58 protein-coding genes and 2 pseudogenes (1 of these 60 cut by a window edge) are annotated in these 55,411 nt (G+C 59.8%); 38 read left to right on the forward strand and 22 right to left on the reverse strand.

Annotated elements, in window-relative coordinates:
* Together P0O24_RS12605 and P0O24_RS04700 are read right to left on the reverse strand one after the other, a co-directional pair.
* A pseudogene (locus P0O24_RS12605) lies at window positions 1-94 on the reverse strand (IS200/IS605 family transposase); the annotation flags it as partial.
* 136 nt (window positions 95-230) lie between these two features.
* Window positions 231-1,148 carry a hypothetical protein gene (locus tag P0O24_RS04700; protein WP_316968581.1) on the reverse strand — a complete coding sequence of 306 codons (918 nt, stop codon included), beginning with the start codon at window positions 1,146-1,148 and terminating at the stop codon, window positions 231-233.
* 428 nt (window positions 1,149-1,576) lie between these two features.
* On the opposite strand from P0O24_RS04700, the gene P0O24_RS04705 reads away from it, so the two are divergent.
* The 3 genes from P0O24_RS04705 (at window position 1,577) to P0O24_RS04715 (ending at window position 4,313) form a co-directional block, all read left to right on the forward strand.
* Window positions 1,577-2,404: a phosphate ABC transporter substrate-binding protein gene (locus P0O24_RS04705; RefSeq protein ID WP_316968582.1), complete on the forward strand. Its 828-nt coding sequence runs from the start codon at window positions 1,577-1,579 to the stop codon at window positions 2,402-2,404.
* Window positions 2,405-2,488: 84 nt separating this feature from the next.
* A complete protein-coding gene (locus P0O24_RS04710; protein WP_316968583.1) occupies window positions 2,489-3,343 on the forward strand; it encodes a phosphate ABC transporter substrate-binding protein in 855 nt (284 codons plus the stop codon).
* Window positions 3,344-3,452: 109 nt separating this feature from the next.
* Window positions 3,453-4,313: a phosphate ABC transporter substrate-binding protein gene (locus tag P0O24_RS04715; RefSeq protein WP_316968584.1), complete on the forward strand. Its 861-nt coding sequence runs from the start codon at window positions 3,453-3,455 to the stop codon at window positions 4,311-4,313.
* A 62-nt stretch (window positions 4,314-4,375) separates the two neighbouring features.
* Here the strand turns inward: P0O24_RS04715 and P0O24_RS04720 are convergent, their stop codons facing one another.
* The 3 genes from P0O24_RS04720 to P0O24_RS04730 form a co-directional block, all read right to left on the reverse strand.
* Window positions 4,376-4,639 carry an Lrp/AsnC ligand binding domain-containing protein gene (locus P0O24_RS04720; protein ID WP_316968585.1) on the reverse strand — a complete coding sequence of 88 codons (264 nt, stop codon included), beginning with the start codon at window positions 4,637-4,639 and terminating at the stop codon, window positions 4,376-4,378.
* Between the two features lie 183 nt (window positions 4,640-4,822).
* On the reverse strand, window positions 4,823-5,926 hold the full coding sequence (locus tag P0O24_RS04725) for an alkaline phosphatase (RefSeq protein ID WP_316968586.1): 1,104 nt from the start codon (window positions 5,924-5,926) through the stop codon (window positions 4,823-4,825).
* Window positions 5,927-5,932: 6 nt separating this feature from the next.
* On the reverse strand, window positions 5,933-6,151 hold the full coding sequence (locus P0O24_RS04730; protein WP_316968587.1) for a hypothetical protein: 219 nt from the start codon (window positions 6,149-6,151) through the stop codon (window positions 5,933-5,935).
* Between the two features lie 292 nt (window positions 6,152-6,443).
* Here P0O24_RS04730 and pstC (P0O24_RS04735) point away from each other — a divergent pair, with 292 nt between their 5' ends.
* The 7 genes from pstC (P0O24_RS04735) (at window position 6,444) to P0O24_RS04765 (ending at window position 12,468) form a co-directional block, all read left to right on the forward strand.
* Window positions 6,444-7,358 (forward strand): phosphate ABC transporter permease subunit PstC, encoded by a 915-nt coding sequence (gene pstC, locus P0O24_RS04735; RefSeq protein WP_316968588.1) that lies wholly within the window; start codon window positions 6,444-6,446, stop codon window positions 7,356-7,358.
* A gap of 135 nt (window positions 7,359-7,493) precedes the next feature.
* Window positions 7,494-8,411, forward strand: coding sequence for a phosphate ABC transporter permease subunit PstC (gene pstC, locus P0O24_RS04740; protein ID WP_316968589.1), 918 nt, complete (start codon window positions 7,494-7,496; stop codon window positions 8,409-8,411).
* Window position 8,412: 1 nt separating this feature from the next.
* Window positions 8,413-9,687, forward strand: coding sequence for a phosphate ABC transporter permease PstA (gene pstA / locus P0O24_RS04745; RefSeq protein WP_316968590.1), 1,275 nt, complete (start codon window positions 8,413-8,415; stop codon window positions 9,685-9,687).
* A 47-nt stretch (window positions 9,688-9,734) separates the two neighbouring features.
* The gene (locus P0O24_RS04750) at window positions 9,735-11,129 is read left to right on the forward strand and encodes an NAD(P)H-hydrate dehydratase (protein ID WP_316968591.1); all 1,395 of its coding nucleotides are present in this window, start codon (window positions 9,735-9,737) and stop codon (window positions 11,127-11,129) included.
* Between the two features lie 19 nt (window positions 11,130-11,148).
* Window positions 11,149-11,619 carry a cyclic pyranopterin monophosphate synthase MoaC gene (gene moaC / locus P0O24_RS04755; RefSeq protein WP_316968592.1) on the forward strand — a complete coding sequence of 157 codons (471 nt, stop codon included), beginning with the start codon at window positions 11,149-11,151 and terminating at the stop codon, window positions 11,617-11,619.
* 275 nt (window positions 11,620-11,894) lie between these two features.
* Window positions 11,895-12,029: a hypothetical protein gene (locus P0O24_RS04760; protein WP_316968593.1), complete on the forward strand. Its 135-nt coding sequence runs from the start codon at window positions 11,895-11,897 to the stop codon at window positions 12,027-12,029.
* Between the two features lie 25 nt (window positions 12,030-12,054).
* Window positions 12,055-12,468: a DUF4332 domain-containing protein gene (locus tag P0O24_RS04765; protein WP_394356696.1), complete on the forward strand. Its 414-nt coding sequence runs from the start codon at window positions 12,055-12,057 to the stop codon at window positions 12,466-12,468.
* A 56-nt stretch (window positions 12,469-12,524) separates the two neighbouring features.
* Here the strand turns inward: P0O24_RS04765 and P0O24_RS04770 are convergent, their stop codons facing one another.
* Window positions 12,525-13,820 carry a tryptophan--tRNA ligase gene (locus tag P0O24_RS04770; protein WP_316968595.1) on the reverse strand — a complete coding sequence of 432 codons (1,296 nt, stop codon included), beginning with the start codon at window positions 13,818-13,820 and terminating at the stop codon, window positions 12,525-12,527.
* Window positions 13,821-13,947: 127 nt separating this feature from the next.
* Between P0O24_RS04770 and P0O24_RS04775 the strand changes: the two genes are divergently transcribed.
* On the forward strand, window positions 13,948-14,634 hold the full coding sequence (locus P0O24_RS04775; protein WP_316968596.1) for a phosphoribosyltransferase: 687 nt from the start codon (window positions 13,948-13,950) through the stop codon (window positions 14,632-14,634).
* A 60-nt stretch (window positions 14,635-14,694) separates the two neighbouring features.
* The gene (locus P0O24_RS04780; RefSeq protein ID WP_316968597.1) at window positions 14,695-15,084 is read left to right on the forward strand and encodes an ArsR family transcriptional regulator; all 390 of its coding nucleotides are present in this window, start codon (window positions 14,695-14,697) and stop codon (window positions 15,082-15,084) included.
* Window positions 15,085-15,093: 9 nt separating this feature from the next.
* On the opposite strand, the gene P0O24_RS04785 is transcribed toward P0O24_RS04780, so the two are convergent.
* Genes P0O24_RS04785 through P0O24_RS04795 form a run of 3 tightly spaced genes read right to left on the reverse strand, consistent with a single transcriptional unit; the run spans window position 15,094 to window position 16,391 of the window.
* A complete protein-coding gene (locus P0O24_RS04785) occupies window positions 15,094-15,306 on the reverse strand; it encodes a thiamine biosynthesis protein ThiS (protein ID WP_316968598.1) in 213 nt (70 codons plus the stop codon).
* Entirely contained in the window at window positions 15,303-15,449 is a 147-nt protein-coding gene (locus P0O24_RS04790) for a hypothetical protein (protein ID WP_316968599.1), read from the reverse strand. The genes P0O24_RS04785 and P0O24_RS04790 overlap by 4 nt, the downstream gene beginning before the upstream one ends.
* A gap of 30 nt (window positions 15,450-15,479) precedes the next feature.
* Window positions 15,480-16,391, reverse strand: a complete 912-nt coding sequence (locus P0O24_RS04795; protein ID WP_316968600.1) for a class I SAM-dependent methyltransferase — start codon at window positions 16,389-16,391, stop codon at window positions 15,480-15,482.
* A gap of 82 nt (window positions 16,392-16,473) precedes the next feature.
* Between P0O24_RS04795 and P0O24_RS04800 the strand changes: the two genes are divergently transcribed.
* The 3 genes from P0O24_RS04800 (at window position 16,474) to P0O24_RS04810 (ending at window position 19,171) form a co-directional block, all read left to right on the forward strand.
* A complete protein-coding gene (locus P0O24_RS04800) occupies window positions 16,474-18,492 on the forward strand; it encodes a MutS-related protein (protein WP_316968601.1) in 2,019 nt (672 codons plus the stop codon).
* A 31-nt stretch (window positions 18,493-18,523) separates the two neighbouring features.
* Window positions 18,524-18,739 carry a hypothetical protein gene (locus P0O24_RS04805; protein WP_316968602.1) on the forward strand — a complete coding sequence of 72 codons (216 nt, stop codon included), beginning with the start codon at window positions 18,524-18,526 and terminating at the stop codon, window positions 18,737-18,739.
* Between the two features lie 180 nt (window positions 18,740-18,919).
* On the forward strand, window positions 18,920-19,171 hold the full coding sequence (locus P0O24_RS04810) for a hypothetical protein (protein WP_316968603.1): 252 nt from the start codon (window positions 18,920-18,922) through the stop codon (window positions 19,169-19,171).
* Between the two features lie 320 nt (window positions 19,172-19,491).
* Here P0O24_RS04810 and P0O24_RS04815 read toward each other — a convergent pair whose 3' ends face one another.
* Window positions 19,492-20,064 carry a hypothetical protein gene (locus tag P0O24_RS04815; protein ID WP_316968604.1) on the reverse strand — a complete coding sequence of 191 codons (573 nt, stop codon included), beginning with the start codon at window positions 20,062-20,064 and terminating at the stop codon, window positions 19,492-19,494.
* Window positions 20,065-20,194: 130 nt separating this feature from the next.
* The gene (locus tag P0O24_RS04820) at window positions 20,195-21,577 is read right to left on the reverse strand and encodes an MFS transporter (protein ID WP_316968605.1); all 1,383 of its coding nucleotides are present in this window, start codon (window positions 21,575-21,577) and stop codon (window positions 20,195-20,197) included.
* A gap of 218 nt (window positions 21,578-21,795) precedes the next feature.
* On the opposite strand from P0O24_RS04820, the gene P0O24_RS04825 reads away from it, so the two are divergent.
* Window positions 21,796-22,395, forward strand: a complete 600-nt coding sequence (locus tag P0O24_RS04825) for a flavodoxin family protein (protein WP_316968606.1) — start codon at window positions 21,796-21,798, stop codon at window positions 22,393-22,395.
* Window positions 22,396-22,425: 30 nt separating this feature from the next.
* Window positions 22,426-22,995, forward strand: a complete 570-nt coding sequence (gene afpA, locus P0O24_RS04830; RefSeq protein WP_316968607.1) for an archaeoflavoprotein AfpA — start codon at window positions 22,426-22,428, stop codon at window positions 22,993-22,995.
* Window positions 22,996-23,144: 149 nt separating this feature from the next.
* Here afpA and P0O24_RS04835 read toward each other — a convergent pair whose 3' ends face one another.
* Window positions 23,145-23,534, reverse strand: coding sequence for a helix-turn-helix domain-containing protein (locus tag P0O24_RS04835; protein ID WP_316968608.1), 390 nt, complete (start codon window positions 23,532-23,534; stop codon window positions 23,145-23,147).
* Between the two features lie 411 nt (window positions 23,535-23,945).
* Between P0O24_RS04835 and P0O24_RS04840 the strand changes: the two genes are divergently transcribed.
* Entirely contained in the window at window positions 23,946-24,215 is a 270-nt protein-coding gene (locus P0O24_RS04840) for a hypothetical protein (RefSeq protein ID WP_316968609.1), read from the forward strand.
* A gap of 2 nt (window positions 24,216-24,217) precedes the next feature.
* A complete protein-coding gene (locus tag P0O24_RS04845) occupies window positions 24,218-25,060 on the forward strand; it encodes a methanogenesis marker 8 protein (RefSeq protein WP_394356698.1) in 843 nt (280 codons plus the stop codon).
* 22 nt (window positions 25,061-25,082) lie between these two features.
* Here P0O24_RS04845 and P0O24_RS04850 read toward each other — a convergent pair whose 3' ends face one another.
* The 3 genes from P0O24_RS04850 to P0O24_RS04860 all read right to left on the reverse strand — a co-directional run bounded on the left by P0O24_RS04850 (window position 25,083) and on the right by P0O24_RS04860 (window position 27,300).
* Window positions 25,083-25,679 carry a hypothetical protein gene (locus P0O24_RS04850; protein WP_316968610.1) on the reverse strand — a complete coding sequence of 199 codons (597 nt, stop codon included), beginning with the start codon at window positions 25,677-25,679 and terminating at the stop codon, window positions 25,083-25,085.
* 111 nt (window positions 25,680-25,790) lie between these two features.
* A complete protein-coding gene (locus P0O24_RS04855; RefSeq protein ID WP_316968611.1) occupies window positions 25,791-26,234 on the reverse strand; it encodes a hypothetical protein in 444 nt (147 codons plus the stop codon).
* Between the two features lie 112 nt (window positions 26,235-26,346).
* A complete protein-coding gene (locus P0O24_RS04860) occupies window positions 26,347-27,300 on the reverse strand; it encodes an NOP5/NOP56 family protein (protein ID WP_316968612.1) in 954 nt (317 codons plus the stop codon).
* Between the two features lie 121 nt (window positions 27,301-27,421).
* On the opposite strand from P0O24_RS04860, the gene P0O24_RS04865 reads away from it, so the two are divergent.
* The 12 genes and pseudogenes from P0O24_RS04865 to P0O24_RS12515 all read left to right on the forward strand — a co-directional run bounded on the left by P0O24_RS04865 (window position 27,422) and on the right by P0O24_RS12515 (window position 40,035).
* The gene (locus P0O24_RS04865) at window positions 27,422-28,672 is read left to right on the forward strand and encodes a replication protein A (RefSeq protein ID WP_316968613.1); all 1,251 of its coding nucleotides are present in this window, start codon (window positions 27,422-27,424) and stop codon (window positions 28,670-28,672) included.
* A gap of 1 nt (window position 28,673) precedes the next feature.
* Window positions 28,674-29,300 (forward strand): annotated as a pseudogene (locus P0O24_RS04870) (RPA family protein); the annotation flags it as partial.
* 355 nt (window positions 29,301-29,655) lie between these two features.
* Complete coding sequence (locus tag P0O24_RS04875; protein ID WP_316968615.1) at window positions 29,656-29,886, forward strand: Lrp/AsnC ligand binding domain-containing protein; 231 nt, start codon at window positions 29,656-29,658, stop codon at window positions 29,884-29,886.
* A 22-nt stretch (window positions 29,887-29,908) separates the two neighbouring features.
* A complete protein-coding gene (locus P0O24_RS04880) occupies window positions 29,909-31,744 on the forward strand; it encodes a DNA topoisomerase VI subunit B (RefSeq protein WP_316968616.1) in 1,836 nt (611 codons plus the stop codon).
* Window positions 31,745-32,827, forward strand: a complete 1,083-nt coding sequence (locus P0O24_RS04885; RefSeq protein WP_316968617.1) for a DNA topoisomerase IV subunit A — start codon at window positions 31,745-31,747, stop codon at window positions 32,825-32,827.
* 39 nt (window positions 32,828-32,866) lie between these two features.
* Entirely contained in the window at window positions 32,867-33,685 is an 819-nt protein-coding gene (locus P0O24_RS04890; RefSeq protein WP_316968618.1) for an amidohydrolase family protein, read from the forward strand.
* Window positions 33,686-33,722: 37 nt separating this feature from the next.
* Window positions 33,723-33,917: a methytransferase partner Trm112 gene (locus tag P0O24_RS04895; RefSeq protein ID WP_316968619.1), complete on the forward strand. Its 195-nt coding sequence runs from the start codon at window positions 33,723-33,725 to the stop codon at window positions 33,915-33,917.
* Window positions 33,918-34,122: 205 nt separating this feature from the next.
* On the forward strand, window positions 34,123-35,703 hold the full coding sequence (gene pyrG / locus P0O24_RS04900; RefSeq protein WP_394356699.1) for a glutamine hydrolyzing CTP synthase: 1,581 nt from the start codon (window positions 34,123-34,125) through the stop codon (window positions 35,701-35,703).
* Window positions 35,704-35,852: 149 nt separating this feature from the next.
* Window positions 35,853-37,685 carry an SIR2 family protein gene (locus P0O24_RS04905; protein ID WP_316968621.1) on the forward strand — a complete coding sequence of 611 codons (1,833 nt, stop codon included), beginning with the start codon at window positions 35,853-35,855 and terminating at the stop codon, window positions 37,683-37,685.
* A gap of 163 nt (window positions 37,686-37,848) precedes the next feature.
* Window positions 37,849-39,120 (forward strand): AAA family ATPase, encoded by a 1,272-nt coding sequence (locus P0O24_RS04910; RefSeq protein ID WP_316968622.1) that lies wholly within the window; start codon window positions 37,849-37,851, stop codon window positions 39,118-39,120.
* Between the two features lie 6 nt (window positions 39,121-39,126).
* Window positions 39,127-39,534, forward strand: a complete 408-nt coding sequence (locus P0O24_RS04915) for a DUF4276 family protein (protein ID WP_316968623.1) — start codon at window positions 39,127-39,129, stop codon at window positions 39,532-39,534.
* A 243-nt stretch (window positions 39,535-39,777) separates the two neighbouring features.
* Window positions 39,778-40,035, forward strand: a complete 258-nt coding sequence (locus P0O24_RS12515; RefSeq protein ID WP_394356700.1) for a DUF4276 family protein — start codon at window positions 39,778-39,780, stop codon at window positions 40,033-40,035.
* Between the two features lie 109 nt (window positions 40,036-40,144).
* Here P0O24_RS12515 and P0O24_RS04920 read toward each other — a convergent pair whose 3' ends face one another.
* Window positions 40,145-40,336: a hypothetical protein gene (locus P0O24_RS04920; RefSeq protein WP_316968624.1), complete on the reverse strand. Its 192-nt coding sequence runs from the start codon at window positions 40,334-40,336 to the stop codon at window positions 40,145-40,147.
* Between the two features lie 108 nt (window positions 40,337-40,444).
* On the opposite strand from P0O24_RS04920, the gene P0O24_RS04925 reads away from it, so the two are divergent.
* Window positions 40,445-41,353, forward strand: coding sequence for a PhzF family phenazine biosynthesis protein (locus P0O24_RS04925; protein WP_316968625.1), 909 nt, complete (start codon window positions 40,445-40,447; stop codon window positions 41,351-41,353).
* Between the two features lie 30 nt (window positions 41,354-41,383).
* Here P0O24_RS04925 and P0O24_RS04930 read toward each other — a convergent pair whose 3' ends face one another.
* Window positions 41,384-41,908, reverse strand: coding sequence for a GNAT family N-acetyltransferase (locus P0O24_RS04930; RefSeq protein WP_316968626.1), 525 nt, complete (start codon window positions 41,906-41,908; stop codon window positions 41,384-41,386).
* A gap of 116 nt (window positions 41,909-42,024) precedes the next feature.
* Between P0O24_RS04930 and P0O24_RS04935 the strand changes: the two genes are divergently transcribed.
* Window positions 42,025-42,756: an aspartate/glutamate racemase family protein gene (locus P0O24_RS04935; protein ID WP_316968627.1), complete on the forward strand. Its 732-nt coding sequence runs from the start codon at window positions 42,025-42,027 to the stop codon at window positions 42,754-42,756.
* A 47-nt stretch (window positions 42,757-42,803) separates the two neighbouring features.
* Here P0O24_RS04935 and P0O24_RS04940 read toward each other — a convergent pair whose 3' ends face one another.
* Both P0O24_RS04940 and katG read right to left on the reverse strand, forming a co-directional pair.
* Window positions 42,804-44,897: a copper-translocating P-type ATPase gene (locus P0O24_RS04940; protein ID WP_316968628.1), complete on the reverse strand. Its 2,094-nt coding sequence runs from the start codon at window positions 44,895-44,897 to the stop codon at window positions 42,804-42,806.
* Between the two features lie 199 nt (window positions 44,898-45,096).
* Window positions 45,097-47,319 (reverse strand): catalase/peroxidase HPI, encoded by a 2,223-nt coding sequence (katG, locus tag P0O24_RS04945; RefSeq protein WP_316968629.1) that lies wholly within the window; start codon window positions 47,317-47,319, stop codon window positions 45,097-45,099.
* Between the two features lie 465 nt (window positions 47,320-47,784).
* Between katG and P0O24_RS04950 the strand changes: the two genes are divergently transcribed.
* On the forward strand, window positions 47,785-48,513 hold the full coding sequence (locus tag P0O24_RS04950) for an ABC transporter ATP-binding protein (protein ID WP_316968630.1): 729 nt from the start codon (window positions 47,785-47,787) through the stop codon (window positions 48,511-48,513).
* Entirely contained in the window at window positions 48,501-49,712 is a 1,212-nt protein-coding gene (locus P0O24_RS04955) for a SufB/SufD family protein (RefSeq protein WP_316968631.1), read from the forward strand. The genes P0O24_RS04950 and P0O24_RS04955 overlap by 13 nt, the downstream gene beginning before the upstream one ends.
* A gap of 144 nt (window positions 49,713-49,856) precedes the next feature.
* On the opposite strand, the gene P0O24_RS04960 is transcribed toward P0O24_RS04955, so the two are convergent.
* Window positions 49,857-50,321 carry a toprim domain-containing protein gene (locus P0O24_RS04960; protein WP_316968632.1) on the reverse strand — a complete coding sequence of 155 codons (465 nt, stop codon included), beginning with the start codon at window positions 50,319-50,321 and terminating at the stop codon, window positions 49,857-49,859.
* On the reverse strand, window positions 50,321-50,656 hold the full coding sequence (locus P0O24_RS04965) for a DUF167 domain-containing protein (protein WP_316968633.1): 336 nt from the start codon (window positions 50,654-50,656) through the stop codon (window positions 50,321-50,323). Before P0O24_RS04965 ends, P0O24_RS04960 begins: the two co-directional genes overlap by 1 nt.
* Before the next feature lie 247 nt (window positions 50,657-50,903).
* Between P0O24_RS04965 and P0O24_RS04970 the strand changes: the two genes are divergently transcribed.
* Both P0O24_RS04970 and P0O24_RS04975 read left to right on the forward strand, forming a co-directional pair.
* Window positions 50,904-52,280: a phosphoribosylaminoimidazolecarboxamide formyltransferase gene (locus P0O24_RS04970; protein ID WP_316968634.1), complete on the forward strand. Its 1,377-nt coding sequence runs from the start codon at window positions 50,904-50,906 to the stop codon at window positions 52,278-52,280.
* Between the two features lie 34 nt (window positions 52,281-52,314).
* A complete protein-coding gene (locus P0O24_RS04975; protein ID WP_316968635.1) occupies window positions 52,315-53,700 on the forward strand; it encodes a right-handed parallel beta-helix repeat-containing protein in 1,386 nt (461 codons plus the stop codon).
* A gap of 120 nt (window positions 53,701-53,820) precedes the next feature.
* Here P0O24_RS04975 and P0O24_RS04980 read toward each other — a convergent pair whose 3' ends face one another.
* A complete protein-coding gene (locus P0O24_RS04980; RefSeq protein WP_316968636.1) occupies window positions 53,821-54,633 on the reverse strand; it encodes an aspartate dehydrogenase in 813 nt (270 codons plus the stop codon).
* A gap of 40 nt (window positions 54,634-54,673) precedes the next feature.
* Here P0O24_RS04980 and nadC point away from each other — a divergent pair, with 40 nt between their 5' ends.
* On the forward strand, window positions 54,674-55,411 hold the 5' portion of the coding sequence (nadC, locus tag P0O24_RS04985) for a carboxylating nicotinate-nucleotide diphosphorylase (RefSeq protein WP_316968637.1). Its footprint extends 78 nt past the window's final position; 738 of the gene's 816 nt are visible here — the first part of the coding sequence; the start codon lies at window positions 54,674-54,676; its stop codon lies off the right edge, out of view.

Consider the following 55,411-nt stretch of genomic DNA (forward strand, 5'->3'; position numbering starts at 1 on the left):
CATAGAGTGCTTTCCTTCGGTACTTGATGACTACCACCAAGTGATAGTGAAGTGAGTACACAGAATGTGCAGATCGGTTGAGCTTGTATTTCATTGGATTTAACAGAATGTGTGTATCCCATTATTCTCTTAAATAGTTATCGGTTAGCAGAAGCAAAGGGAAGGACTCCGCTTTCATCCCCACCCTGAAGGATGGGGACTTCCCGCTTCGTCCTTTCCGATCCTACAAGTTAAAGTGGCTGCTCTTTGGATTTGTCCGACCAGGAGTCTCCCCAGGCGACGTCTCGGCAGGTGCAGTCGAAGATCTCCTTCTCTCCCCAGATCTTGTCGTCATCTTCCATCTCGCCGTAGCCGCCTACGCAGCATGAGAGCCAGTCCTTGGCGTTCTTCTTCGCGCTCTTCTCGGCGCAGACCTTCATGTTCTTCTTTATCGCGAAGGATCCAATGTAGTTTTCGTCGATCTCGACCAGCGGTTTCTTCCAGCCGTAATCTTCGCCGCCAGCTATCAGCTGGCCCACGTGGACTGTGCCCTCGATCACAGTCTCCTCTATCCTCATCTCCGCCATGCCGTGGCCTTTGACACCAGCTTCCTGGGACTCGACGCACTCCAGGTTCACCCTGATGTCCTTATTGAATCCCGAGGCGTACTCGATCTGGTGGTGCATAGAGGTTGCTACCTCGCTCTGGTAGTTCTTGCCTTCTGTCTTCTCCTTCAGCTTGGAGTTAAAGACCACCGGGTTTTCAGCATAGTAGCCTGTACCGTAGGCGAAGCTCCGGGGAGCATAGTTCATCTCGTTCTGCTCCACAAAGTGTATTTCGCCTTTTTTTTGGGGGTCCAATTTGATCCAGGTGTTGGTTTTTTCATCGTAATAGTAGTATTTCCCCTTCGACTGACTGGAGTTGATCAGAGTTGCCGCGTCGATGCTCCCGCTTCCGTGCATATAGTTTTTGAGCTGGAGGGTCTCCGTGTTCACCTTCTGGTAAGCCATGACGAATCCATCGCCCGAGACGTCCTGTTCGAAGTAGTGCTCGTTCTCGACGAAGTATCCGTCCGGGTTATCGGCGGCCAAAGATGGCGCCGAGACCATCAGCATCACCATAAGCCCCGCCCATATCGCCATGAGCGAGCCCCAAATTTTCATCATCATCCCTATATCCCTCATTATCCTTCCCTTCCAAAAATTTCTGCCGTTGATAGCGATGGTTTGTTTCAACGGATCTGATCATTGAGGAGGTAGGGTATAAAATTAATGAAAATAATATAGATAGGTCTATAAACTGACGTTACAGAACTTTCGCGTATTTACATTATATACTTGCATCTCATTCCTTATGGTCAATGCCCTCCTTTTCACTGATATAGCTCTCCATAGACCCAATCATCGATTTGGCAATCTTTCGTGCCAGCGATCTATCTCAAGATGGGGTAGCAGAGGGGGCGCCTCTGCCATTACAAAATCGTGTATATAGAATACATCTTCAAATATAGACTATATATGCAAAAGTCGGAGCAATACGTCTATTTATTTTATTTCGGATAGTTTTATACATAATCCCCGCAGGGTGGGGGGGCTGTATGAGCAAAACTTCAAAGACCGTATTGGCGGGCGTTCTGATGGTGGCATTTTTGGCTGCCGCCCAGAGCGCCACCGCTCTATCGGTATCGGGGTCGACTACCGTCCTGCCCTTCGGCGCGGTCTGCGCTGAGGAGTTCAACGCCGTCCAGAGCGCGATCCACGTATCCGTCACCGGCGGCGGCTCCGGCGTCGGGATCAAGAACGTCGCCGAGGGGAACAGCGACGTCGCCATGGCCTCAAGGCATGTAAAGGACTCTGAGAAGGAGGCCTACCCCGACGAGGAGTTCGTCGAGATCCTGGTGGCCTATGACGCCGTATGTATCGCCGTCAGCCAGGCGGTCTATGACGCCGGTGTCACCGATCTATCCCAGGAGGATGTCCAGGCCATCTACAACGGCGATATCACCAACTGGGCAGACCTCGGCGGCGATGATGCGAGGATCTACGTCCTCGGAAGAGAGGTGGGCTCCGGCACCAGAGACACCTTCAATGAGATGGTGATGGGAAGTGCTGAGGCCGAGACCCCCGGCGTTACAACCAACCACGGCAGCAACGCTGAGATTAAGACGGCGATAACCAGAAGCGACAAGGCCATAGGCTACCTCGGCCTCAACTACGTCCTGGACGGAGACCTGGTGGCGATCGCCTTCGAGGGGGTCAGCCCCTCCGTTGAGACGATAAAGGATGGTTCCTACTCTCTCGCGCGGGACCTGATCATGGTCACCTACGGCGAGGCGACCCCTGAGGCGCGTGCCTTCCTGGAGTTCGTCACCGGTGACGACGGCCAGGTCATCGCAGAGGAGCTTGGGTTCGTATCGATAAACTGAGCCGGAACTGCAGATGATAGCCTGCCCGGGGCCTCACCCTTCTGGCCCCGGGCCCTCCCTCTGTATCAGGGTCGCTCAGTCGCCATGAAATACGCCATCGTCGTCGCCCTCTCCGTCGTTCTCGTGGGCTCGATCTTATTTTTGGACAGCCACCTCTATGGATCATCTGGACCGACCCAGAGGAGCGGCAAGCTCTACATCGTGGGGTCTACTTCGGTTCTGCCCTTGGTCCAAGTCTCTGGTGAGGTGTGGAACTCCCACCAGGACGATATCACCGTTTCCGTGATAGGTAGCGGCACAGGTGTCGGCATCAAGAGCATATCCAGCGGCATCGCCGATATCGCCATGGCTTCGAGGGAGGTGAAGTCCGAGGAGGTGGAGATATACGGCGATAATTTCAAGAAGTTTCCCATCGCCATCGACGCCATCTGCGTCTCCGTCAGCCCGGACGTCTATGAAGGCGGCGTCAGGGAGATCTCAGGTCATCAGCTTTTTGCGATCTACAACGGAGAGATCGATAGCTGGGGTGAGCTGGGGGGTCCTGACGAAACGATCACCGTCGTAGCTAGAGAGGTGGGCTCAGGAACCAGAGATCTCTTCAACGAGGTCGTTATGGGGAGGGTCGATCACGATACCCCCGGAGCCGATTCATATCGTTACAGCGAAGCTGAGGTCTGGGCGACGATCGCCTCGGGCAGAGGCGTCGTAGGGTATCTCAGCCTCAACCGCGCAAGGGATGGAGAGATAAGGGCACTGGCCTATGAGGGAGTCCTTCCGTCTGCGGAGACGGTGAGGGACGGGTCTTATCCCCTGGCGAGGACCCTCTACATGTACACCTGGGGCGAGCTTGACGATGACGAGAGGGCTTTCTTGGAGTTCGTCACCGGAGAGAAGGGCCAGGCCATCGCCGGGGAGATGGGATTTGTGCCGGTAAGGTGAGAGAAGGATTCTGCCCATGAATATGGGGGGGCCCAAAACGGCTTACAGTTGAATTAGAAGACTGAGCTCGGGGAAAGATTGATATTATTTTGAAAGAGGTGTTGAAGGGATGGCGCGGCCTGAATCGGTCATGACCTGGATCGTGGTGGCCATATTTGTCGCTGCCGGAGCAGTCCTCTACATCATCGGCGGCGAGGAGCTGGAGCTCCGCGATTCTTCCAGGGGTGCTGCATCGAACCTCTCGGTGGCCGGGTCCACCACAGTTCAGCCCTTTGCCGAGGCCTGCGCCCAAGAGTTCAACCTCGGGCAGAAGGATGTGGTCGTCAACGTCGCCGGCATCGGGACGGATTCTGGGCTCCGGCGGCTGGCCGCGGGCACCGCCGATATATCCATGACTTCTAGAAAGGTCGGCGACTCTGAGATAGGGTCCCTGGGAGGCCGATTGGCAGAGCATCAGATAGCTCGCGACGCGGTATCTATCGTGGTGAGCTCTTCCATCCGGGAGGCCGGGATCGAGGACTTGAGTCAGGACCAGCTCAGGGCGATCTACACCGGCGAGATCAAAAGCTGGAGGGAACTTGGCGGCCCGGATCGAGAGATCACAGCTGTATCGAGATCACCGGGGTCGGGGACCGGCGAGATCTTCAGCGAGAGGGTGGCCACTCCCGGGGTTTCGGTCTACCGCGACAGCAGCTTCGAGGTCGAGGAGTTTGTGGCCGGAAGTGACAGGGCGATAGGCTATCTGGGCTTGAACCTCGCCCGGGAGGAAGGGCTCGCCACGATCGCCTACGAGGGGGTGTTGCCTTCGGCAAAGACCATCGGGGATGGGTCTTACCCCCTGGCGAGGACCCTCTACATGTACACCTGGGGCGAGCCTGACGATGACGAGAGGGCTTTTTTGGAGTTCGTCACCGGAGAAAGGGGCCAGGCCATCGCCGGGGAGATGGGATTTGTGCCCCTCTCGACATAGCCGAGCCAAATTTTAACCGTTTACTTTTCAAGGCGGCGTTTCTGTGGGTTGGGTGCCCCACCTCAGCAGGCCTCGGTCCCCATGGGCCCAAGCTCCTCGAAGGTCTGGGCGAGGATCGTCCTGGTGGTGACTACCCCGTCCGTCGCCCGAATCGTCTCGACGAGATCGTTGAGCATCAAAAGGCCGCCCACCTGAACCTCCAGTAAGAGGTCGAAATCTCCGAATAGGACGTACATCGTTCTAATTCCACCAAGCCCTTTGAGGATTCGGTGAATTCTCCTCTCATGGCCGGGAACTGTCTTCACCATGATTATCCCGTTGATCATTTTTTTCAACTCCTCTGAAGAGCATTTCGAAGGTCTGACGATGGGTTATCAAATCCCATCGCTGTCCGGATCTTCTGTACAGCCCTAGTCCACAGGGCCCGGCGAAATCTGGATTCTGCATCTTTTCTGGTCAACGCTTTCGATCCCCCAATTTTCGAAAAATAGGCGATCGGCGCGGGGCCGTCAGAGCCCCATCGCCTTCTTCACCAGACCGAAGACCTCGGTGTTGTCGATGAGACCCCGGGAAAACTCGATTGACGTGGGGCCGCTGGCTAAGAGGGGCACGTCCACGGAGGTGTGGCTGGCCTCCTCCAGGATGTTGAGGTCGGCATAGTCATCACTGACCGGGTAGGCTCCAGAGGCGAAGTTAGGGGCCCAGCTCTCGGTGTAGTCGCCGGACACGGCGCTCATGACCAGGCCACCGCACTCGTGGTCAGCGGTGACGACCACCAGGGTCTCAGGGTTCCCGGCGGCGTAGTCGAGGGCCGCCTTGACGGCGTCGTCGAAGGCCAGCGTATCAACCACGGCCCTCTTGTAGTCCCGGGCGTGGCCGGCGTGGTCGATTCTGGCGCCCTCCACCATCAGGAAGAAGCCGTCCTCGTCTTTGGAGAGAACGTCGATGGCCATCTCGGTCATCTCCGCCAGACTCGGCTCAACGGCTGGGTCGCGGTCCAGCTCGTAGGCCATGTGGGAGCTGGTGAAGAGTCCCAGAAGCCTCTCAGTGGCGGCGGGGTCTATGGCCATAAGCTCGCTCTGGTTTCTTACCACGGTCCATCCCAGGGGAACTGCCTCCTCCAGAAGGCTTCTGTTGTCGAAGGAAAATTTGCTGGAACCGCCTCCCATGACGACCTCCATGTCGCTATTTATGCACTGCTCGGCGATATCGTTCTCCCAGTCCCGGTGGGCGATATGGGCGTAGTATGCGGCAGGGGTGGCGTGGGTGACCCTGGAGGTACTGACGACGCCGGTGGCCTTTCCAGCCTCATAAGCCATCTCCAGGATGGTCTTGAGGGGAACGGCGTACAATGTGGCGTTCTCGTATCCGATGATCTCCCCGTGAGCGGTGATGTTGGCGACGCTTATAACGCCGTTGTAGGTCTTATGGCCGGTGGCCAGAGCCGTCCCAGCCGCCGCAGAGTCGGTGATCCAGCTGTTCAGAGAGTGGGTCGACATGTGTCCTGCGTACTCCATATCGTCCATGTACAGACTGGTGTTCTGGTAGTTGTCCAGGGTGGGCTGGTAGTTGGGCTGGTCGCCGCCCGCCTTCTCCCATCTGGCGGCGGTCACCTGATCTTATCCCATACCGTCACCGATCAGGAATATGACGCTCTTTGCTCCGTCTTCGGTTCCTTCTTCCATCCCGGCTCCAAAAACCGAAGTGGGAAACGAAGCTGTCAGGAAGAGTGCGACAAAGACCCAGAGGGCCAATTGCTTTCGAGCCATTGAGTTTCGATCCATTAAGATGCCTCTTTTCTCAGCTCTGGCGGCGTTTTTTCCTGATTTCTTCTTCATCAGGAAATCCGAATCAATGCCACCGAGAAAGGCCAAGAGAGAGAATCTTATGTAAAGATTGCACAAATAAAATAAATAGGAGCGATTATTTCGCTTACAGTCCATTCTCTATATAGATTGGGGCCGACTCCGGGGCCGACTCCGTCAGAAGGCCCTCTTTAGTCTCCTCGATCCTAATCCAGCTTTGCGCCCTCAGCTCTGAGATGAATCTATATAGAATATTTTCTGAAATTATAGCTATATATTAAATATGGACAACTGGTTTATATCATGTGACTACCCAAAAACCCACATGGGATCTCCGAAGAATAGAAAGGGTCTTAACCGTCGGATCCGTGAGCGGGTCATCGAGTCCTCCTTCTTCTTCGCCGCCATCACCTCGATTTTGGTGATGGTATTGATCTTCTACTTCCTGATCCGCGAGAGCCTCGTAGCCTTCGGAGAGGTGGGGGTCATCAACCTCCTCTTCGGGATGAAGTGGCACTCCGCCGGGAACGTCTTCGGCATGACCCCAATAATCGTCGGATCGATCATGGTGACCCTTCTGGCCCTCATCATAAACATATCCGTGGGGCTTCCCCTGGCCATATACCTCTCGGAGCTTGCAGGTCCTCGGTCCCGTTCTATCCTGAAGCCCGCCATCGAGCTCTTGGCCGGAGTCCCCTCGATAGTATACGGCTTTCTGGGGGTTTTGATCCTGGTCGCCTTCCTCGAGCGGAGCTTCGACATGCTGACGGGCAGATCGATCCTGGCCGCATCGATCCTCCTGGGGATCATGTTCATCCCTGCCCTGACGACGATATGCGAGGACGCCCTCAGGGCGGTCCCCAAGGAGTTCAAGGAGGGTTCCCTCGCCCTAGGCGCCACCAAGTGGCAGACGGTCCGGAGGGTGAGCCTTCCCGCCGCCTCCTCCGGGATCATCGCCGCCGTCGTCCTCAACGTCGGGAACATCATCGGCGAGACGATGGCCGCCCTCCTGGTGGTGGGGAACGTCACCAGGCTTCCCTCGCCGATATTCGACATCTTCGACCCCAGCGCCATCTTCACCTCCGTCATCGCCGGGGAGATGGGGGAGGTTCCCCACGGATCCATCCACTACCACTCCCTCTTCGCCGTCGGCTTCGTCCTCCTTTTGATCGTCACCGTCCTGAACATATCGGCGGACTTCGTCAGGGCCGCCATCAAGAGGAAGTTCGGGGAGTACTGACCCCCCACCGCCCTGCCACCGTCTTCATACTCTGACCTTCCTCGCGGGCTATATGCTAGATATATAGGGGTACCCTCCCTATATAGAGAATATAGATAAGTGCTTTAAGCGATGAACGTCCGCAAAGATGATGATATGGATCCACCAGATAAACGCGCCGTCCGCCGGTCTCGGAGATACGGTGACGACTTTGTAGAGGCGTTTCTCTTCTTCGCCGCCATCACATCCATCCTGGTGATCGTCCTTATCTTCTACTTCCTCACCTACGAGAGCTTCCTAGCCTTCAGAGAGGTGGGGTTCTTCGAGGTCCTCCTGGGGCAGAAGTGGCACCCTCCAGGAGATGTCTTCGGGATGATGCCGATAATAGTCGGCTCGGTTCTCATCACCTTCATCGCCCTATTCATAAATATCCTCGTGGGGATACCCCTGGCGATATACCTATCGGAGCTGGCGGGACCCTGGTCCCGGGAGTTTCTGAAGCCCGCCATCGAGCTGTTGGCGGGGGTCCCTTCCATCGTCTACGGTTTTCTCGGGGTTCTGGTTCTCGTCGTATACCTCGAGAAGAGCTTCAACATGTTGACGGGAAGATCGATTCTGGCGGGGGCGATCCTCCTGGGGATCATGTTCATACCCGCCCTGACGACGATATGCGAGGACGCCCTCCGAGCGGTCCCCAAGGAGTTCAAGGAGGGGTCTCTCGCCCTCGGTGCCACCCACTGGCAGACCGTCCGATGGGTGACCCTTCCGGCCGCATCCTCGGGGATCATCGCCGCCGTTATCCTCAACGTCGGCCGGATCATCGGCGAGACGATGGCCGCCCTCCTGGTGGTGGGGAACGTTGCCCGGATGCCGTCCCCCCTCTTCGACGCCTTCGACCGGGGCGCCATATTCACATCGGTCATCGCCGGGGAGATGGGGGAGGTGGCCCATGGATCGATTCATTACCACTCTCTCTTCGCCGTGGGTTTCGTCCTCCTGGTGATCGTCACCGTCCTCAACATATCGGCGGACTTCGTCAGGGCTGCGATCCAGAAGAAGTTCGGAGGATACTGAGATGAAGAAGATAAAGCCGGCACCTCTGGCATCCATCGCCATCGCCCTCTTTATCCTCGTCTCCTCGATATACCACCTTCTTTTCCAGCCGGAGGAGATCGCCCTCGTCCCCTTCTGGGTTGCAGGACTCCTGGTCTGCGTCCTTCTCATATCCGCCTCCGCCCTCTCCCTCAACCGGGGGGGAGAAGATCGGAGCCGGGTCATATGGACGAGGGGGAGGTTTTCGGCTCTGTCCGCAGATCTCGCCTACCTTTCCGCCGTAGCTCTCCTCGTCGTTTATGGCCGGATCGGCCCCGACCTCAAGTTCGAATTTTTGGGGCTCAGTGCTGTCTTCACCTTCGGTCTCGTCCTCCCCCTACTGTTGGTCGTTGGAAGCTTCCTCGCGATAAAGGACTCCATCAACCTCCTCTACGGTTACACTGCCAGGGGCAGGGAGGTTCTCGTATTCTCGATGGTCCGGCTATCCGCGGTCTTCACCATCATCCTCCTCGGCGGGATCATCTCCGTGATCCTCTACCGGGGGATCGGGGCCATAAGCTGGGAGTTTCTCACCTCGCCCCACTTACGCCTCGGCCAGCAGGGTGGGATCGCCACTTGTATCGAGGGGACGTTCTGGTTGGTGATGGGGGCGATGCTCATCTCGGCCCCCCTGGGGATCGGCGCCGCCATCTACCTCAACGAGTACTCCAAAAATTCGGGGCTTAAGCGGATCGTCACCATAGCCGTCGGGTGTCTCAACGGCGTCCCTTCGGTAGTCTACGGCCTCTTCGGCCTTGCCTTCCTGGTATCGACCGTCGGGATATCCCTCCTCGCGGGGTCGATAATCCTGGGACTGATGAACCTGCCCACCATAATCCTTACCAGCCAGGAGGCGCTCAAGAGCGTACCAAACTCCCTCAGGGAGGGGAGCGTCGCCCTCGGGGCCAGCAGGTGGCAGACGGTGAAGAAGGTGGTGATCCCCTCGGCCCTCCCCGGGGTCTTGACGGGGCTGATCATCGGGGTTGCCAGGGCCGCAGGAGAGACCGCCCCCATCATGTGGACTGCCGTCACCTTCTCTGCCACCCCCGTCCATATGTTCTACGGGTTCGTCCCCGACGTCACCCAGCCCGTCAACAACCTCTGCTACCATCTATTGAACCTGATATACTTCCTGGGGGCCTGGGACGTCGAGCAGAACGCCTGGGGAACTGCCTTAGTCCTCCTCGCCCTGGTCCTCTCCATCAACATGGTGGCGATCCTGGTGAGAAACCACTATCGAAAGAAGATCGCGTGGTGAGGGTGCGCCCCACAACTTTTATCATTTCAGCGATATTAGGGACCTTCATGAGACCGATCTCTCCCGACGAGATGAGAGCCGTCGATGCAAACTGCGCCTATTTCGGCTTGGCACCGCTCCAGTTGATGGAGAACGCAGGAGCCGCCCTCGCTAAAGAGGTCAGAAAGAGGGCCCAGGGGAGGAAGATCGCCGTCGTCGCCGGACGGGGGAACAACGGCGGAGACGGCCTGGTTGCGGCCCGTCACCTGGCGGAGTTTGATGTGGCGGTCTTCCTCATCGGAAGGTCGAGAGAGATCGCCACCGAAGAGGCGAGGTGGAACTGGGAGATCCTGGCGCGCCTCGGCTTCGACCTCCGGGAGGTCCGGGATTCGACCGATCTGGAGGCGCTGTCCAACTACGATCTGATCTTGGACGCCGTCTTCGGTACCGGCGTCAAAGGAGCGGTCCGGGGGCTCGAGGCGGATGCGATCGACGCCATAAACGCCTCCAATAAACCCGTAGTCTCGGTGGACGTCCCCAGCGGCATCGGCACAGATAGATCCGTCGATCCGGCGGTGACAGTAACCTTCCACAGGCTGAAGGAGGGGATCCCCGGTGAGGTGGTGGTGGCGGGGATCGGGATACCGCACCAGGCGGAGTTTTTTGCCGGCCCCGGAGACTTGGGTCTGGTGGTCGGCCGGGCCGCCGAGAGCCACAAGGGGCAGAACGGCAGGGTTCTGGTGATAGGGGGCGGCCCTTACACCGGGGCTCCCGCCCTATCGGCGATGGCTGCCTTTCGGGCCGGTGCGGACCTGGTCACCGTCGCCGCCCCCGAGAACGTATCCGGCGCCATCGCAGGATACTCGCCGAACCTGATCGTCCGGCCCCTCTCCGACGACCACCTCTCCCCCGATGACCTGGATCTCATCCGAGGGCTTCTCCCCCACCACGACGTCGTCGTCGTCGGCATGGGCCTCGGCCGCCACCCGGCGACGAGGGAGGCCCTCGCGAAGATCATCCCGGAGTGCGAGAGGGTCGTCTTGGACGCCGACGCCCTCCTCCCGGGAATCCCCCTCAAGGGGATCATCACCCCCCATGAGAGCGAATTTCGGCGTGTCAGCTCCATCAAGCTCCCTCCGGGTCGGGTCCAGAGGGAGACCCTGATGACCTTCGCCAGGGACATGAAGATCACCGTCCTCCTGAAGGGCGAGGTGGACCTGATCACCGACGGCGACGTCATCAGGGGGAACGCCACCGGAAACCCCGGTATGACCGTCGGAGGGACCGGGGACGTCCTGGCCGGGATCACGGGGGCCTTCTACTCTCGGGCCTCGCCCTTGCGGGCCGCCGTCGCCGCCGCCTTCGTCAACGGGACCGCCGGGGACCTGGCCTGTCAGGAGAAGGGATACTCTCTCCTGGCCACCGACGTCATCGAGAATATACCCGCTGCCATGAACTTTTGATCCGTAAGGACGGGATCGTATGACATCGGCAGGGGACCTTAAAGGATATCGTGGCGGTATGGTGGAGATCACCAAGAAGCCGGCGGTGGGCCGAAGGGCTGTGGCCACCGGCACCATCCGCCTGAGGGAGGAGACGGTGGAGGCGATCAGGAGGGGCGAGGTGAAGAAGGGTGACGTCCTCACCGTGGCGAGGGTGGCGGCGATCCAGGCTGTGAAGGAGACGCCGCGGACGATCCCCATGTGTCACCCCATCCCCATCACCGGCGTCGAGGTCGACTTCCAGATGGAGCCGGATCGGATCAGTGCGACGGTCTCCGTCGCCTCCGTCGGCAGGACCGGGGTCGAGATGGAGGCGCTGGTAGGGGTCTCGGCGGCGCTCCTTAACGTCTGGGACATGGTCAAATACCGTGAGAAGGACGGGACCGGAAACTACCCCACGACCTGTATCGAAGAGATCCGGGTGGTGGAGAAGAGGAAGGGGGAGGGTTGAGACCGAAGGCTGGGGGGCCATTTTGTCTTGGATCGTCCTCCTCTTCGAACCGTCATCCTGATGGTGAGGGTCGGCGTAGCAATGATGGGTGTTCCGGCCGTCGATCTTCTTAATATAGATTAGGCGAAATAGATAATTATTTATAGATCTCCCGACAAAACTTGACTCTGAAAAACCCTTGAAGTTCACTTTCCCTTCAGAACGATCAATCTATCGTTTGATGGGCGGAATGACAGGACGAGATCGAGATGGAGAACTAGAAAAGGAGGATCTTTATGGTGAGAGTCGAACTGCTTAAGGATGTAGAAGGACTTGGGAAGAAGGGTGATCGTATATCAGATGTACCACCCGCACAGGCAGAAGAGCTGATAAAAGCAGGCAAAGCCAAAGATCTCGGATTTAAGAAGTAGAGCTCAAAGCCACAAGGAATATCTGGTGGTTTTATTGACCAACATATTGAATATCCGCGGTATTGATCCGAAGTATGCCGAGTCCCTCGCCAATGCAGGGATCAACACCGTCGAGAAGCTCCTCGAATCTGGCTCAAGCAAGAACGGTCGGACTGGGATCTCTCAAAACACTGGGATCGCGGAGAATCTCATATTGGGGTGGGTGAACCGGGCGGACCTCTTCAGGGTCAAGGGTGTAGGGGAGAAGTACTCGGATCTCTTGGAGGTGGCTGGAGTTGACACCGTGGTGGAGCTCTCCAAGAGGGTCCCTGAGAACCTCCATGCAAAGATGGTGGAGGTGAACGAGGCCAACAAGCTCGTAACGAGGAATCCAACCCTCGCCGAGGTGAAGTCTTGGATAGAGCATGCTAAGGAGCTCCCCAGGATGGTCCAGTATTAAGAAGATCTTTTCATTCGTTTTCAATATAGAATTTTATTTTTCAATTCACAATTTCCTCACAGCCCGTACTCAGAGAGCCTCTCCCGGGCCGCTTCCCTCTCCCGCTGGTGCTCGACGAGGAAGTCCCGGATCCTCTCCGCAGCCTCCTTCTTGCAGGTCCCGCAGGTCCTCGCGCCGCTCTTGCATTCGTCATAGACCTCTCCAAGCTCGCCATCGTCCTCGGAGAGGTGGAAGATGAGAAGCTCGTAGACGGTGCACTTCTCCGGCTCGCCCCCCAGCTTCTTCTGCTCGGCGAGGGACTGCCTCCCGCCGGTGACCGCCCTCATCACCTTCTTTGCCGCCTCCTCGGGGTCCTCGGTGAGGGCGATGTGGCTCTCGGGGCGCGAGGAGGACATCTTGCCGCCGGTGAGGCCGGTCATGAACCGATGGTAGAGGGACGCAGGCGGGACGAAGCCGTAGCCTCCCGCCTCCACCTCCAGCTCCCTTGCGATCTCCTCCACCTCCCCTGCGTCCTTTGCGTCGAAGACGTCGACGTGCTCCTCGTATTTCTTCACCTTCCGGTACCCCATCTCCTTCAGGCGGGCTTCTGCCGCTGCGATCAGTTCTGGGCCCGCTGCCTTCCCCCGGAGGCTGACGTACCCCTCCCTCTCCTCCACCAGGAACTTTCTCATCCTCCCGGCGAGGTCCCGGGTGAGCCTTATGTGGGCGTCCTGGTCGGAGCCGACGGGGATCACCACCGGCTTCGGCCCCCCGTTCTCGGCGAGCTGGGGGTGGAGGATGTCGGCGCTCTGGACCATAACGGAGACCATGTGGGCGACGTTCGTCTCCCCGGAGAAGCCGTAGATGGCGGCGAGCTCCGAGAACCGGGCGGCAGAGGCGAGTTCGAAGGCGAGGTCCCGGACGGCTCCCCTCTTCGACTGGAAGTATATGGTGGCCGACGGCTCAAGGCCCAGGGCTATGATGCTCAGGACGTACTCTTCGATCCCCATCTCGCGGCATCTCTCCCAGCTGATTCCCCGGACGGAGTGGGCCTCCATGTCGGCGATGGCGACGAAGGCGTCCCCCCCTTGCTTCTGGTGCCAGATGATCTCCTCCATCACCATCTTGCCGCCGAGGTGGACCCTCCCGCTGGGCATGAAGCCGCTCATCACCGCGAAGGGGCGCTTCTCATTCATTGCTTCGACGACCCTCTGGTAGTCGCGGTGGCCAAATATTATATGTCTTTTCATATATAGATGGGGATCGTCGATCTGGGGCAGAACCTCCTCGAAGCTCGATATCCCGAACTCCTCGAAGAGCTTCGAGTAGTCGTCTATCGAGACCGCGCCCCAGGGGTCCAGCTTCGTTGCCATAAGTCCAGGCGATGCAGAATATGGTATATTTACCTTCTCGTCATCCCCTTCGATCCCAACGGGTCGGAGGATGAGAACCGGCGAGGCTGCTTAAATTATTTAAATTCGAACGTCGATACATATCTCGATGAACCCCGAATCATTCCCCTGCGACCTTGTGGCCTGGGACGAGTTTTACGATCTTGCCAAGTCCCTATCCCGGAGGATCAAGGCCTCGGGATGGAGGCCGGACCTGGTGGTGGCCATCGGCCGGGGCGGCTACGTCCCCGGCCGGGTCGTCTGCGACTTCCTCGTCCACAATCAGCTCACCAGCATGAAGGTCGAGCACTGGGGGATGGCAGCCCGAAAAAAGGATCATGCTGTGGTACGTTTCCCCCTGGCTGCGGACGCATCCGGCAAGAGGGTTCTGATCGTCGACGACGTCACCGACACCGGAGAAACTCTCGCCACAGCCGTCGGCTACCTCGAGGGGCTGGGGCCGATGGAAGTGAGGACCGCAGTTCTGCAGCACAAGACCAGCTCGGCATTTGAGCCCGACTACTACGCCGAGGAGATCTCCGAGTGGAGGTGGATCATTTACCCCTGGGCGGTCCACGAAGACCTGGTGGGCTTCACCGAAAGGGTCCTCAACAGCTCGATCCTCCCTCTATCGGCAGATCAGATTAGATCAGATTTAAAGAGGAGGTTCTCCATCGACCTCGCCGGAGAGGAGATGGCCGATATCCTGGAGGAGGGGATGGCCCTGGGGATAGTCGTCGGTTCCCATGGGGTATATCGAGCCGCAAGATCTCGAATCGATAATCTTTCTGGATAAACAAAAATAAGCTATTTATATGAGAATGATTTTGTAACCAGAAAAATAGATGTGGTTATTATGAGACAATTTTCGGTCAAAGTTTTGGACGACGCCGACCGGGAGTTCGTAGAGGTTCTGCGGGATCTCGGAATCCCCCGAAACGTCGCCAGCATGATCACTTACCTCGCCAACGTCCAGGAGGCAACCTCCCGAGAGATTGAGATCGGATCGAACCTCCGGCAGCCGGAGGTGAGCATCGCCATGAGAACCCTCCGGAACAACGGCTGGGTCGAGGAGCGGGAGATAAAGAAGGACGGCAAAGGAAGGCCGATGAAGGTATATCGTCTGACCATAACCCTGGAGGAGATAATAACCCATTTTGAAGAAGAGAAGAGGAGAGAGTCTGCGAGGGTGATGGAAAATATCGGCCGACTGAAGGATCTGAGCGGAAAGCTGAGCAACAGCTGACGAGGTCCTTCAACCTGAGGAGACTATCCGGACGATCTCCAGGTCGCCAGCCTCAACCACCTCGTCGTTGGAAACGGGGTGGCCTTCGAAGAGCGCCACCACCGTCTCGGGGTTTACCTTCAACAGCTCGAAGAGGCCGTCGTAGGTCAGCCCCTTCTCCAGTTCGAACCGTCTTTCGGAGACGCGCCCCTCGGCCAGGATTCTCACCGAGTGGGAGGTCACTTTTCCTCTTCACCGCCTGTGCCCACGAGATCATCGAGGTTCTCTTCTATCAGCTTCTTCTCCAGGTTCTCTGTCTTCTTGTCGCCCTTCCTCTCAACGTCTCTTTTCTTGAATTTAGGCACAAGCATCACCTCTATCGCCATCTCTTGATCTGGGACGGTATTAACCTTTCGTCAACGGCGCCTCCGCCCGACCCAGGCCCACTGATCGTATATCCCGAGGTCGTCGGGGTTTGCCACCACCTCGCCGCACCATCCGGCGCAGTTCATGGCTTCTGCCACCATCTTTGCCTCCCTCTCGGTGTAGGTGGTGTAGATGACGAGATCCTTCGCCAGCTCCGCCGAGGAGGTGAGGATATCCTTCCAGAGGGGCCAGTTGACGGCGTCTATGAGCCCCACCATGAACCCCACCACAGCGTCGAATTTCCGGGGGGAGATGAACCGGCTCAAGAGGCGGGCGTCCAGGACCATCGCCCTTGTCGGGTCCAGGTGCCCAGACTTCAAACCCAAGCAGATCTCGCAGCTGTCCAGGTCCACGGTCCAGGGGCGAAACCCCAGGGACTTCAGGGTCTGGGTGGCCATCCCGCTCCCGCAGCAAATCTCCAGGACCTCGCCTCCTCTGGGAAGATGCGGTCTCAGGAACCTTTCCAGGCTCGCCTCCCTCTCGGGGACGAAGAGGGGGGGGCTTCTGACGGGGCAGCTCTCGCAGAATAGCTCCTCTTTGAGGGCGAAAGACAGCCACTCCACCAGCGCTTCCAAGAACTTCTCCTCCTGGGCCCTGACGACCTTGGAGGCTGAGCCTTTGGGAAGGGCGCCGAAGAGCTCGATCTCACCATAGCGGTCCGTTAAGAGGAGCCAGAGATCTGTCGGCTCTCTGATCTTCAGGGCGACTCCCAGGAGGGCACCGTCGTCCCCCCCCTCATCGCGTCCATCCCCCACCTCCCTTATCTCTATCGACTCCCTCAGACCCTCCCCCGACTCCAGGACCTCCATCGTCACCGGGAGGGCGATCAGGTCGGCGAGGCACTCTTCGGCCAAGAAGACCTCTTCTCGGGGGTCGATATTCAATATCTGATGGATCAGCACGATAGATAGGTTCCGAGGGGGGAGATAATAAGGTTTCTTTCGGGGAAACGGCTATATCGTCTCCCATCGACTCTGGTAAGGTTTGAGGCTGATAGACGTTCCAGGGGTGGGCGCCAAGCTGAATGAGAGGCTCGCGGCCCACTACGGAGATGAGGATTCTGCTCTTGAGGCTCTGCTGAGAGGGGATGTGGCGGGGCTTCAGGGGATGAGGGGGATGAGCCAACGCCAGGCGGTCGCCCTAGTCCAGAGGGCGAGAGGGGCGGTCTACTCAGTCAAACCCACAGACTTTCTCGTCACCGAGGAGGCGGTCCGGATCTATGACTCCCTGATGGAGCTTTTGACGAGCCAGGCCCATACCGACCGGGCTCGAGAGAAGCTGGCAACTTATTTCCCCTCGTCATCCCGAAATATGGTGGATGAGAACAGAAGGTTTGCAGAATCTGCCATCACCTCGGCTTCGCTCCTGGCGGGCTGCGACCTATCCGTCCACCTCTCCAGGATCAAGCCCCTTCGAAAAGAGGCGGCTGCGAGGGTGAGGAACCGGGCGGTCGCCGTCGACTCTCCCTCCGCCATCAGGGCTTTGAAGGAGCGTGGGGTCGATAGAGCCATCGACGTCCACCTCGTCGAGAGCCTGAGGGAGCTGAGGGACCTGGCCCAGGGGTACGATCGCGTCACCCTCCTGGGCGGTTCCATCGACAGTTTCGCCCTCCCCGAGATCGAGGAGGCGGAGAGCGACGAGGACTGGTACCTCGTCCCTGAACGGGTCCTCCGCCGATACCAGGAGAACGGCCCCATCCTGGAGGCGATGGTGGAGGCGGCCGAGGTGCTGGCGGAATCCAAAGTCGCCTCCTTCGAAGGCCTCGACGACCTCTCAGAGCGGCTCGCGAGGCTGAAGGTCGACGAAGACCCCGAGCTCCTCCGCCTCGACAGGATCATCGCCGAGGCGGAGGGGAGGGTGGCGGAGGCGGTGGGGTGGGGGAACGCCGAATTGAAGAAGAGGATGGAGCGCTTCTCCCTCACCCTCGCCGGGGACGACCTCCTCTCCGCCCTGGGGCGGGGAGGAGACCTGCGGGACGTCTTCAAGTCGAGGATGGGGGAGACCTTCAACGAGGTCCTGAAGGAGGCGAGGGATATGGCCTCCACCGATCTGGAGATGAAGGGGGCTGAGAGGGCGAGCCTCGAGGAGATCATCCCGCAGGAGGTGAGGTATCCCCTGGAAGAGGATCGGGAGGCTCTCATCCGTTTCGTCCAGGAGGTGCGCAAGAGGGCGGAGGCGAAGAGGCTGAACTCCCTCAGGGATCTGGCGAGGGAGCTCGCCGGAAGGTGGAGCTTCGTCGAGGCTCTCCACGAGGAGCTGCTGGAGTTCGACGTCGGATACTCCCTAGGCACCTTCGCCCTGGAGAGGGGGCTTCTCATGCCGACGTTCGCGGAGGAGGGGTGCGTCGGATTTATTGAAGGGAGGAACCTCTTCCTCCAGGATCCCGAGCCGGTCAGCTACTCCGTCGGTCCGACGGGGCTCGTCGAGGCGGAGGAGAGGACGGCGATCCTCAGCGGCGTCAACTCCGGCGGCAAGACGACGCTCCTGGAGCTGGTGGCCCAGGTGGTGATCCTGGCACATATGGGCTTTCCGGTGCCTGCGGCCGCATGTCGCATCACCATCTTCGATAGCCTCTACTACTTCGGAAAGAGCCGGGGAACCCTGGGGGCGGGGGCCTTCGAGGCGACGATGAGGAAGTTCTCAGTCCTCGCCGGCGGGGGGAGGAAGATAGTCCTGGCGGACGAGCTGGAGGCGATAACCGAGCCCGGAGCCTCCGCCAAGATCATAGCCTCCCTCTTAGACGAGCTGTCGAGGGGCGGGTCGGTGGCCATCTTCGTCAGCCACCTCGCCGAAGACGTGGCGAGGTTCTCCGAAGAGGATCTGAGGATCGACGGGATCGATGCCCTGGGGCTCGACGAAGACGGCGAGCTGATCGTCGACAGAACCCCCGTTTATTATCGGCTGGCCAAGAGCACCCCGGAGCTGATAATCGAGAGGCTCGCCCGGACCTCTGAAGGAGAGGAGAGGGAGTTTTACTCGAGGCTCCTCTCCAAGTTCCGGTGAATTTTTATACCGGCAGGATAATTTATATCCCATGGTCGCCACTTACCATCTGGAGATCTGGCAGATCGTAGTAATCTGCATCCTCTTGCTTCCGCTCTTCTTCATCGCCAACTACGTCGTAGTGACGAAGATGGTCCGGGAGAGGAAGATCCGGGAGGAGAGGGTGGACCGGTTCGTCGCCGCCAGCGTCGCGAGGGATATGAGCCCCGAGAACAGGTCGAAACCGCGTCCCAGGAGAAGGTTCTGAGACGGTCGCCCCATGGATCCTCTCAGCCCACCTGGGGTCGCTTTCTGCGATCTGGCTCTCTCATCGGTTTCTTGAACGGTCCTGGCAGAGGTGGAGGCGAGGGGCACGGCGCGGCGCATCGGCTCGATCCCGCCGCCGCGTCTCTTGACGGCCTCGATGGAATTTGAAGGGGTGTGGTTCATGTCTGAAGATATAGAGAAGATGGAAGGGAAGGATAGGAAGGAGAAGAAGGAGAAGAAGATGGTGGAGGTCTGCCCCGTCTGCGGCAGCTCCGAGCTCTACTATGAGACCGGGGGCGCCATCGGGAAGGTCTACCACTGCAAGGACTGCAACTACATCGGAGCGCTGGTGGTGGAGGCGGACGAGGAGATGGTCGAGGCGATAAAGGAGGAGTACGGGCGGGGGAAGAAGGGGAGAGAGGTGGAAGATTAAAGTGGCTCTTCGCTATTTTCATGGGGGCGACTTCAAGATAGCGATAAGCGGACTCAATCATGAAAATACCTCCCTGGGTCCTGCCTCTAAGGCGATTGGTAGCGATATCGTTCATGACGCACCTGATTTTCGGCAATCATGAAGTTGTTACGGCCGGTCCACAGGATTTGCGATCCCTTAAATTTACCGACACAAAACAGCGAAGGGCCACACACAGGACGATGAATACGGAGAGGATCGTAAGATCTCCTCCAGGCTTCTCAGGATCGGATCGGAGTGGGGGAGTGGCCATCCCATCTCCTCCCCCGGCGCCTCCGCCATCAACTCTGCCCCGCCGCCTGGAGAGACCCGATTATGATGGTGTTGTGGTGACCTCCCAGGATCAGGCCGCTCGCCTCTGCCAGCTGGACGAGGTCGCTGGTGGCGGAGCCGTCCGTCCAGCCGATCTGGGAGGCTTCGAAGATTATCGTATTGTGGTGGCCAGCGTCGATCTGGCCCGTCATCGACGAAGCCTGGATGAGGCTTCCGGAGGCGGCTCCGCCAGAGGCAGCGATCTGGCTGCTTTCTAGGACGATCGAGTTGTGATGGCCTCCGGGGATCCGGCCGTCGAGGCCTGCTGCCTCTCCCTCCTGGACCTGCTGCACCCCCTGGCCAGCGCCGACGGCCGCCGCCCATCCGGGGGCCCCGCCCGTCGTCGGCCCGCTTTCACCCCCGGCCTTCTTGATCTGGCCGTAGGGTACGTCGTTCTTCCACTTGGCCATCACAAAATCTCCGACTGCGGAGTTCTCTTGGCCGGCTGGCGCAGCACCTGTCGCTGGCGGCTTCCCGGAGACGGCCGTCGCCGATCCGAAGATCAGGACCGCCGCCACTAAAAGTACCAGATATATCCTCATATCTAACCCCCAATACTCTCAGGGTTTCCCCAAACCCCTCAAGCGCGAGAGGTACTCTCGCCTTCTGCGGGTATATAGCTGCCGATCTCTCATGAGGGGGCCCGCCCTGCCTCTGTAACTGAAGGAAGGGTCACTCCTCCTTCCTCACCCGCCCCCTCGCGAGGGACGCGAAGATCCCGACGACGCAGAGGACTACGAAGACGGAGAGGACGGCCGTCACCGCCTCCATAAACTGCGGATAGACCTCCGGGGTCACCTGGACCCTGCCCATGAAGACCGATAGGGCCGTCATGGCGATGGCCATGGAGGTCATCATCCCCAGGGACCTCATCGTCCCCACCATCCCCGAGGCGACGCCGTAGTCCCTCTTCTCTACAGAGCTCATGATGGCGTTGGTATTCGGCGACGAGAAGAAGGCGAAGCCCGTCCCCAGGAGGGCGAGGACGGCTATGATGAAGCCGACTCCGGTCTCGGCGTCGAGGCCCAGGGCGAGGAGGAGGAGCCCCACCGCCGTCAGGGCCATCCCGCCGGAGGCGACGACCTGGGCCTCCATCCGGTCGGAGAGCCTCCCCGCCCAGGGGGAGAGGACGGTCTGGACTGCAGGCTGGGCCACCAGGACGAGCCCGGCGTAGAGGGGGGAGAGCCCCTTGACCGTCTGCAGGTAAAGGGTGAGGACGAAGGCGACGGCGAAGGTCGCCCCGTAGCTGATCAGGGCCGCCAGGTTTGAGAGGGCGAAGACCCGGTTCTCCCGGAATATCCGGACGTTGAGGACGGGGCTATCGCTCTTCAGCTCCACCAGGGCGAAGGCGGCGATCCCCGCGAGGCCGAGGGCGAGGAAGGCCGCCCCGCTGGCCGACGGCAGGGAGGTGAGGCCGTAGATCGTAGAGACGAGGGCGAGGGCGTAGATGACCGAGCCGAGGCCGTCGAACCTCTCCCCGGCGGCCTCGATCCACTCCCCCTTCAGCCTTCGGACCGTCAGGAGGACGACCAATATGCCCAGGGGGACGTTCAGGAGGAATATGGACCTCCATCCCAGGTACTCGGTGAGGATCCCCCCGAGGAAGGGGCCCAGGGATAGGCCGAGGTAGACGGCGGTGACGTTGATCCCCAGGGCTCTGCCCCTCTCTCCTGGGGGGAAGACGGAGGTGAGGAGGGCTACGGACGTCCCGAAGATCATGGAGCTTCCCATCCCCTGGAAGAACCGGAAGAGTATCAGGGCGGAGCCGGAACTGGGGAAGGCGCAGAAGAGGGACGATAAGGCGAAGACCGCCATCCCCAGGGTGAAGAACCTCTTCCTCCCCCAAATGTCGGCGGCCCTCCCCAGGGGTACCATGAATACCGCCATCGCCAGGAGGTGGGCGGTCACCACCCACCCCAGGAGGACGGCGTCCATCCCAAACTCCGTCCCGATGGGAGGGAGGGCGACGTTGATCGCCGAGTTCGCGAAGGCCGGGAGGAAGGCCGCCACCGTGGCGATGAAGAGGACGCTTTTTTTGCTCTCGGCTTCGCTCATCAATCCCAAAAATGGCGAGGGGATATTTACCATCTCCCCTCGACGGAGGATGCGCCGCCGCCTACGGCGGTGGCGGCCCAGATGATGCCAAAGGTGATGAGGGTGGCTTTTGGAGTGGGGGCGCGATGGTGAGGTGATGAGCTGCTGGGGTGGTGCCAGTTGGATGCGAAGGGTGGAATGGATAAATATAAATCACATACGAAATTAATATAATCGTCATGAAGATCGTGGGAATATGTGGCAGCCCTCGGGAGAAGGCGACGGACCACGTCCTGAGGGAGGCGCTGAAGATGCTGGAGGAGAGGGGATTTTCCGCCTCTTTCTTCGGGGTCAGGGGCAAGAGAATCAGCCCCTGCCTCCACTGCGATTATTGTCTCTCAAACAAGGAGTGCAGGATAAAAGACGACATGTACGACCTCTACCCCCTCCTCCGGGACGCCGACGGTATCGTCTTTGCGACCCCCATCTACAACGGAGGCGTCTCCGCCCAGACTAAGGCGGTGATGGACCGGTGCCGGGCGCTGGTGGCCGCCGACTTCGACTTCTTCCGGGGGAAGGTCGGCATGGCGATCGCCGTCGGGGGGGACAGGATGGGGGGGCAGGAGCCGGCGATCCAGCAGATCATAAACTTCTACGTCCTCAACGGAGCAGTCCCCGTCGGCGGCGGCTCCTTCGGCGCGAACCTCGGCGCCACCTTCTGGTCGAGGGACACTCTGGAGGGGGTCGTTGATGACGAGGAGGGGTGGAGGTCCCTCAGGAAGACCGTCCGGAGGTTCTCAGATCATCTGGGGGGCGCCGTCTCCGAAAAGGAAAGATAAATCAATATGTGGATGGATAAAGGGGATATCATGACCGATAAGAGGCCGAAGAAGAAGGTGGTCTGGGGGGTCACCGGCTCCGGCGACCGGATCCGGGAGACTGCCGAGGTGATGAAGGAGATGAGGCGCCAGTATGACGACGATGTGGAGATCAGGGTCTACATATCCAAGGCCGGAGACCAGGTCGTCAAGTACTACAAGCTCTTTCCCGAGCTGGAGGCGGAGTTCGACAAGATCTGGGTGGAGGCGAACGCCAACGCTCCCTTCCTCGCGGGGCAGGTCCAGATGGGGAGATTCGAGTTCATGCTCATCGCGCCTGCCACCTCCAACACCGTCGCGAAGATATCCTTGCGGATCGCAGACACCATGCTCACCAATGCCGCCATCATGAGCCAGAAGGTCCTCCTCCCCCTCTACATAATGCCATCAGACTTTCGGGAGGGGGAGGTGACGACGAAGCTCCCCGACGGCAGAGACCTCTTGCTCGTCATAAGAAAGGAGGACGTCGAGCACGTCGAGAGGCTGGCGGCGATGGAGGGGGTCGGGATGCTGGAGCGACCCCAGGATATCCCGAAGTTATTCGAGGAGCATTTCGGCTGAAGGACGAAGGTCAGAACGCTGCCGCCACCCGCGCCGTCGGGCGAGATGTCTGGAATTTCGTCTGGCGGCGAATGGACCCCCCATCGTCCTCGCCAGCCGAATAATGAGCTTTTAGAAGAGAAGAGTTACAGATCCTATGGTTTTCCGCGTCATGAGGACTTCAGCTCTTTGAGCCTTCCGATCTTCGTCATCACCTGTTCGGTCTCTGCCCTCTTGTTCGTCTCCAGGTAGTCGATGATGTCGTATAGCCCCTTCTTGAGCTTATAGATCCGATAGGGCCTCCCCTTCCCCGGGTTCTTCTCGTCCCTCTCGGCTATCCAGTCGAGCTTCCTTAGCTCCCTCATGGCTATGCTCACCTCGGGCTGCCGGAGATCCGACCCCATCTCGATCTCGCGAGAGGTGGCCTCGTCGACGCAGGCGAGATACGTCAAGACCTTCGCCACGTTCCTCTTGAGGCCGATCTTCATCAGTATCGAAGCGAACTCATCGCGTTCAACGTTCTGAGCGGGTAGCGAAACATTCCTCAATGCGGTCACCATTGGTCTGGTAGTTATAGATCCATATATAAGTTACGTTCAAAATAATTATATCCTAATCCGGACCGGGCGAAGGTTATGCCCGGTTCGATTCCGAAGGATCGAAACTGATTTTACTGACCCTTACCCAGGAGAGCTCGATATAATATCAGGCTCATGAGGCGATCTCTTGAAAGGGCTCTACATCATTGACAGCTATCTGAAGAGCTTTGAGGCCAGGGTGGAGGAGGTCGCTAGAAGGCGACCGTCTCGTCCTGGATACGACCGCCTTCTACCTCCACTCCGGAGGGCAGCCCCACGATACAGGCTTATTGGCGAGAGGTTGCGAGGAGTTTTTCAGTTTTATACGTCGGCCTCACCGACGGCAAGATCTGCTGCCAGCTGGGGAGAGAGGGGCTCGTCGAAGGCGACGGGGTGGCAGGGTCCATCGACCGGGAGAGGAGTTACTTATTCATGAGGAGCCACGCCGCCTGCCACCTCCTCTCCTCCGTCATCTATCGGGAGACGGGGGCGATGATCACAGGCAACCAGATCGGTGAGGATAGGTCTCGGGTCGACCTTCAGGCCTGTGGAGGGACCCACGTCGGGAGGACCGGAAAGATCGGGTCCATAAAGATGCTCAAGGCCGAGAACAAGGGTAGGGCCAACAGGCGGGTCTACTTCGAAGTCTTGGACGGTGATTGATCTTGGACGAGATGGAGCTTTTGGGAAAGACTAGGGTTAAAGTCAAGGACGAGCGGGTCGTCGAGACGGGGGTGCCTCTGATCAGGTGGTGTCCCCTCTTCGATAAGGTCCGGGGGATAAAGGAGATAACCCCAGAGGCCGCGGCCGCCAACATGGTGTTTCGGATGAAAGAGCACGGGATGTTCACCCCAAGAAGGAAGCTGGAGATGGACGTCTTCGTCGGATTCGGCGCCTCGGAGGTGATGATGACGGCGACCTCCCGGAGGCTCATAGATGGCGCCGTCACCGTCTGCGACGGTGCCGGGACGGTGATCACCTCCAACCCCAGCCTCATCCAGGGGATGGGGGGCTGGATATCGGGACTCGTCAGCACCGATCCGATACCGGAAGTTCTGGCCGGCATCGAAGAGAGGGGGGGAGTCGTCCTCGACCCGGAGACTGCCAAGATCGATCAGGTGGCGGGAGCAAAGCTGGCCTCCGAGATGTGGTCTAGGTTCGCGGTCACCGTCGCCGACATGGAGGCCGCAGAGAGGCTTAGGGACCTGGAAGAAGAGCTGAAGGTCAGAATCCTCATCGTCGGGGTCCACCTGACGGGAATCGGTGAAGAGGAGGCGGAGCGGCTCCTGGCCTGCGCCGACATCGTGACTGGCTGCGCCTCCAGGTACATCCGGGAGAAGGTCCGGCCCCTCGTCCAGGTGGGGACCGCCGTCCCTCTATTCGGCCTGACGGGTTGGGGCAAGGAGGTGCTGGTGGAGAGGGCGAAGGAGGTGGACCGGCCGATCCTCATAAACACCATGCCGTTGCCGGTCCTGCCGGAGAATAAGCAGCCGCGTCCTCTCGTCTAGCTCCCCTCTTGGGGTCTATCGTTTAAGGGCAGGTCAGATACAGCTGGTTTCCGGAGCCGATCTCTTGGCGGATGTTGAAGTCGCCGATGTAGGTCCCGCCGTAGGTCATGATGGTGACGCCTTTGGAGCCGTCTTTCACCCGGGCCCCGAGCTTCGCCGTCCCCCTCCCCTGGGATGCGATCTGGTAGACTGATGCGTTATCGTTCTGGAATATGGTGGTGTCCTTGATCAGGTAATCGAGGTTGGTGTAGCTCTCGGAGATGACGGTCCCCATTTTGTAGTTCTTGGCGCAGAGGGCGTTACGAAGGTCGCTTTCGGCGTTCTGGCTGGCGAAGGGACGATGATCGAAGAACCCCCATTCGTTGAAGTACATCTCGTCCTCGCCGACGTAGGCGGTCTGTCTCCGATCGACGATCCCGCTCCCCTGGGTCCCGACTACGAGCTTCTGGCCGGAAAACCCCTTATCCGTCTGGTAGATCTTCATCTCGTCGATGTACCCGGAGAGGTATATGTAAGAGTGTTCCGTGACGTTCCCGGCGATGCTCCAGGCTCCAAGCCCCGTCGGAGATGATACGATCAAAGAGAGGACTGCGAGCGACAGCAGAGTTCTGGCCTTCATGATAAACCCCTTTTCTAAGCTTGATATTCTGGACCATCCGTTATAAATCTGATGGAGTCGGAAGCCTCCCCAGCTCTCCGCCCCGTCACCAGGAGCCGAGTCGCTCTCCCTTCACCAGGAGCCGAGGCCGACCGTCGGCCTCCTCGACGAGCCGATCTGGTGGATGATAACCCCATCGTCGTTGGAAGGCGTCGCGTCCCTTATCAGGTACACGCCGCCGGTGTAGCTCTCGGAGACGACTGTCCCAACCTCGAGATTTTTGGCCCGGAGCGCTTTACGAAGGTCGCTCTCTGAGTCCATCGGCCGGTAAGGGCGGTAGTGGAACTCGCCCCGGACGTTGAAGTATATCTCATCCTCGTCGGCGTAGGTGGCCATGGTCCTGGAGGCGGTCCCGCTGCCCCGGGTTCCGTAGACGAGCTTCGAGCCTGCTATATCCTTCTCGGTCTGGTAGATGAACATCTCGTCCATGTATCCGGAGAGGTATATGGTCGATCGTTGCTCTACGCTCTTTGCGATCTTCCAGTCTGCAAGCACCCCGGGAGACGATAGCAGCATCGAGAGAGCAATCAGCAGCGATAAAACTCTGCAGTTCATCATCTACCCCTTTCTTCATCCCCTATATTCCGAAGCGTCCGTTATAAATCTGATGGGCTTTGGCCCTCAGATCCTATCTTTCGCCTCTCATCTCGCCTTTTGCCTTCCTCTTCCCCTTGCCCCTCCTCCTCCTCCTCGGCGGGCTCTCCCTGATCTCCTCGATCCTCCGGTCCAGCGCCACCTTCAGGCGGGGGTCCCCCTCTCCGGAGTACCGGTCGATCCGAGCCGCGATGGCGAGCTTCGCCGCGAGAGCGCGAGCTGCTCGCCCCCGAAAGGCTCTCGTCGTCCCCATGATCGCAGGGTGCCTGTAGATCATGCCGTGCTTCGGCGAGGGGGCCTTTCCCCGGAGGTGCTTGAAGAGCGCCTTCTCTGCCCCCATCACCTGGATCGCCGAGGCGGGCATCTCCGATAAACTCTTGAGCCCACCGGCCCTGGAGATGATCCGGGCGGCGAGGATCGGTCCCGCGAGGTCGGTGAGGTTCGGGGCGATCTGGGCCGTCGCCGTCTCCAGGCTCTTTGTGACCGATCTCCTCGTCTCGGTGAGGACGAGGATCGATCGGGCGAACTCCCCCACTGGCCCCTCTTCTTCGGCAAGATGCTCGGCGAGGGCTCTCCCCCGGAGGCGGCGCTCGTCGGTGAGCCTCGACCACTCGAAGAGCCTCTCTTCCAGGGCGTTTATCGCCTCGTTGAGGTCGTCGAGGGCCTCGACTGTCTGGAGGAGCTCCGCCTCGGCGTCGGCCGAGGCCCGCAGCTTTCTTTTCACCAGGTCCAGGGCCACCGATCTGAGGGTGGAGTTGTACTCAGCATCGCCCTCGAAGAGCCCTCCTTTCAGGGCGAGCTTTCTGAGGTCGGGCTGGACCGCCGACGCCCAGACCTCCCCGATGGTGGTGGCGGCCGTTCTGGCGGAGGCGGGGATCGACTCTCTCGATATTCCCATAAGCCTCTCTGCCGTCTCCTCAGATCCACCGGCCAGAGAGACCTCACCGGTGGAGGTGTCGATATATCCAAACCAGGTCGTGATCTTCATCTCGATATCCTCACACTCCCCTGGTCCAATATTACTTTCGCCCCGCCGGAAGTAAGTTTATCTACCATGAAAGCCTCTTGGATATTGCCTCTCTATTGAAAAAAACTGGAGGTCAAATGTCATGAAAGAGATCGTCGAGCAGATTTTGGCTCGGCTGCGGGACCAGAAGGTGGAGGTTCCAGCAGACGAGGTGGAGAGCCGTCTGAGGCTCCTCGTTGAGAAGTTCGGAGTCCCCGAGGGCGAGGCTGCCCGGTCCGTCGTCAACTATTTTCTAAAAGAGCACGGCATCGCTCCAACGTCCTTCTCCGCCAGGAAGAGCGAGCGCCTGAAGGTGGGAGAGATCAGCGGTCCGGGCCGATGGATCGACCTGGAGGTGAAGGTGGTGGAGCTCTGGGAGCCCTCCAGCAGCGCCATATCCCAGACCGGCCTCGTCGGGGACGATACGGGAACCATCAAGTTCGTCAAATGGACGAAGTCGGACCTTCCGGAGCTCGAGCCGGGAAAGAGCTACCACTTCAAGAACGTCGTCACCGACGAGTTTCAGGGGAGGTTCAGCGTCAAGCTGAACAGGACGAGCGGGATCGAGGAGCTCGCCTCCGAGGTCGTGGCTGCCGAGGCCCCGGCCGGAGGCCCGGTCCAGGAGATGAAGATCTCAGAGATCGGAGAGGCCGGCCGGTGGATCGACCTCCGGGCTAAGGTCGTCCAGCTCTGGGACCCTACGAGCGAGACGATATCCCAGACTGGTCTCATCGGCGACGATTCTGGGGTGATCAAGTTCGTCAAGTGGGCTAAGTCCGAGCTTGCCGATCTCGCCGAAGGCGAGAGCTACCTATTCAAGAACGTCGTCACCGACGAGTTCGAGGGGAGGTTCAGCATCAAGCTGAACAGGACGAGCGGCATCGAGCCCCTGGAGGAGGAGATCGAGGTGAGCCCCCAGGAGGCGAAGTTCACGGGGGCCATGGTGGACGTCCAGAAGGGATCGGGGCTGATCAAGCGGTGCCCCATCTGCAGGAGGATGCTGACGAAGGGGGTCTGCGGCGAGCACGGAAAGCAGGAGGGGACCTACGACCTGCGGATAAAGGCGGTCCTCGACGACGGGGTGAAGGTCCAGGAGGTCCTCATCAACCGCGAGAGGACGGAGAGCCTCGTGGGGATCGAGATGGAGGAGGCGAAGACTATGGCGATGGAGGCCCTCGACCACGAGGTGGTGAGGGGTATGATCCAGGAGAGGCTCCTGGGCAGATACTACACCGTCTCCGGCCCCACCGTCGACCGGTACATCCTCGTCGAGACGATATCGCAGCTTTCCCCCGTCGCCGAGGAGGAGGTCCGTGCCCTGGCCGATCGAGCAAAATCAGAGGCGGTGATCTGAGATGGCGAGCTTCGCAAGAGAGGTGGCGAGGAGGGTCTTCGCCTCTGAGCTTCGGGACTCCGACCTATCCTTCCGGGAGAACGAGGATCAGTACGCTCCTCTTTACTTGATCACCCCTACGGGGGCGCGGTGCAACCGGGTCCTTCTGGTGGGAACCCTCACTGAGAAGGATAATCTGGGGGACGAAGTCGAGTACTGGAGGGGGAGGATCGCCGACCCCACGGGGAGCATCTTCGTCTACGCAGGCCAGTACCAGCCCGACGCCGCCCAGGTATTGGCAGCCACCGAGCCTCCGGCCTTCGTCTCCATCGTCGGCAAGCCGAGCGTCTACGAGACGGAGGACGGCAAAAGGCTGATATCCGTCAGGGCCGAGTCCGTCCAGAGGGTCGACGCCGAGACGAGGGACCGGTGGGTCCTGGAGACGGCGGCGAGAACCCTCGATCGCATAGAGGCCTTCGGGTCTTTCCTGGAGATGGGAGGGGCCGACGCCTTCTCCAGCGGCGACGAACTCCTGAAGAAGTCCCAGTCCCCAGGAGACGTGGCCGACATGGGAAAAGCCCACCTCCACTACTCGCCGGACCTGGTGAGGTACCGAGAGATGGTGGCGAAGGCCATCGAGGCCCTGAAGGCGGAGGTCTCGGTCCCGAAGGTCGGAGCCGAGAGGAGGGGAGACCCGGCGAAGGGAAGCGGCGCGAGGTCCGGGCCGGCCTGGGACGAAGACGAGCCCATGGATCTTGGGACCGAGGAGGCCGAGAGGCGTATCGGGGGGTTTGAGGACTTGGAAGAGGGACCTCTTCACTACGAAGAGGACGAGGGCATCGAGAGCGGCGAGAGGATGGAGGAGGAAGAACTCTTCTTCGGCCGAGGGGAAAAATCCTCCCCAAAGAAGAGGAAATAGCCTTGAGACCAGAGGCGAGCGAGCCGGAATTCGCCCTGAAAAGTATATATAATATGTCTGAGTTTATATTGAGTGGTGATAGAATATGGTGATCGGAGTTACTATGGTCAAAGTGGTGCCGGGACAGGAGAGGACCGTTTACAACGCCCTGAAGGAGGTCGAGGGGATCAAGGACGTCTATCACGTCTTCGGCGAGTACGACTTCGTGGTGGTTCTGGAGGTGGAGGGGCTCTCCGTCTTAAACCGCCTCGTGGACACCATCCGTGAGATTCACAACGTGACCGCGACCCAGACGGTGGTGGGGGCTGAGCTCTGAAAGCTCCCTCCTCTTTTCTGATATGGAGATAGCAGAGGAGCTGGCCAAGCACCAGAAGGCCATCTCCGTCGCCGAGTTTTTCGAGAAGAACCGCCAGATCCTGGGGTTCGACTCAGCCCCCAGGGCTCTCATAACCACCGTCAAGGAGGCTGTGGACAACTCCCTGGACGCCTGCGAGGAGTCGGATATCCTCCCGGACATCTTCGTCCAGATCATGAGGCGTGGCGAGGGGTTCCGGGTGGTGGTGGAGGACAACGGCCCCGGGATCGTCGGCAGTGAGGTTCCCCGGGTCTTCGCCAAACTCCTTTACGGATCGAGGTTCCACACCCTCAAGCAGAGCCGGGGGCAGCAGGGTATAGGGATCTCCGCTGGGGTCCTCTACTCCCAGCTCACCACAGGAAGGCCGACGGCGGTCACCACCAGGATCGGACCGACCCACGGTGCGGGGCGGTGGGAGCTGATGATCAACACCGCCACCAACGAGCCTGAGATCCTGAAGACGGAGGAGACGGACTGGGACCGCCCCCACGGGACGAGGGTGGAGCTGGAGATGGAGGGGTCCTACGTCCGGAGCCGCAGGCAGTCGATTTATGGCTATTTGAAGAACGTGGCGATAGTAAACCCCCACGCCCGGATCACCCTCATCGAGCCCGACGGTAACGTCGAGGTCTTCGAGAGGGCGACGGATAAGCTGCCTCGGCCTTCCTACGAGATCAAGCCCCACCCCTGGGGGATGGAGCTCGGGGGCCTCATCAAGATGCTCCGGTACACCGACAAGAAGAAGCTGAGAGTGTTCCTCCAGGGGACCTTCTCCAGCGTCGGGGCGATCATCTCCTCGGAGATCTGCGAGAGGGCGGAGCTCGACCCCGAGATGGCGCCCCAGGACCTCACCCACGCCGAGGCGACGCGCCTATTAGCCGCCTTCAAGCAGATGCGGCTGAAGTCGCCGCCCACCGATTGCCTCTCCCCCATCGGGGAGGATCTGATTCGTGCAGGGCTGGAGAAGGAGTATCGGGTCGACTTCGTCGCCACCGCCACACGGCCGGTGGCGGTCTACTCCGGTAACCCCTTCCAGGTGGAGGTGGGGCTCGCCTACGGCGGCGAGCTGAAGGCCGACGGGAAGGTGGACGTATTGAGGTTTGCAAATAGAGTTCCCCTCCTATACCAGCAGGGGGGGTGCGCCATGACCCATGCCATCGAGAACGTCTCCTGGAAGACCTACTCCCTCTCCCAGCCCGGAGGCGGGGTCCCCACAGGTCCCGTCGCCCTCATCGTCCACATCGCCTCGACGAACATCCCCTTCACCTCTGAGTCGAAGGACGCCGTCGCCGACGTCCCCGAGATCGTCGCGGAGGTGGAGCTGGGGCTGAAGGAGGTGGGGCGGAAGCTGCGAAGGTACCTCTCCAAGAAGTCGGCCCTCTCGGAGAGGAAGGAGAAGGAGGAGATCATAAGGAAGCTCCTTCCTAGGATATCAAAGAAGCTGGCGGAGCTCCTCGAGCGGGAGGAGCCTGACATAAACCCCGTCGTCGCCAAGATCATGGGAAACCTCCTCGTCAAAAGGTCCATCGTCTCCGAGAACGGCGAGGCCTTTGTGACCCTGCACGTCGCAAACTACGGCGACTCTGCCTGCGCCTTCAAGCTCCACGAGACGGTCTCGGTGGAGGCGAGGTCCACAGAGCCCCCCGCACGGGTGATCCCCCTGGGGGACGGCTACGACCACCTCTGGAAGGTCTCCCTCCGGCCGGGGGAGAGGCAGAGCATCAGCTACACCGTCCCCTCGGAGGGGGTCAGCTTCTCCGAACCGGTCATCGAGGGGGTAGCATCCGAGCTCGTCAGCGGGGCGAAGGTGGTGGGATAGATGAAGGAAGCGGCGGTTACAAAAGAGAGGCTCCTGGGGCTCGCCGAGACGCTTTATGACCAGTTCCAGGAGGGGATCGTCCCCCATCTCGCCCTCCCCAGCAGGACGAAGAAGAACATCGAGTACGACCAGGATGGGGAGGTCTGGGTATACGGCGACCAGGAGAGCATCAGGTCCGTCAAGACCGTCCGGGGCGCTAAGAGCGTCCTCAAGACCACCTACCTGGTGGAGCTTCTCATAAACGAGCACCTCAAGAACAATCGGGGCTCCACCTTGAGGGAGATATACTACATCTCCGAGAACTGGGACGTCGCCAAGTTCGGGGAGCAGGCCGAGAGCGACCGGCTCGTCGAGGACCTGGAGATCCTCACCTACCTCCTGCGAGAGGACTTCCACGTCAGGCCTGAGGAGGATGGGGCCACCGTCTTCGGCCCCCTCACCATCAGCGAGAAGACCCGGAGGGGCGAGAGGACGATCCACTGCCAGGAGGACGTCGGGGAGGCAGGCTACCAGATCCCCTTCAACGTCGACAACGTCGAGTTCAAAGGTCACGACGCCAAGTTCGTCGTCGCCATAGAGACCGGCGGGATGCACGCAAGGCTCATCGAGAACGGTTTCGACCAGGAGCACGACGCCATCCTCGTCCACCTGAAGGGGCAGCCCGCACGGTCGACGCGCCGGCTGATAAAGAGGCTGAACGAGGAGCTCAGCCTACCGGTCGTCATATTCACCGACGGCGACCCCTGGTCTTACCGGATCTACGCCTCCGTCGCCTACGGCGCCATCAAGAGCGCCCACCTCTCCGACTACCTGGTGACCCCGGCGGCCCAGTTCCTGGGGGTCCAGCCGACGGACATCGTCAACTACGACCTCTCGACGGACAAGCTCACCGACCAGGACCTCCAGGCCCTCCGCAGTGAGCTCTCGGACCCGAGGTTCGCCACCGACTACTGGAAGGAGCAGATCCAGCTGCAGTTGAAGCTATCGAAGAAGGCTGAGCAGCAGGCCTTCGCCGGAAAGGGTCTCGACTTCGTGACGAGGGTCTACCTCCCCGAGAGGCTCTCGGAGATGGGGATGATATAGAGTCTATAGAGTCCCAGCGGGGCGAAATTTTATATATTTTTGAGCGGTCCTCAGGCTGTGGTCATCGACTTTCACGCTCACATCTACACCGACGATATGGCGCCCAAGGCGATATCCTCCGTCAAGAGGAGGATGGGGGTTCGGGTGCCGGGGCTGGGGACCGTCTCAGACCTCAAGGAATCGATGGCGAAAGCAGGCGTCGAAAGGTCGGTCATCCTCCCCCTCGCTCCCCTCCCCAGGCACGTGGGGCCAACCAACGACTTCTTCATCGCTGCCGCGGGGAACGGAGACGGCCTCATCCCCTTCGGCTCCATCCACCCCTTTCAAGAAGACCTCGAGGAGGAGCTCGACCGGCTCCTGGCCTCCGGCGTCCAGGGGGTGAAGGCTGTCCCCTTCATGCAGAGATTCTATCCCGACGACCCGAGGTGCGACCGGCTCTACGATGGCGTAGCCGAGCGGGGGATGCTCCTCCTCCTCCACGCCGGCAAAGTCCCCGAGGACCTTCCGGAGTTCTTCGGGACCCCCGACCGGTTCGCCCGGATGGCGAAGCGCCACCCTGACCTCGTCGTCGTCCTCGCACACCTGGGCGGATGGGAGATGTGGTCGGCCGTCCGGGAGTACCTCATCCCGGCTGAGGAGAACGTCTACTTCGACACCGCCTACATCTCGCCGAGCCTCTCCTCAGAGGAGGCGGGCGATCTGATAAGGGAGATCGGAGCCGACCGGGTCTTATTCGGGACCGACTACCCCTGGACCGACCAGGCGGAGGAGATCGAGTTCGTCGAGGGGATGGACCTTCCGGCCCGGGAGAAGAGGATGATACTCTCGCAGAACGCCCGAAGGCTCCTCTTCCTCTGAGCCAACTTTTTTAACGGATCAATATGGTGATAATAGCATGAAGCGCGATCTGATGGAGATTCTGGCATGCCCGATGTGCAAGGGAGATCTGGACCTCGAAGTATTCGAGGAGAAGGACGGGGAGATCCTGAAGGGGAAGCTCTGCTGCAAGGGTTGCGGCGAGTCCTACCCCATCGAGGACGGGATACCGAATATGCTCCCGCCGGAGCTGCGGGAGGAGATGGCCCGCTAGGCGGTCCGGAGGTCCTCCGCGTCCGTCGCATCAGCCGTCCATGGGAGCCGTCTCTTCAGTAGCCAGAATCCTCCCCCTTTTCAGATCCCCGTTTAAAAGATCTCTCCAAATTCCCTTTTATTCTGATCGTCACTCTTATGTAGGGACGAAAACCCTTCCCGGATACGTGATAAGCGCAAGATACATCGTCGTTACGGGCGGGGTGATGAGCGGCCTGGGCAAGGGGATCACCGCCGCCTCCATCGGTCGGATGTTGATGGAGCAGGGCTACAAGGTGACGGCCATCAAGATCGACCCCTACATAAACATCGACGCGGGGCTGATGAGCCCCTTCCAGCACGGCGAGGTCTTCGTCCTCAAGGACGGGGGGGAGGTGGACCTGGACCTCGGAAACTACGAGCGATTTTTGGACGTGGAGCTGACCCGAGACCACAACATCACCACCGGGAAGGTCTACAAGAGCGTCATCGAGAAGGAGAGGCGCGGCGAGTATCTGGGCAAAACGGTCCAGATCATCCCCCATGTCACCAACGAGATCAAGGAGAGGATCCGGACGGTGGCGCGGGAGAGCGGCTGCGACGTCTGCGTCATCGAGGTCGGCGGGACCGTCGGCGACATCGAGGGGATGCCCTTCCTGGAGGCTATGAGGCAGCTTCGAAACGAAGAGATGGGCAACATCGCCTTCGTCCACGTCACCCTCGCCCCGACGACGACGGACGGCGAGCAGAAGACGAAGCCGACCCAGCACAGCGTCAAGGAGATGAGGGCCCTGGGCCTTCAGCCCGACATCGTCGCCGTCCGGTGCACAAAGCCCCTCCGGGACGAGACGAAGTCGAAGATCTCCCTATTCTGCGACGTCCCCGTCGAGGGGGTCGTCTCAAACCACGACGTCGACGACGTCTACAAGGTCCCACTCCTCCTCGACGAGCAGAGGACGCCCCTCTACCTGATGAAGATGCTCCGGCTCTACCCCCAGGAGCACAGGACCGACTGGGTGGAGCTGATCGAGAAGATGGTCGCCGTCAGGGACTCCGTCAAGATGGCGATCGTCGGAAAGTACACCGCCGGATCGCAAGGGACGACCCACATGGAGGACACATACCTCTCGATCCGCGAGGCCCTCAAGCACGCCGGGATCGAGGCCGGGGCCTGGCCCGATATATCCTGGATCGACGCCGAGGATCTGGAGAAGAGATCGGCCGGGGCGGTCCTGGAAGAGTTCGACGGGATCCTCGTCCCCGGAGGCTTCGGCGCCCGGGGGACGGCGGGGAAGATGGCGGCGATAAAATACGCCCGGGAGAACGCCGTCCCGTATCTGGGGATCTGTTTTGGGATGCAGCTCGCCGTCGTCGAGTTCTGCTGCCACGTCCTGGGCCTTGCCGCCGCCAGCTCCACCGAGTTTGGCGATACCCCCCACCCGGTCATCACCATCCTCCCCGAGCAGGAGGGGGTGGAGGATATGGGGGCGACGATGCGCCTCGGCGACTACGAGGCGATCCTCCGGGAGGGGTCCCTCGCCGAGGAGATCTACGGCTCCCTTCGAATCGTCGAGCGCCACCGCCACCGCTACGAGGTGAACCCCGAGTACATCCCCAGGATCGAGGAGAAGGGGATGATCTTTTCGGGGAAGAACAGCAACCGGATGGAGATCGCCGAGATCCCCGGCCATCCCTTCTTCTTCGCCACCCAGTTCCACCCCGAGATGAAGTCGAGGCCCGGCCGCCCCTCGCCGCCGTTCCTGGCATTTGTAAGGGCGATGAGGGAGAGGGCAGGGAAGCGGGGGTAATGGGGCGAAAAAAAGATATGCTGCGCCGCTGTGGCCGGCGGCGCGGGAAATATTTTTGGCTCCTTCCTGGTGCCCCACCCACGACCACCTAAGATGCTGTAGGCGAGGATACCGATTGATTTATGTAAGTAATTTGCCGAGTTGATATCATGATAGATCCCCTGGTTTCGCTGGCGTTTTCCATCCAGGCCAACAGGGGCGTTTACGCCCTTCTGTTGGGTTCGGGCGTCTCTCGGTCTGCTCAAATCCCGACGGGCTGGGAGATCGTTTTGGATCTTATAAGAAAGCTGGCGAAACTTGAACGCGAAGATTGCGAGCCCGATCCAGCAGCCTGGTACAAGGCCAAGTTTGGCAAAGATCCGGATTATTCAGAGTTGCTTGATACGATCGCCAAATCTCCAGCCGAGCGAAATCAGCTTTTAAAAAATTATTTTGAGCCCGATGAAGTGGAAAGGCAAGAAGGCAAAAAGCTGCCAACTGCAGCCCACAAGGCCATAGCAAGGATGGTCGCTCGGGGCTATATTCGAGTTGTTGTTACGACAAATTTCGATCATCTGCTAGAAAAAGCTCTGGCCGAAGAGGGGATCGAGCCAACGGTCATCAGCACCGCGGATTCGGTTAAAGGTGCGTTACCACTCGTACACACTAATTGCACCATCATCAAAGTGAACGGAGATTATCTGGATACTCGAATCAGAAATACCCGCGAAGAGCTGGCTATTTATGAGGAAGATATCAATCACCTTCTCGATCGCGTCTTCGACGAGTTCGGTCTAATCGTCTCTGGCTGGTCGGGTGAGTGGGACACCGCTTTGCGCTCCGCCCTGGAAAGATGCAAGAACCACAGGTTCACAACTTATTGGACAGATATCAGACCTCCAGATGGTAACGCTATTAGGCTAATTCAGCTGCGCAAGGGCGAGTTTATTCAAATTCAAAGCGCTGATGCATTTTTCGATGAATTGTCTGAGAAAGTCTTCATCTTGGAAGAGTACAACAGCCCTCATCCCCTTTCTGTAAAGGCGCTAGTGGCCCAAGTTAAAAAATACCTTGTCGAAGAACGCTATGAGATTCGTCTTCACGACCTAATGAATCAGGAAGTTGAGAGAGTTTATAAAGAACTATCTGATAGAGAAAAATTCCCTGTTGATGGGTTCTACGGAGACGATTTTGGTGATGAGATCAGAAGACAAGTGAGGCTTTATGAATCAATTACAGAGCCCTTACTGGCTATGATTATAACAGGATGTCGCTGGGGTAAGGAATCTCATAGTCATCTTTGGGTAAATTGCCTTAATCGAATTGCAAACCCGCCCGAAGAAAGAAAACGAAATTCTGCGCTTCATAAACTACAAATGTATCCCGCCCTTCTTCTGCTCTATGGAGGTGGGATGGCTTCGATTGCAGCTGGAAAATATAGTACGTTTGCTTCACTCCTTACTGTTCCCAAAATCAGACCCACACATGTTGAAGAATGCCCTATTGTTCTTGCCCTACATCCATGGTCGGTTATGGACAGGCCAGAAATTCAAAGATTGTTACCTGTATTAGAAAGGAGTCTTATACCACTTAGTAATCATTTGAATGATATACTTAGAGATCCACTTCGAGAGATCCTACCGCAGGATGCTAATTATCAAGAATGTTTCGATCGCTTTGAATATTTGTCTGCATTAGTTCACGCGGATTTACGTAACGAATATGACGATGATGACGATGAAATTTGGGCTCCAGTGGGTCTTTTTGGCTATCGATCTAGACTTTCTCAAAGAGATACCAGTATTATGAATAGGATTCAATTAGAGTTCGAAAATTCGACTCAAACATATATTGATTCTGGGGATGGTGTGCCAACCAAGCGGGTGGATTCAACGTGGCCTCCGTTGAGGGCAGGTCTTTTTAGCGGTAGTGCAGAGCGACTTATATTGATTAAGCGAAAATTCGATGAATTGGTTGCGGAAGTCAGCAGAAGTAGATTGTGACAGAGACCGAAGATGATGGGCGTATGAACCGCCAAGTCAAACTAAACCTAGATGAGCCCCTTGGCATCTCCCGGTTGGGTTTGCCTCCAACACTCTAGATAAAAAATATCACGGAACTTATTTGTCCCAATATCCCATAAAACCACCCCTCGGAGTCCCTCCCATGACCGACCTGAAAAGCCCCAGCCATTCCGTCCCCCGGATCGAATCGATCAGGATCAAGAACTACCGGGCGCTCTGCGACCTGGAGCTCAAACCCCTCGCGCCCCTCACCGCCCTCCTCGGCCCCAACGGCAGCGGCAAGTCCACGGTCTTCGACGTCTTCGCCTTCCTCTCTGAGTGCTTCTCGGTGGGCCTGCGGCGGGCCTGGGACAAGAGGGGGCGGTTCAAGGAGCTTCGCACCCGGGGGACGGCCGGCCCCATCGAGATCGAATTGAAGTACCGGGAGCGGAGCAATCTTCCCCTCATCACCTACCACTTATCCATCGACGAGGGGCTGACGGGTCCGGTGGTGGCCGAGGAGTGGCTCCAGTGGAGGCGCGGGAGGCAGGGCAAGCCCTTCCGGTTCCTCGACTTCAAAAACGGCGAGGGGCGAGTCGTCAGCGGGGAGATGCCCGATGAAAAGGACGAGCGGGTCGAGGAGAGGCTCGACTCCCCCGAGATGCTGGCGGTGAACACCCTCGGTCAGTTCGCAAAGCACCCAAGGGTCAGCGCCCTGCGGCGGTTCATCACCGGCTGGCACGTCTCCTACCTCACCGCCGACAGCGTCCGGGGCGTCGCCGAGGCGGGTCCCCAGGAGCGGCTCTCCACCACCGGAGATAACCTCCCCAACGTCATCCAGTACCTGAAAGAGCAGCACCCCGAAAGGCTGGCGGAGATCCTGGCCACCCTATCTCGCCGGGTGCCCCGGCTGGAGAGGGTCGAATCCGAGTTCATGCCCGACGGCCGCCTCCTTCTGGAGATCAAAGACGCACCCTTCGAGAAGCCGATCCTGGCAAAGTTCGCCTCCGACGGGACCCTCAAGATGCTCTCCTACCTCACCGTCCTTTACGATCCAGACCCGCCCCAGCTTCTGGGGATCGAGGAGCCGGAGAACCACTTGCATCCCCGGATACTGCCGGAGCTGGCTGAAGAGTGCCGGAACGCCTCCAGCAGAACGCAGCTATTGGTCACCACCCACTCCCCCTTCTTCGTCAACGGCCTCCTCCCCGAAGAGGTCTGGGTCCTCAGCCGCGACGAGAAGGGCTATACCCGGGCGAAGCGGGCCGCCGACATGAGGGGGATAAAGGAGTTCATGGAGGAGGGGGCGAAGCTCGGCCACCTCTGGGTGGAGGGCTTCTTCGAGATCGGAGACCCTCTCCTTGAGTCCTCACCATCATCCCGAAGTTCCGCCAGTTCCGACAGCACCGAGACGGAAGAGAAAGCCGCCGAGTGATCTGTCATGCACATCGAGTTTCTGGTCGAAGAGCCCTCGGCAGAGGCTGCCTTGAGAAATCTGGTGCCCAGGATCGTGCCAGGCGTTGATGTACAGTTCCGCGTCTTCCAGGGCAAGCAAGACCTCCTCTCCAAGCTTCCCGGCCTCTTGAAGGGCTACAGAAGGTGGATTCCTGCCGACTGGAGGATAGTGGTGCTGGTCGACGAAGACCGGCAGGACTGCACTAAGCTGAAAGCAGAGATGGAGAGGGCGGCAGAAGATGCTGGCTTGATAACGAGAAAGATCGCCGGAGGCGGCTCCAGTTTCCAGGTCTTGAACAGGATATCGATTGAAGAGCTGGAGGCATGGTTCTTCGGGGATCTTCAGGCCCTTCACCTCGCTTATTCTAGCCGGCATTTCGCATTAACGGTTTGAACGCTCATTAATTTTCCTGCTATCGATTTTTTGAGAATAGATATCAATCGACTCTGTATAGAGATCAAATAAGGCCAGCTTCATAAAGACTAAGAATATAATTATTAAATTTTTATAATATACTGAATTGTTAATATCGTGTTGACAAATTCTAGTAAAATTATTTTAAACAAAATTTAAGTTAAACGTTTGAATTTATGCACATTTTGGCAAGCAATAAATTCTTAATTTTGCATAGCCTTACTGCGGAATGCCGGTTCTAGGATTCCCCGAAGCCTGGAGACAAGGTCAAAGTATCGCGACCCTGACGCGATCCAGGGCGGAACCTGGGAGGAGCTGGAGAAAGAGCTTCAGAGAAAAGGGTACTTCCACGGTGGCCTTGCCAAGATCGAGGCGGCAAAGGCCATATCCGCCCATATGGACCCGGATCAGAACAGGTCGAAGAGCTTTCAGGTCTTCAGGGACGGCCTGCGAGATATGGTAAATTATCCCCGAAGCTGATCTGCTCCCGTTCATGAGCCCATAATTACTCAGACGAACTTATCCGCCTCCCTCGGCGAGAGCGGCAGCGGAAATCCCATCCCTTTCCGCCGCCGCCCGAGCCCTTCCCTCACCCCTTACCCCGCCACCTGGCGAAGGCGGATATGAAGATGAGGTTTGCGCCGACGCATATCCCGCCGGCGAGAAGGGCGGTCAGCACCGGCGATAGCTCCATCATCTCGCCGATGGCGCTTGCGAGGATGACGGCGATGGCGATGGTCACGGCGAACCTGATGATGCGAATGGACCCGGTCTCTTCCATGGGCGGAGCCATCTCCTCTCATCTGTAAAAAAGGCTTCTGGGATCTATCCGGCCGGGCCATCGGACTGGGGAAAGGTATAAGGGCGATGATATAAAAATAAAATCTCCATGGCCATCAAGATCATCCAGGTGGACGCCTTCACCTCGGTCCCTTTCTCCGGAAACCCCGCCGCCGTCTGCCTCCTCGACCGCCCCCGGGACGACGGCTGGATGCAGAAGGTCGCAGCCGAGATGAACCTCTCGGAGACGGCCTTCCTCACCCCGCCGGGAGACGGCGGGGGAAGGGGCGAGGACGGGATCGAGAACGGAATCGGGGGCGAGCCAGGGGGCGATGCAGGGGGCGGGAACGCGGACGGGAGCAGATGCCGGGACGGGAGCTGCTTCGGCCTGCGATGGTTCGCGCCCAAGGCCGAGGTCGAACTCTGCGGCCACGCCACCTTGGCCAGCGCCCACGTCCTCTGGGAGGAGGGGATCGTCCCTCCCGGAGAGACGGCGCGGTTCGATACGAAGAGCGGCCCCCTCACCGCCGAGAAGAGAGGCGGCCTCATCGAGATGGACTTTCCGGCAGAGCCGGAGAGGCCGGTCAAATGCTCGCCACCGATGCTGGAGGCGGCCCTCGGGGCGCCGTTCTCTTACGTCGGCGACAACAGGTTCGACCTCCTGGTGGAGCTCGACGGTGAGGAGACCCTCCGGGAGCTGCGGCCGAACTTCGACATCCTCAAGAAGATCCCGGTCCGGGGGGTGATGGTGACGGCGGAGTGCGACTCTCCCGATTACGACTTCGTCTCCCGGTTCTTCGCCCCGTCCCTGGGGGTCGACGAGGACCCGGTCACCGGCTCCGCCCACTGCTGCCTCGGCCCCCACTGGTCGAGGAAGCTCGGCAAAAATGAACTCGTCGGATACCAGGCCTCGGAGCGAGGGGGCGTCGTCAGGGTTCGGGTCGGCGAGGACGGCGAGCGGGTCAAGATCGGGGGCGAGGCGGTGACGGTCCTTAAGGGGGATCTTTTGGAGAGATAGAACGAAGGTATATCGATAGGCATGAGATCATCAATCCAGAAGGCTCTTCACCATCCTCGTCTCGGGCGCCCCCGTCTCCTCGTTGACCCCGTCGGCCGCCACCTTCCAGCCCCGGGCCATGTAGAAGCTCATCGCCCCGAGGTTCTCGGTGAAGCAGCAGAGCCTTCCGGTTCGGTGTCCCTCCTCCCTCATCTCCTCCTCCGCCCGGTCCAGGAGGGCGGTCCCGATCCCCCGGCCGTGGCGGTGGGGATGGACCCAGAGGAGGTCGACGGCATCTTCGAAGGTCGCCGCCACCCCCACCACGCCGCCCTCGTCACCCTCGTCGACGCCGTCGACTCCCTCGATGCCGGCCCCTCCTGCCGCCACTGCCACCGTCATCCTCGGCCACTGCTCCTCGACGAGGGCCGTAACGGCGTCCCCTTCGACCCAGGGGTGGAGGGCCTCGGCGGGGATGATAGGGCCGTAGACTTCCGGGATCGTCTCTCTGCAGAGGCGGACGATGGCGGGAACGTCTCCTCTCACCGCCTTCCTGAGGGCAAATTCGGCCATCTCCATCGATCCACAATACCGCGATCTCCCCCGTTAATATCTTCTGGCTTCCGCCGGGGAGACGGCGGATAGGAGTGAGTGGGACGAGATTGTGATGATGATTATATGATTGAGGTTATAATATGATATACAGAGCTCGATCGGGCCAGGCCAGCTATGGCGAGGCGATAGGCATCCTCCTCCTCGACTCCTTCACCCCCTTCATCCCCGGGGACGTCGCCAACGCCACCACTTACGACTTTCCCGTACGGTTCCAGAAGGTGGAGGGTCTCACTACAAGAAGGGTCCTGGGAAAGGACCCTACAGCCTTCGAGCCCCTCCGGGCGGCGGCGGAGGATCTGGCCGGTCAGGGGGTGAGGGCCGTCACCGGAGACTGCGGTTTTCTCGCCCTCCACCAGGAGAGGCTCGCCGCCTCCCTCGATATCCCCGTCTTCCTCTCCAGCCTCCTGCAGATCCCCTTCATATACAGCATCATCGGACCAGGCCGGAAGGTGGGGATCATCACCGCCGATTCAGAGGCCCTCGACGCGAGCCTCCTTCTGGCAGCGGGGGTGGAGCCGGGGGACCGCTTGGTGATAAGGGGGATGGAAGACCGGGCCGCCTTCTCGGAGGCGGTCCTCGAGGAGGCGGGGGTCCTCGACTCCGCGGAGGTGGAGAGGGAGACGGTATCTGTCGGAAGAGAGATGGTGGCCGAAGAGCCGATGATCGCAGCCCTCCTCCTGGAGTGTAGCTGCCTATCCCCCTACGGGAGGGCGGTCCAGAAGGCCGTCGGCCTTCCGGTCTTCGATTACGTCACCATGATAAACTACGTCCATTCGGCCCTGGTGAAGAAGAGGTTTGAAGGGGAGATGTAGCCTGGTGTCCTGCCGGGTCGCAGAGCCATCGGTCAGATGAGCCTTCACTACATCTTCAAAAGCTTCGCGTTCACCGCGACGATGACGGTGCTGAGGCTCATCAGCACCGCCCCCACCGCCGGGCTGAGAAGGATCCCATAGCCGTAGAGGACCCCCGCCGCCAGGGGTATGGCGAAGGCGTTGTACCCCGTGGCCCAGATGAGGTTTTCGAACATCTTGGAGTAAGTCTTCTTCGAGAGTCCAATTATCGAGACTACGTCACGGGGATCGTTTCTGACGAGGATGATGTCCGCCGTCTCGACGGCGACGTCGGTTCCGGCGCCGATGGCGATGCCGACGTCGGCCTCGGCCAGGGCGGGAGCGTCGTTGACGCCGTCGCCGACCATGGCAACCCTGTATCTCTCCTGTACCTCTCTTATCTTCTCCGCCTTCTGATGGGGAAGGACCTCAGCGAAGAACTCGTCGAGGCCGAGCTCCCCTGCAACCTCCTCTGCGACGTACCTGTTGTCGCCGGTTAGCATGATGCACCTTATCCCCATCGACTTCAGCCTCTTGACCGCCTCCTTCGACTCCGGCCTCACAGAGTCGCCGAGGGCGAGGGCGCCTATGGGCTTTTCATCCTCCAGGAGGATGACCACTGTCTTACCCCCTTCCTTGGCAGCCTGGACCCGATCATCATCGAGGCGTATCCCCTCTTCCTCCAGGTATCCAGGGCTTGTGACCAACAGCCTCCTCCCGTCGACCGTCCCCGAAACGCCCTTTCCGGCCATCGACTCAAATTCGTCGGCCGGATCCGGGGAGATTCCCTCCTCTTCGGCGCTCTTCACCACCCCCCTGGCGATGGAATGCTCCGACTTCGCCTCCAGAGACGCCGCCAGCCTCAAAACCTCATCCTCTCCTACCCCGGCGAGGTCGATGACTTCGGTGACCCCAAATTCTCCCCGGGTGAGGGTCCCGGTCTTGTCGAAGACGACGGCTTCGAGTCCCCTCGCCCTCTCAAAGGAACCTCTGTCCCTTATGAGAAGGCCGGAGTTTGCGGCTAGAGACGTTGATACCGCCACCACCAGGGGGATGGCGAGCCCCAGGGCGTGAGGGCAGGTTATCACCATCACGGTGACTGCTCTCTCGATGGCGAAGGCGAACTCCCGGCCGTAATGGAGCCACGCGGCGAAGGTGATGGCCCCCACCGATAGGGCGATCAGGGTCAGGAGAAGGGCAGCCCTGTCGGCCAGGTCCTGAGTCTTAGACCTGCTCTCCTGGGCCTGGCTGACGAGATCCACAACCTGGCTGAGGTAGGTACCTCTCCCGGTCTTGCTGACCTCTACGATCAGGGACCCCTCGCCGTTAATCGATCCGCCTATGACCTGGGACCCCTCCTCCTTTCCGACGGGCTTCGACTCGCCGGTGAGAAGAGACTCGTTGACGCTGCTCTTCCCTTCCAGGACGATCCCGTCGACGGGGACTTTCTCACCGGGCTTGACCATGACTCTCTCCCCCAGCTTCAGAAGATCGATGCCCACGTCTTCGACCCCGTCGTCTCGGATGAGGTGGGCCTCAGAGGGCATTATCTTGACCAGCTCTTCCAGGGCGCGAGAGGCGCCCATGATCGAGCGCATCTCTACCCAGTGGCCCAGGAGCATGATGTCGATCAGGGTCACCAGCTCCCAGAAGAAGAACTTGCCAGCAAGGCCGAAGACGACCGCAGAGCTGTATAAGTAAGCTACGGATATGGCGACGGCGATGAGGGTCATCATCCCCGGCTTCTTCTCGCGAAGCTCCGTTGAAAAGCCCTTCAGGAAGGGCCATCCGCCGTAGAAGTAGACTATGGAGGATAGGGCGAAGAGGAGTTGAAATGATCCCTGAAATACGATTTCAAAGCCGAGGAAGGACTGGATCATGGGGGAGAGGGCCAGGACCGGGACGGTGAAGGCGATGGAGACGAAGAACCTCTTTTTGAAGTCCTGAAGCATCCGGCCGTGGTGTCCTCCTCTTCTGTGAGCCTCCCGCCCTCCCATATCGTGAGGTTCATCCCCTCCGCCAACGTGGGCTTCTCCCCCACCTTCCGATCCATGGTGTCCCGAAGCCATCTCTTCTCCTTTCCGGTCGCTCAACCCTTGAGATCCGTCTTCGCTCATGTCCATCAATCCCCGATCTCTGATCATCCTTCCGTCGACTTCTTCTGCAGACCTGCTTATCCAGACCCAGGCTGGCGGCCAGGCCTTCGGCCGCCACGGATGAGAAACCCTGGGACGTTGCCGTTCAGGAGACGGCGATATACCGTCCCCTGAACCGATGGTCGGCCGACCTTTTCCTCCCCACGAAATAAGCCTGTTAAGACCTCTATGCCGCCATCAGGCGAACGTCGAACCGGTCGAGGTTCATGACCTTGTTCCAGGCGGCCACAAAGTCGGAGAGGAACTTCTCCATGGAGTCCTCAGATCCGTAGACCTCCGCGATGGCCCGAAGCTGGGAGTTGGAGCCGAAGATCAGGTCGACCCGGGTTGCGGTCCCCTTCAGCTCGCCCGTTGCCCGATCCCGACCCTCGAAGACCCCATCGTCTTCCGCCGCTGCCTTCCACTCCGTCCTCATGTCGAGGAGGTTCGCGAAGAAGTCGTTGGTCAGGGCCTCCGGTCGCCGGGTGAAGACGCCGTGTTGGGTCTGGCCATAGTTGGCGCCCAAGACGCGCATCCCGCCGACGAGGACCGTCATCTCGGGAGCGGTCAGCGTCAGAAGCTGGGCCCGGTCCACCAGCAGCTCCTCCGCCGATACGGCATATCTGGCCTTGAGGTAGTTTCGAAAGCCGTCTGCAACCGGCTCGAGGACGGCGAAGGACACCGTATCGGTCATCTCCTGGGACGCATCCGTCCGTCCCGGCGAAAAGGGAACGGTCAGATCGTGACCGGCATTCATAGCCGCCTCCTCGACGGCTGCGCACCCGCCCAGGACGATCAGATCGGCGAGGGAGACCTTCTTGCCGCCCGACTGAACACGGTTGAACTCCGTCTGGATCCCCTCGAGGGTCGAGAGCACCTTCTTCAACCGGGCAGGTTCGTTCGCCTCCCAGTCCTTCTGCGGCGCAAGACGGATCCGCGCCCCGTTCGCCCCGCCGCGCTTGTCGGAGCCCCGGAAGGTGGACGCCGACGCCCAGGCGGTGGAGACCAGTTGGGAGACAGACAGCCCCGAGGCGAGGATCTTGGCCTTGAGGTCTGCTATGTCGGCCGCATCGATCAACTCGTGATCGACTTTGGGTACCGGGTCCTGCCAGATCAGCTCCTCCGCCGGGACCTCCGGACCGAGATAGCGGGAGCGGGGGCCCATGTCGCGGTGGGTCAGCTTGAACCACGCCCGGGCGAAGGCGTCGGCGAACTCCTCGGGATTTTCGAGGTAGCGGCGCGCTATCGGTTCGTAGATCGGGTCGTAGCGCAGCGATAGATCCGCGGTGGTCATCATCGGCCGGTGCTTCTTCGAGGGGTCGTGGGCGTCGATGACCATATCCTCCTCGGCTACGTCCTTCGCCAGCCACTGATGCGCGCCGGCCGGGCTCTTGACCAGCTCCCACTCGTATTTGAACATCACCTTCAGATAGCCCATGTCCCATCTGGTCGGGTTCGGCTTCCAGGCTCCTTCCAGGCCGCTGCTGATCGTGTCCCCGGCGTTGCCGCTGCCGAAGCTGCTCTTCCAGCCGAGCCCCTGGTCTTCGATGGGAGCGGCCTCGGGTTCCGGACCGACGAGCGCGGGATCGCCAGCGCCGTGGCACTTGCCGAAGGTGTGCCCCCCGGCGACGAGGGCGACGGTCTCTTCGTCGTTCATCGCCATCCGGGCAAAGGTCTCCCGGACGTCGAGGCCGGAGGCGACCCGATCCGGGTTGCCGTCCGGCCCCTCGGGGTTGACGTAGATGAGGCCCATCTGGACGGCAGCGAGGGGGTTTTCGAGATCCCGGTCGCCGGAATAACGGCTCTTGGGTTTGTCGCTCGTCGCCAGCCATTCCTCTTCGGAACCCCAGTAGACGTCTTCTTCCGGCTCCCAGACGTCCTCGCGCCCACCGCCGAAGCCGAAGGTCTTGAATCCCATCGACTCCAACGCGCAGTTTCCGGCGAGGATCATCAGGTCGGCCCAGGAGATCTTCCTCCCATACTTCTGCTTGATCGGCCAGAGGAGCCGGCGCGCCTTGTCGAGGTTCACGTTGTCCGGCCAGCTGTTGAGGGGCGCCAGGCGCTGGGAGCCGGACCCTGCGCCGCCGCGGCCGTCGCCCATCCGGTAGGTGCCTGCGCTGTGCCACGCCATCCGGATGAAGAGGGGGCCGTAGTGACCGTAATCGGCCGGCCACCAGTCCTGGGAGTCGGTCATCAGCTCAAAGAGGTCCTTCTTCAGGGCCGGCAGGTCGAGCTTCTCGAACTCCTCGGCGTAGTTGAACGCCTCGCCCATGGGGTTGCTCTTGGAAGAGTGCTGGTGTAGAATCCTGAGGTTCAACTGGTTCGGCCACCAGTCACGGTTCGACGTCCCTACGCCGGCCATGCGCTGGTGAGCCCCGCCCGTCGCCGGCTGCTTGCTATCCTCATTCATAATCTTCGCTCCTTTCATGATGTGGATTGTTTATCGTCGCAGCCGCGAATCATTGGGCTGCTCCCTATCGGGCTTGCGCCGCATCGAGCTGGAAGTCCTGCAACTGAAGGGGACCTTTGGCCGCCGTTGTTAGGGAGTTGTCGTCGTCGATCGGGCGCCCTGTCCTGAGGTCATCGTCTCTTCTGCCATTTTTAACACCTTTTATAGCTCGATGTAGCTCGATATAATGGTAAAATAGTACCCGGAAATACATTAAAGTTTGCCTTGGGTGGGATTCTTCGCCCCCTCAATCTTGATGGGAAGAAGTCGGCCAAGATGTCATGTAATACGTCGGATAAGACATTTGGGAAGTTAGATGTTGCGGGAAGATGTTGGGGGAAGAGGTTATTAGTGACGACCTCCCTTAGGTTTTAGGATAAATGAAGGTTGATGGATATCAACAGGCTGCAAGAGGATGGCGGTCCCATGTTAAAGATTGAAGATCTCTGGGTGAGCATAGGGGATAAAGAGGTCCTGAAAGGGGTGAACATGAGCGTGGGTGAGGGGGAGACCCACGCCCTCTTCGGGCCCAACGGCTGCGGCAAGACGACGCTGCTCAGCACCATAGCCGGGATCCCGCGGTACAAGGTGAACGAGGGGACGATCTGGTTCAAAGGCGCCGACATCACCAGGATGCCGATGCACGAGCGGGCGCGTCTTGGTATCGGGATCGCTTTCCAGCACCCTCCGACCATAAGAGGGCTGAAGGTCTCGGACATGATCAAGCTCTGTAACCCCCAGGCAAACGCCGAGAAGATCCTCGAGGATCTCGACTTCGTCGATTTCGCCGACCGGGAGGTGAACAAGGGCTTCTCCGGCGGCGAGGTGAAGAGGTCAGAGATGGTTCAGCTCCTGGCCCAGGAGCCGGACTTCGTGATGCTCGACGAGCCCGACTCCGGGGTCGACCTGGAGAATATCAAGGTGATCGGCAGGGCGATAAATACCCTCACAGAGAAGGATAAAAAGCCCAGCGCCAGGAAGAAGTCCGGGGTGATCATCACCCACTTCGGCCACATCCTCGACTACATGTCGGCGGACAAGGCCCACGTCATGATCGAGGGGACGATCGTCTGCTCGGGAAGCCCGAAGGAGATCCTGGAACAGATCAAGGTCAACGGATACGAGGGGTGTGTTGGATGTCTATGTCCCGTCTAGAGGAGAAGGCGAAGAAAGCGAAGGATAAGGTGGCGGCTCTGGGGACAGATATCGATATCGATAGCTACGAGGCGGAGTCGGAGGATTTCGGAGAGATCGAGGCGCTGGAGATGCTCCCCGATGACGTCCAGACCGCAGCCCTCAACGCTGGGGTGAGCTTCGCGGGCGAGTCGGCGGGCGACTACCTCCAGGTCGACCAGTCGGCGGTCCACCGGAGCTCATCGGAGGAGGGAGTCGAGGTGATGGACATAGGAGCCGCCCTCCGGGAGCACAGCTACCTGAAGGATTACTACTGGAAGCTCGTTGCCATCGATGCCGACAAGTACACCGCCGACGTGGGGCTACACCCTCCCGCAGGCTACTTTATCAGGGCGAAGCCCGGGACCAAGACCACATTTCCCCTCAAGACATGTCTATTCATGGGAGGGAAGAACAAGCGGCAGAGGGTCCACAACGTAGTCATCGCCGAGGAGGGGTCCGACCTTCACATCATCACCGGCTGCACCACCCCGTCCCACGCCGGGAGGGGGCTGCACCTGGGGGTATCCGAGGTCTACGTCAAGAAGAACGCCCACGTCACCTTCACCATGGTCCACAACTGGGGTGAGGAGGTGGAGGTCCGGCCCCGGGGTGCGAGCCTGGTGGAGGCCGGAGGGTCCATCTCCGAGAACTACATCACCCTCACGCCGGTGAAGAGCCTCCAGGCCTTCCCCACCGCCACCCTCGCCGGGGAGGGGGCCGTCGCCAGCTTCAACACCATCATGTACGCCCGGAGGGGGAACATCGACATCGGAAACCAGACTATCCTCGCGGCACCGAAGACCAGCGCCGAATCGATATCGAGGGTAGTCTCCACCGGGGGCGAGATCATAAATCGGGGGCGTATGGTGGGGAAGGTCCCCGAGATCAGGGCTCACGTCGAGTGCGTCGGCCTCATCCTCACCGAGAAGGGGCGGATCTACTCCATACCGGAGCTCGACGGCTGGTGCGGCGGCCTCGACATGTCTCACGAGGCGGCCGTCGGGAAGATCTCCCAGGTGGAGCTGGAGTATCTGATGGCCCGGGGGCTCTCCACCGATGAGGCGACGAGCGTCATCGTCCGGGGTTTCCTCGACGTCGAGATCAAGGGCCTTCCTCAGGCGTTGAAAGAGGAGATCCAGAAGATAACGAAGCTCGAGGAGATCCACGGGGGGTCCTGAAGCGATCTCTGGCCAGAAGTGAGGGGACGATCCGGGTCGATTTATCCCCGGCGAGGTCGTCTCCTCCCCGCCTCACCTGGCGACCAAATCCTCCCCGGCAGCCGAGCACTTTCTTTCGAGGGGACGGGCTGCCCCGCTCCGCTCCTATGGAAGATCTTTTGGAGACCTCTCAGCCCTCGCCCTTTCGACGAACCTGCTGAGGCTCTCGACGTCCTTTATCTCCCGGCGGACCATCCGCTTCAGCCGCTCCCTGGTATCGAGGTCGACCCTGGCACCGGCGGCCAGGAGGTGCTCAGCCACCTTTCGGGCGATTTCTTCTCCGGCCCTGTCCCAATCGGTGAGAACGACGACGGCTTTGAAGTTTCGAGCCGCCTCCTCCGCCACCTCCAGCGCCGGCCGCCTCGCCGCCCGGATGACCGGACCCTCGATCCCCAGCTCCCGGAGGGACCGTTCGTCCCTCTCCCCCTCGACGATGATCGCCGCCCCTTCGCCGGAGGCCTCCAGGAGGGCATCGATCACCCTCTCGAGGGTTTCGAGGTCGCAGCAGACCCTCCTCCCCCTGGGATCGCGACCTTTCCGGCCGCCGCTACCTCTCCACCCTCCCGACATCAGGGCGTCCCCTCTATCGCCCCTGATAGGAGCCTCACCGCCTCTTCGGCGTCGACCCCCAGGACGATGACCACCTTTCGGGAGCTCTTCTGGCCTGCCGTCACCTGGACCCTCTCAGCTCCGATCCCGAAGAGGTCGGCGAGGGCCTGTTCCAGCTCGCGGTTCGCCCTTCCTCCCGTAGGCTCCTTGGTGAGCCTCGCCAGAAGAGACCTCCTCCAGGGGTTGAAGCCGGAGGGGACGAGGAGCCTCTTCGACCCGGGTGTCACCTCGAACCTCATGAGAGCCCCCTTAGGGTGGGTATCTATCGCCTCCCGGATATCGCCGCCGACCTCCATGAAGATAAAACCGCTCCCGTAACCCCTTATAGATTTGCCCCGGCCGCCGGCTTGGATCATCGGTCAGACTGCGTAGATCGGTCAGACTGCGTGGATCGGTTCGACGGCGTAGATCGATCCGACGGGTGAGATCGACTCGATTGTCCGCCTTCAGGAAAATAAGGAGGATAATCAGCATCGCCTATTTTAAAATCGGGATAGGGGGCAACGTTAAAATAACCTTAAGATCATGACGGTCAAGGTTTTCATGCAGATTAGGCAAGTTGTCGTCCTGGCTCGCGAGTCTTCCGAGGTTAACGATTTTCTGAGCCGTCTGGAGGAAAAGGGGGTTATAGTCAAACGGTCCAACCCCGCCGAGGTCCTGAAGGAGATCGGCTCCGCAGATGGCGGCGTCTGGGGTGGACCCGACCGGCTCCTCCTATGCGATATGGACTTCGGTTCCTCCCCCTTCGGACCGGCGGTCGTGATGGCGGCGGCGGAGTGCGGCTGCCCCGTCATGCTGGGTCCTTCTCGGTTCGGAAGGGTCCTCGACGATATGGTGGTGAGAGGGGACCTCTCCGAGGGCGTCCGAAGGGAGCTCGCCTCAGAGGCGACCTACCTATCCATATCGCGTGGCGCGGATAGGCTTGCCTCCCTCCAGGGAGAGAGCCCGCGCTACCTCGTCCAGGCCTACGAGAAGGTCCAGGACCTGCGGTACGGGGAGAACTGGCACCAGAAGGCCTCATTATACCAGAAGCCAGGAGGGCTCGGCCTCCATCTCGCCCCCAAGCTCTCAGGCAAAGAGATGTCCTACAACAACGTCGTCGACGCCGAAGCGACCCTGGAGATGCTCGTCGACCTGGTGGAGTACGACGGCGTAAAGGAGGATCGGACCCTCTCTGTGATAGTGAAGCACGCAAACCCCTGCGGCGTCGCCTACGGCCAGGACGGAGTGGAGGCTTACAGGAGGGCTCTATCCACAGACGCCAAGAGCGCCTTCGGTGGGGTGATGGGCTTCTCAGAGCCGGTGGGGGTGGAGCTGGCGGAGGAGATGCGGGACCACTTCATCGAGGTCTTGCTGGCTCCGGGTTACGACCCCGAGGCTCTGAAGATCTTGATGGAGAAGCCCAACCGGAGGATCCTGGATGTAGCCGAGCTTCTGGAGGGGTGCGACCGGCTCTACCAGGGGTGCCAATCCAAGAGCGTCTTCGGCGGCCTCCTCGTACAGGACTATGACCGAGGGGACATATCTGAGTGGAAGGTGGTGACGGAACGGGGTCCCACCCCAGCAGAGACGATGGCTCTGCGGTTCGGCTGGAAGGTGACAAAGTACGTCAAGTCCAACGCCCTCGTATACGCCACCCCGAACCAGACGGTCGGGATCGGCTCTGGCCAGGTTTCCAGGGTCGATTCGGCCCGCTTCGGGGCTGAAAAGGCCGAAGAGCACGGCCTGGAGACCGAAGGGACGGTGGCGGCCACCGACTCCTTCTTCCCCTTCAGAGACGGCCTCGATCGGACGTTTGAGGCAGGGGCCACCGCCGTCGTCCATCCAGGGGGGTCCATCAGGGATGCTGAGGTGATTGAAGCTGCAGACGAACACGGGATGGCCATGGTCTTCACCGGCATGCGCCACTTCAGACACTGAAAAGGGATCGTTCGGCGAAGGCCGGGCGAGGAAGATGGAGCAGATCCGAGCAGTTGCTCGTTTCTCCCTCCTTTTATCTATCCTCGCCCTAGCAGGGTCGGCATCAGCCGGTCCCATCTTCGCCACCGGCGACCTCCAGGCGGCGATCGACGGGGCGATGCCGGGGGATACCCTCATCGTCCCCTCCGGTGAGTATGACCCCTTCACCGTCGACAAGCGACTCAGCATCCAGGGCGTCGGATTTCCTTCCGCCAGGGCCCAGACCCAGAACTCTGCCATCACCATCATGGCCGACGGTGTGAGGCTCCAGGGGTTCAAGGTGGTGGGGGCACCGAAGAACCAGGACGACAAGTTCAGGTTCTACATGGACCTATCAGACCGTAAGCCCCAGTACTCTCTGAACCAGCCCAACTCGGGGGTGCTGGTGGTCGGCGACGGCGTCTTCATTGAGGATCTGGTGGTGGAGGGGTCGGAGGCTGGGGTCCTGGTCAAAGGGTCCAGGAACTTCACCATAATAAACTCCTCTTTTGAGAGGTGCGACAGCGGTCTATGGCTTCAGGACTGTGAGGTGGCCGCCGTCGAGGGATCTGCCTTTCTTGAGTGCGACAAATACGGGGTCCGGATCGAGGGCTCTGAAGGGATCACCGTCCAGGGGAACCGAGTCTGCGAGAACTCCGGGGCCGGAGTACTTCTGAAGGACTCCTCCGGCTGCACCGTCGCGAAGAACGAGTTTTCCAGAAATTGGCAGGGGCTCTTCCTCTGGAACTCGTCTTTCTGTGACATCCTGGAGAACGACGCCCATAGGAACGTCTACTATGGGATGGTCATAGCCTCGGGGTCCAATAATACGATAGTCGGCAACAGGGTCACAAAGAACGGCGGATCGGGGCCGGGGCTTCTGGGAATAGGGATCAGCATCCAGGAGAACTGCACCCACAACCTGGTGGCGGGAAATCTCCTGGAAGAGAACCTCAACGGCATCGATCTGACGAGAGGATCTCAGTTCAACCTGGTATGCTATAACGAGATATCGAAGAACAGCAACGGCATAAGGCTGGACAAGAACGAGAACAACCTAGTATACAAGAACAACTTCAGGCGGAACATCATATCCGGCTACGACAACGCCAGCAACAACTTCTGGAACGGTTCCATCGGCAACTACTACGACGACTACCGAGGCCGGGACCGGGACAGCGACGGGATCGGAGACGACCCCTACTGGATACCCAAGGGGAGCAGCTGCGCCGTGGACTGGCGGCCCCTGATGAAACCCGTCGAGGAGGAGGTAGACGTCGATGCGGCGTGGGAAGACCTGGGACGCTACGCCATCTACAGCCCCCTCGAAGACCTCCCGTACAAGGTGGAGAACCGGACGATAGTGATAGCCAAGAGAGAGCCGTCCAAGTGGTGGATCTAAGGGGCTGTCGCAATATAAAATGAACATTTTTAGAGTCGATATCCGAAACTAAATCGGTTCATGGTGATCATTCCTGGATAAGCCATAACGAAATCTGAGCATTTTATCTCGCGTCAACGACTAAGTCCCGATCTTCACCGGCTCGGCGATGGACCGCAAGGTGGCTATGGCCGAGAGGGCGGCGAGATAGCTGGTCTTGGGGTTTCGAGGGGAGGGGACGTTCTCGACCCTGGTGATGATCCTGCCGAAGTCCCCCTCGGCGGTTATCTGGTGAATGTTCACTTCGGCGTCGGGATCTGCCACGATCTTAACCATCACCCTCGCCCCCCGGGCGGTGAGGCTCAACGTCGCGGCGACGTTGACGTTGGCGGGGAAGGCGACGACCGCCTCTTCTGCCGTCCCCTCAAATATGACCTGCGGCTCTTTTATGGCGTCGAGGTCGATCTTCATCTCTTCGATGTAGGGTGCTCCCAGAAACCCCTTCGGGTTTTTGGTGGTGGTGAGGGTGACGAGATCTATCCTTCCCGCCCCTGCCGACTTGAGGCCGTCGAGGCCGGATATCGCCCCCGAGGGGAGGTAAACCCTGGAGCCGTTCTCTTCTGCCAGATCCTCCACCATCCTCAACAGGCTCCTATCGAGGAGGGCGCCGACGGACATGATCATGAGGTCTCTGCCCCGCTCGAGGGCAGCCTTCGCCACCTCGGGGACCGCCTTCTGAGACGCCGCCTCCACCACGATATCGGACCTCTCCACCAGATCTTCCAGTTCCGAGAGGATCGGTCGGACCTCCAGAGAGCTCGCCAGCTCCTCCGCCCTTTCGACGTTATGATCGAAGACCGCCACCAGCTCCCCCGAGATCTCGCCGCTGTCTATCGCTCTTGCTATCTCGGCCCCAATGGCGCCGCAGCCCACCAGCCCTATCTTCAGAACCATCGGTGGCTATAAATCGATGAGAGGACAAAACTTTTGCGGTATGCTGCTATCTGAGCTGGAGCGGTTCGCGAGGGAAGACGTAGGAGAGATGGACGACAGCAGCTCCATAGTCCCAGAAGTGATCGCTGAAGCCGTGATCCTGGCCAAGGAGATGTGCATCGTTTCAGGCCTTGAAGAGGCGGATCAGATCCTCAATTATTTCGGCCTCGAAGGTGAGCAGCTCGTCCGGGAGGGTGCTGCAGTCGGCGCAGGGGCGAGGATTTTGGCGATCCGGGGCCTAGCGCGGTCGATCCTCCAGGCCGAGAGGCTGGTATTGAACTTCATGAGCCGGATGAGCGGGATATCTACCATCACCAGGAGTTGCGTCGATAAGGCGGGGACGGTCCGGGTCGCCTCCACCCGGAAGACGACGCCGGGCTTCAGATCCTTCGAGAAGAGGGCGGTTGTGGTGGGCGGCGGCGACCCCCACAGGTTCGACCTTTCAAGCTCGGTGATGATCAAGGACAATCACCTGAAGCTCTTGAGCCTTGAGGAGGCGATCGCCACCGCGCGAGAGAAGGCCAGCTTCACCAAGAAGATCGAGGTGGAGGTGGAGAGGCTGGAGGACGCTCTGAAGGCTGCATCCCTGGGGGCGGACATAATAATGTTCGACAATATGAGCCCCGATGCGATCCGAGAGGGGGTAGAGCTCTTGAATAGAGGGGGGCTAAGGGGCCGGGTCCTTCTGGAGGCTTCCGGGGGCATAACCCCTGAGAACGTCGCCGACTACGCCGCAACG

It is taken from the genome of Candidatus Methanocrinis alkalitolerans, assembly GCF_029167205.1.
Classification (GTDB): Archaea; Halobacteriota; Methanosarcinia; order Methanotrichales; family Methanotrichaceae; genus Methanocrinis; species Methanocrinis alkalitolerans.

Bases quoted from the DNA above. Each gene is read 5' to 3' on its own strand.
- P0O24_RS04730 (WP_316968587.1), bottom strand. From the start codon at position 6,151: ATGAAGAAGAAATCAGGAAAAAACGCCGCCAGAGCTGAGAAAAGAGGC.
- P0O24_RS04770 (WP_316968595.1), bottom strand. From the start codon at position 13,820: ATGGCAACGAAGCTGGACCCCTGGGGCGCGGTCTCGATAGACGACTAC.
- P0O24_RS04750 (WP_316968591.1), top strand. From the start codon at position 9,735: ATGAGACCGATCTCTCCCGACGAGATGAGAGCCGTCGATGCAAACTGC.
- P0O24_RS04905 (WP_316968621.1), top strand. From the start codon at position 35,853: ATGATAGATCCCCTGGTTTCGCTGGCGTTTTCCATCCAGGCCAACAGG.
- afpA (WP_316968607.1), top strand. From the start codon at position 22,426: ATGACCGATAAGAGGCCGAAGAAGAAGGTGGTCTGGGGGGTCACCGGC.
- P0O24_RS04920 (WP_316968624.1), bottom strand. From the start codon at position 40,336: ATGGAAGAGACCGGGTCCATTCGCATCATCAGGTTCGCCGTGACCATC.
- P0O24_RS04810 (WP_316968603.1), top strand. From the start codon at position 18,920: ATGTCTGAAGATATAGAGAAGATGGAAGGGAAGGATAGGAAGGAGAAG.
- P0O24_RS04760 (WP_316968593.1), top strand. From the start codon at position 11,895: ATGGTGAGAGTCGAACTGCTTAAGGATGTAGAAGGACTTGGGAAGAAG.
- P0O24_RS04885 (WP_316968617.1), top strand. From the start codon at position 31,745: ATGAAGGAAGCGGCGGTTACAAAAGAGAGGCTCCTGGGGCTCGCCGAG.
- P0O24_RS04975 (WP_316968635.1), top strand. From the start codon at position 52,315: ATGGAGCAGATCCGAGCAGTTGCTCGTTTCTCCCTCCTTTTATCTATC.
- katG (WP_316968629.1), bottom strand. From the start codon at position 47,319: ATGAATGAGGATAGCAAGCAGCCGGCGACGGGCGGGGCTCACCAGCGC.
- pyrG (WP_394356699.1), top strand. From the start codon at position 34,123: ATGAGCGGCCTGGGCAAGGGGATCACCGCCGCCTCCATCGGTCGGATG.
- P0O24_RS04940 (WP_316968628.1), bottom strand. From the start codon at position 44,897: ATGGACATGAGCGAAGACGGATCTCAAGGGTTGAGCGACCGGAAAGGA.
- P0O24_RS04955 (WP_316968631.1), top strand. From the start codon at position 48,501: ATGTCCCGTCTAGAGGAGAAGGCGAAGAAAGCGAAGGATAAGGTGGCG.
- P0O24_RS04780 (WP_316968597.1), top strand. From the start codon at position 14,695: ATGAGACAATTTTCGGTCAAAGTTTTGGACGACGCCGACCGGGAGTTC.
- pstC (WP_316968588.1), top strand. From the start codon at position 6,444: ATGGGATCTCCGAAGAATAGAAAGGGTCTTAACCGTCGGATCCGTGAG.
- P0O24_RS04835 (WP_316968608.1), bottom strand. From the start codon at position 23,534: ATGGTGACCGCATTGAGGAATGTTTCGCTACCCGCTCAGAACGTTGAA.
- P0O24_RS04825 (WP_316968606.1), top strand. From the start codon at position 21,796: ATGAAGATCGTGGGAATATGTGGCAGCCCTCGGGAGAAGGCGACGGAC.
- P0O24_RS04950 (WP_316968630.1), top strand. From the start codon at position 47,785: ATGTTAAAGATTGAAGATCTCTGGGTGAGCATAGGGGATAAAGAGGTC.
- P0O24_RS04880 (WP_316968616.1), top strand. From the start codon at position 29,909: ATGGAGATAGCAGAGGAGCTGGCCAAGCACCAGAAGGCCATCTCCGTC.
- P0O24_RS04705 (WP_316968582.1), top strand. From the start codon at position 1,577: ATGAGCAAAACTTCAAAGACCGTATTGGCGGGCGTTCTGATGGTGGCA.
- P0O24_RS04965 (WP_316968633.1), bottom strand. From the start codon at position 50,656: ATGGAGGTCGGCGGCGATATCCGGGAGGCGATAGATACCCACCCTAAG.
- P0O24_RS04875 (WP_316968615.1), top strand. From the start codon at position 29,656: ATGGTGATCGGAGTTACTATGGTCAAAGTGGTGCCGGGACAGGAGAGG.
- P0O24_RS04820 (WP_316968605.1), bottom strand. From the start codon at position 21,577: ATGAGCGAAGCCGAGAGCAAAAAAAGCGTCCTCTTCATCGCCACGGTG.
- P0O24_RS04715 (WP_316968584.1), top strand. From the start codon at position 3,453: ATGGCGCGGCCTGAATCGGTCATGACCTGGATCGTGGTGGCCATATTT.
- P0O24_RS04855 (WP_316968611.1), bottom strand. From the start codon at position 26,234: ATGCTGCTATCGTCTCCCGGGGTGCTTGCAGACTGGAAGATCGCAAAG.
- P0O24_RS04805 (WP_316968602.1), top strand. From the start codon at position 18,524: ATGGTCGCCACTTACCATCTGGAGATCTGGCAGATCGTAGTAATCTGC.
- P0O24_RS04915 (WP_316968623.1), top strand. From the start codon at position 39,127: ATGCACATCGAGTTTCTGGTCGAAGAGCCCTCGGCAGAGGCTGCCTTG.
- pstC (WP_316968589.1), top strand. From the start codon at position 7,494: ATGGATCCACCAGATAAACGCGCCGTCCGCCGGTCTCGGAGATACGGT.
- pstA (WP_316968590.1), top strand. From the start codon at position 8,413: ATGAAGAAGATAAAGCCGGCACCTCTGGCATCCATCGCCATCGCCCTC.
- P0O24_RS04935 (WP_316968627.1), top strand. From the start codon at position 42,025: ATGATATACAGAGCTCGATCGGGCCAGGCCAGCTATGGCGAGGCGATA.
- P0O24_RS04930 (WP_316968626.1), bottom strand. From the start codon at position 41,908: ATGGAGATGGCCGAATTTGCCCTCAGGAAGGCGGTGAGAGGAGACGTT.
- P0O24_RS04970 (WP_316968634.1), top strand. From the start codon at position 50,904: ATGCAGATTAGGCAAGTTGTCGTCCTGGCTCGCGAGTCTTCCGAGGTT.
- P0O24_RS04775 (WP_316968596.1), top strand. From the start codon at position 13,948: ATGAACCCCGAATCATTCCCCTGCGACCTTGTGGCCTGGGACGAGTTT.
- P0O24_RS04710 (WP_316968583.1), top strand. From the start codon at position 2,489: ATGAAATACGCCATCGTCGTCGCCCTCTCCGTCGTTCTCGTGGGCTCG.
- P0O24_RS04850 (WP_316968610.1), bottom strand. From the start codon at position 25,679: ATGAAGGCCAGAACTCTGCTGTCGCTCGCAGTCCTCTCTTTGATCGTA.
- P0O24_RS04980 (WP_316968636.1), bottom strand. From the start codon at position 54,633: ATGGTTCTGAAGATAGGGCTGGTGGGCTGCGGCGCCATTGGGGCCGAG.
- P0O24_RS04790 (WP_316968599.1), bottom strand. From the start codon at position 15,449: ATGGCGATAGAGGTGATGCTTGTGCCTAAATTCAAGAAAAGAGACGTT.
- P0O24_RS04910 (WP_316968622.1), top strand. From the start codon at position 37,849: ATGACCGACCTGAAAAGCCCCAGCCATTCCGTCCCCCGGATCGAATCG.
- moaC (WP_316968592.1), top strand. From the start codon at position 11,149: ATGACATCGGCAGGGGACCTTAAAGGATATCGTGGCGGTATGGTGGAG.
- P0O24_RS04720 (WP_316968585.1), bottom strand. From the start codon at position 4,639: ATGATCAACGGGATAATCATGGTGAAGACAGTTCCCGGCCATGAGAGG.
- P0O24_RS04815 (WP_316968604.1), bottom strand. From the start codon at position 20,064: ATGAGGATATATCTGGTACTTTTAGTGGCGGCGGTCCTGATCTTCGGA.
- P0O24_RS04925 (WP_316968625.1), top strand. From the start codon at position 40,445: ATGGCCATCAAGATCATCCAGGTGGACGCCTTCACCTCGGTCCCTTTC.
- P0O24_RS04865 (WP_316968613.1), top strand. From the start codon at position 27,422: ATGAAAGAGATCGTCGAGCAGATTTTGGCTCGGCTGCGGGACCAGAAG.
- P0O24_RS04700 (WP_316968581.1), bottom strand. From the start codon at position 1,148: ATGATGATGAAAATTTGGGGCTCGCTCATGGCGATATGGGCGGGGCTT.
- P0O24_RS04960 (WP_316968632.1), bottom strand. From the start codon at position 50,321: ATGTCGGGAGGGTGGAGAGGTAGCGGCGGCCGGAAAGGTCGCGATCCC.
- P0O24_RS04860 (WP_316968612.1), bottom strand. From the start codon at position 27,300: ATGAAGATCACGACCTGGTTTGGATATATCGACACCTCCACCGGTGAG.
- P0O24_RS04895 (WP_316968619.1), top strand. From the start codon at position 33,723: ATGAAGCGCGATCTGATGGAGATTCTGGCATGCCCGATGTGCAAGGGA.